53 protein-coding genes (2 of these 53 running past the window's edge) are annotated in these 56,253 nt (G+C 71.2%); 26 read left to right on the top strand and 27 right to left on the bottom strand.

The features are described from left to right. On the bottom strand, positions 1-544 hold the start of the coding sequence (locus L2C96_RS15965; protein ID WP_037322187.1) for an NsdA family TPR-like regulatory protein. The gene continues 746 nt to the left of window position 1, outside the view; only the first 544 of its 1,290 coding nucleotides appear in the window; its start codon is at positions 542-544; its stop codon lies beyond the left edge, outside the window. A 252-nt stretch (positions 545-796) separates the two neighbouring features. Between L2C96_RS15965 and L2C96_RS15960 the strand changes: the two genes are divergently transcribed. From L2C96_RS15960 to L2C96_RS15940, 5 genes are all read left to right on the top strand, one after another. Continuing rightward, positions 797-1,273: a glycine-rich domain-containing protein gene (locus tag L2C96_RS15960; RefSeq protein ID WP_027929109.1), complete on the top strand. Its 477-nt coding sequence runs from the start codon at positions 797-799 to the stop codon at positions 1,271-1,273. 35 nt (positions 1,274-1,308) lie between these two features. Then, positions 1,309-2,208 carry a phosphotransferase family protein gene (locus L2C96_RS15955; RefSeq protein ID WP_237336736.1) on the top strand — a complete coding sequence of 300 codons (900 nt, stop codon included), beginning with the start codon at positions 1,309-1,311 and terminating at the stop codon, positions 2,206-2,208. A 32-nt stretch (positions 2,209-2,240) separates the two neighbouring features. After that, positions 2,241-2,468, top strand: coding sequence for a type II toxin-antitoxin system Phd/YefM family antitoxin (locus L2C96_RS15950; protein WP_027929110.1), 228 nt, complete (start codon positions 2,241-2,243; stop codon positions 2,466-2,468). Next, positions 2,456-2,863, top strand: a complete 408-nt coding sequence (locus L2C96_RS15945) for a type II toxin-antitoxin system VapC family toxin (RefSeq protein ID WP_237336735.1) — start codon at positions 2,456-2,458, stop codon at positions 2,861-2,863. The genes L2C96_RS15950 and L2C96_RS15945 overlap by 13 nt, the downstream gene beginning before the upstream one ends. Positions 2,864-3,180: 317 nt before the next feature. Continuing rightward, positions 3,181-4,368 (top strand): MFS transporter, encoded by a 1,188-nt coding sequence (locus tag L2C96_RS15940; RefSeq protein ID WP_237336734.1) that lies wholly within the window; start codon positions 3,181-3,183, stop codon positions 4,366-4,368. Here L2C96_RS15940 and L2C96_RS15935 read toward each other — a convergent pair. Beyond that, positions 4,360-4,950 (bottom strand): TetR/AcrR family transcriptional regulator, encoded by a 591-nt coding sequence (locus L2C96_RS15935; protein WP_237336733.1) that lies wholly within the window; start codon positions 4,948-4,950, stop codon positions 4,360-4,362. The two genes, L2C96_RS15940 and L2C96_RS15935, sit on opposite strands and share 9 nt — an antisense overlap. Before the next feature lie 63 nt (positions 4,951-5,013). Here L2C96_RS15935 and L2C96_RS15930 point away from each other — a divergent pair, with 63 nt between their 5' ends. Beyond that, the gene (locus tag L2C96_RS15930; protein ID WP_237336779.1) at positions 5,014-5,916 is read left to right on the top strand and encodes an alpha/beta fold hydrolase; all 903 of its coding nucleotides are present in this window, start codon (positions 5,014-5,016) and stop codon (positions 5,914-5,916) included. 14 nt (positions 5,917-5,930) lie between these two features. Here L2C96_RS15930 and L2C96_RS15925 read toward each other — a convergent pair whose 3' ends face one another. Continuing rightward, positions 5,931-6,728, bottom strand: a complete 798-nt coding sequence (locus L2C96_RS15925) for a hypothetical protein (protein WP_237336732.1) — start codon at positions 6,726-6,728, stop codon at positions 5,931-5,933. Positions 6,729-7,026: 298 nt separating this feature from the next. Beyond that, entirely contained in the window at positions 7,027-9,084 is a 2,058-nt protein-coding gene (locus L2C96_RS15920; RefSeq protein WP_237336731.1) for an ATP-binding protein, read from the bottom strand. A gap of 104 nt (positions 9,085-9,188) precedes the next feature. Between L2C96_RS15920 and L2C96_RS15915 the strand changes: the two genes are divergently transcribed. Further along, positions 9,189-9,830, top strand: coding sequence for a hemerythrin domain-containing protein (locus L2C96_RS15915; RefSeq protein WP_237336730.1), 642 nt, complete (start codon positions 9,189-9,191; stop codon positions 9,828-9,830). 24 nt (positions 9,831-9,854) lie between these two features. Beyond that, the gene (locus L2C96_RS15910) at positions 9,855-10,271 is read left to right on the top strand and encodes a DUF4267 domain-containing protein (RefSeq protein WP_237336729.1); all 417 of its coding nucleotides are present in this window, start codon (positions 9,855-9,857) and stop codon (positions 10,269-10,271) included. Positions 10,272-10,447: 176 nt separating this feature from the next. Here the strand turns inward: L2C96_RS15910 and L2C96_RS15905 are convergent, their stop codons facing one another. The 12 genes from L2C96_RS15905 to L2C96_RS15850 form a co-directional block, all read right to left on the bottom strand. Beyond that, positions 10,448-11,602, bottom strand: coding sequence for an aspartate aminotransferase family protein (locus tag L2C96_RS15905; protein WP_237336728.1), 1,155 nt, complete (start codon positions 11,600-11,602; stop codon positions 10,448-10,450). Further along, a complete protein-coding gene (locus L2C96_RS15900; RefSeq protein WP_237336727.1) occupies positions 11,599-12,906 on the bottom strand; it encodes an MFS transporter in 1,308 nt (435 codons plus the stop codon). The genes L2C96_RS15905 and L2C96_RS15900 overlap by 4 nt, the downstream gene beginning before the upstream one ends. A gap of 31 nt (positions 12,907-12,937) precedes the next feature. Continuing rightward, complete coding sequence (locus tag L2C96_RS15895) at positions 12,938-14,608, bottom strand: hydantoinase B/oxoprolinase family protein (RefSeq protein ID WP_237336726.1); 1,671 nt, start codon at positions 14,606-14,608, stop codon at positions 12,938-12,940. Then, positions 14,605-16,635, bottom strand: a complete 2,031-nt coding sequence (locus tag L2C96_RS15890) for a hydantoinase/oxoprolinase family protein (protein ID WP_237336725.1) — start codon at positions 16,633-16,635, stop codon at positions 14,605-14,607. Before L2C96_RS15890 ends, L2C96_RS15895 begins: the two co-directional genes overlap by 4 nt. Before the next feature lie 27 nt (positions 16,636-16,662). Further along, a complete protein-coding gene (locus tag L2C96_RS15885) occupies positions 16,663-17,421 on the bottom strand; it encodes an IclR family transcriptional regulator (RefSeq protein WP_237336724.1) in 759 nt (252 codons plus the stop codon). Between the two features lie 554 nt (positions 17,422-17,975). Beyond that, the gene (locus L2C96_RS15880; RefSeq protein ID WP_237336723.1) at positions 17,976-18,647 is read right to left on the bottom strand and encodes a 4-carboxy-4-hydroxy-2-oxoadipate aldolase/oxaloacetate decarboxylase; all 672 of its coding nucleotides are present in this window, start codon (positions 18,645-18,647) and stop codon (positions 17,976-17,978) included. An 11-nt stretch (positions 18,648-18,658) separates the two neighbouring features. After that, positions 18,659-19,858, bottom strand: coding sequence for an aspartate transaminase (locus tag L2C96_RS15875; protein WP_237336722.1), 1,200 nt, complete (start codon positions 19,856-19,858; stop codon positions 18,659-18,661). Position 19,859: 1 nt separating this feature from the next. After that, positions 19,860-20,603 carry an SDR family oxidoreductase gene (locus L2C96_RS15870; protein ID WP_027929126.1) on the bottom strand — a complete coding sequence of 248 codons (744 nt, stop codon included), beginning with the start codon at positions 20,601-20,603 and terminating at the stop codon, positions 19,860-19,862. 26 nt (positions 20,604-20,629) lie between these two features. Continuing rightward, positions 20,630-21,937: an MFS transporter gene (locus L2C96_RS15865; protein WP_027929127.1), complete on the bottom strand. Its 1,308-nt coding sequence runs from the start codon at positions 21,935-21,937 to the stop codon at positions 20,630-20,632. An 11-nt stretch (positions 21,938-21,948) separates the two neighbouring features. Beyond that, complete coding sequence (locus L2C96_RS15860; protein WP_237336721.1) at positions 21,949-22,935, bottom strand: 5-oxoprolinase subunit C family protein; 987 nt, start codon at positions 22,933-22,935, stop codon at positions 21,949-21,951. Continuing rightward, positions 22,928-23,638: a 5-oxoprolinase subunit B family protein gene (locus L2C96_RS15855; RefSeq protein ID WP_237336720.1), complete on the bottom strand. Its 711-nt coding sequence runs from the start codon at positions 23,636-23,638 to the stop codon at positions 22,928-22,930. Before L2C96_RS15855 ends, L2C96_RS15860 begins: the two co-directional genes overlap by 8 nt. Then, entirely contained in the window at positions 23,631-24,431 is an 801-nt protein-coding gene (locus L2C96_RS15850) for a LamB/YcsF family protein (protein ID WP_237336719.1), read from the bottom strand. Before L2C96_RS15850 ends, L2C96_RS15855 begins: the two co-directional genes overlap by 8 nt. 234 nt (positions 24,432-24,665) lie before the next feature. Between L2C96_RS15850 and nac the strand changes: the two genes are divergently transcribed. From nac to L2C96_RS15830, 4 genes are all read left to right on the top strand, one after another. Next, complete coding sequence (nac, locus tag L2C96_RS15845) at positions 24,666-25,565, top strand: nitrogen assimilation transcriptional regulator NAC (protein ID WP_237336718.1); 900 nt, start codon at positions 24,666-24,668, stop codon at positions 25,563-25,565. Between the two features lie 103 nt (positions 25,566-25,668). Beyond that, positions 25,669-26,646 (top strand): 2-hydroxyacid dehydrogenase, encoded by a 978-nt coding sequence (locus L2C96_RS15840; RefSeq protein WP_237336717.1) that lies wholly within the window; start codon positions 25,669-25,671, stop codon positions 26,644-26,646. Then, positions 26,643-27,413, top strand: coding sequence for an SDR family oxidoreductase (locus L2C96_RS15835; RefSeq protein WP_237336716.1), 771 nt, complete (start codon positions 26,643-26,645; stop codon positions 27,411-27,413). The genes L2C96_RS15840 and L2C96_RS15835 overlap by 4 nt, the downstream gene beginning before the upstream one ends. A 14-nt stretch (positions 27,414-27,427) precedes the next feature. Further along, positions 27,428-28,441, top strand: coding sequence for an L-idonate 5-dehydrogenase (locus L2C96_RS15830; RefSeq protein WP_237336715.1), 1,014 nt, complete (start codon positions 27,428-27,430; stop codon positions 28,439-28,441). A 53-nt stretch (positions 28,442-28,494) separates the two neighbouring features. Here the strand turns inward: L2C96_RS15830 and L2C96_RS15825 are convergent, their stop codons facing one another. From L2C96_RS15825 to L2C96_RS15815, 3 genes are all read right to left on the bottom strand, one after another. Further along, complete coding sequence (locus tag L2C96_RS15825) at positions 28,495-29,328, bottom strand: YybH family protein (protein WP_237336714.1); 834 nt, start codon at positions 29,326-29,328, stop codon at positions 28,495-28,497. A gap of 63 nt (positions 29,329-29,391) precedes the next feature. Further along, positions 29,392-30,366 carry a sigma-70 family RNA polymerase sigma factor gene (locus L2C96_RS15820; RefSeq protein WP_237336713.1) on the bottom strand — a complete coding sequence of 325 codons (975 nt, stop codon included), beginning with the start codon at positions 30,364-30,366 and terminating at the stop codon, positions 29,392-29,394. A gap of 461 nt (positions 30,367-30,827) precedes the next feature. Then, a complete protein-coding gene (locus tag L2C96_RS15815) occupies positions 30,828-31,085 on the bottom strand; it encodes a helix-turn-helix domain-containing protein (protein WP_123686350.1) in 258 nt (85 codons plus the stop codon). A 158-nt stretch (positions 31,086-31,243) separates the two neighbouring features. Between L2C96_RS15815 and L2C96_RS15810 the strand changes: the two genes are divergently transcribed. Continuing rightward, positions 31,244-31,615 (top strand): nucleotidyltransferase family protein, encoded by a 372-nt coding sequence (locus L2C96_RS15810; RefSeq protein WP_237336712.1) that lies wholly within the window; start codon positions 31,244-31,246, stop codon positions 31,613-31,615. A 300-nt stretch (positions 31,616-31,915) separates the two neighbouring features. On the opposite strand, the gene L2C96_RS15805 is transcribed toward L2C96_RS15810, so the two are convergent. Continuing rightward, positions 31,916-32,806: a LysR family transcriptional regulator gene (locus L2C96_RS15805; RefSeq protein ID WP_237336711.1), complete on the bottom strand. Its 891-nt coding sequence runs from the start codon at positions 32,804-32,806 to the stop codon at positions 31,916-31,918. Positions 32,807-32,926: 120 nt separating this feature from the next. Here L2C96_RS15805 and L2C96_RS15800 point away from each other — a divergent pair, with 120 nt between their 5' ends. From L2C96_RS15800 to L2C96_RS15790, 3 genes are read left to right on the top strand one after another with little or no spacing between them, the layout of a single operon-like run. Continuing rightward, positions 32,927-34,387, top strand: coding sequence for an amidohydrolase family protein (locus tag L2C96_RS15800; RefSeq protein ID WP_237336710.1), 1,461 nt, complete (start codon positions 32,927-32,929; stop codon positions 34,385-34,387). Further along, entirely contained in the window at positions 34,384-35,343 is a 960-nt protein-coding gene (locus L2C96_RS15795) for a fumarylacetoacetate hydrolase family protein (protein WP_237336709.1), read from the top strand. Before L2C96_RS15800 ends, L2C96_RS15795 begins: the two co-directional genes overlap by 4 nt. Beyond that, on the top strand, positions 35,343-36,116 hold the full coding sequence (locus L2C96_RS15790) for a cyclase family protein (RefSeq protein WP_237336708.1): 774 nt from the start codon (positions 35,343-35,345) through the stop codon (positions 36,114-36,116). The genes L2C96_RS15795 and L2C96_RS15790 overlap by 1 nt, the downstream gene beginning before the upstream one ends. A 63-nt stretch (positions 36,117-36,179) precedes the next feature. Here the strand turns inward: L2C96_RS15790 and L2C96_RS15785 are convergent, their stop codons facing one another. After that, complete coding sequence (locus L2C96_RS15785; protein WP_237336707.1) at positions 36,180-36,836, bottom strand: TetR/AcrR family transcriptional regulator; 657 nt, start codon at positions 36,834-36,836, stop codon at positions 36,180-36,182. A 114-nt stretch (positions 36,837-36,950) separates the two neighbouring features. Here L2C96_RS15785 and L2C96_RS15780 point away from each other — a divergent pair, with 114 nt between their 5' ends. From L2C96_RS15780 to mhpA, 4 genes are read left to right on the top strand one after another with little or no spacing between them, the layout of a single operon-like run. Then, positions 36,951-38,096: a VOC family protein gene (locus L2C96_RS15780; RefSeq protein ID WP_237336706.1), complete on the top strand. Its 1,146-nt coding sequence runs from the start codon at positions 36,951-36,953 to the stop codon at positions 38,094-38,096. Next, the gene (locus L2C96_RS15775; RefSeq protein WP_237336705.1) at positions 38,093-39,028 is read left to right on the top strand and encodes a fumarylacetoacetate hydrolase family protein; all 936 of its coding nucleotides are present in this window, start codon (positions 38,093-38,095) and stop codon (positions 39,026-39,028) included. The genes L2C96_RS15780 and L2C96_RS15775 overlap by 4 nt, the downstream gene beginning before the upstream one ends. After that, entirely contained in the window at positions 39,025-40,914 is a 1,890-nt protein-coding gene (locus tag L2C96_RS15770; protein WP_237336704.1) for an acyl-CoA synthetase, read from the top strand. The genes L2C96_RS15775 and L2C96_RS15770 overlap by 4 nt, the downstream gene beginning before the upstream one ends. Further along, positions 40,911-42,428, top strand: a complete 1,518-nt coding sequence (gene mhpA, locus L2C96_RS15765) for a bifunctional 3-(3-hydroxy-phenyl)propionate/3-hydroxycinnamic acid hydroxylase MhpA (RefSeq protein ID WP_237336703.1) — start codon at positions 40,911-40,913, stop codon at positions 42,426-42,428. Before L2C96_RS15770 ends, mhpA begins: the two co-directional genes overlap by 4 nt. A gap of 66 nt (positions 42,429-42,494) precedes the next feature. On the opposite strand, the gene L2C96_RS15760 is transcribed toward mhpA, so the two are convergent. The 6 genes from L2C96_RS15760 to L2C96_RS15735 all read right to left on the bottom strand — a co-directional run bounded on the left by L2C96_RS15760 (position 42,495) and on the right by L2C96_RS15735 (position 51,235). Next, positions 42,495-43,049 carry an SLATT domain-containing protein gene (locus tag L2C96_RS15760; RefSeq protein WP_237336702.1) on the bottom strand — a complete coding sequence of 185 codons (555 nt, stop codon included), beginning with the start codon at positions 43,047-43,049 and terminating at the stop codon, positions 42,495-42,497. Between the two features lie 16 nt (positions 43,050-43,065). Continuing rightward, positions 43,066-45,024: a hypothetical protein gene (locus L2C96_RS15755; RefSeq protein ID WP_237336701.1), complete on the bottom strand. Its 1,959-nt coding sequence runs from the start codon at positions 45,022-45,024 to the stop codon at positions 43,066-43,068. Further along, positions 45,021-48,434, bottom strand: coding sequence for a WD40 repeat domain-containing protein (locus tag L2C96_RS15750; RefSeq protein ID WP_237336700.1), 3,414 nt, complete (start codon positions 48,432-48,434; stop codon positions 45,021-45,023). Before L2C96_RS15750 ends, L2C96_RS15755 begins: the two co-directional genes overlap by 4 nt. Before the next feature lie 2 nt (positions 48,435-48,436). Further along, positions 48,437-49,699, bottom strand: coding sequence for a hypothetical protein (locus L2C96_RS15745; RefSeq protein ID WP_237336699.1), 1,263 nt, complete (start codon positions 49,697-49,699; stop codon positions 48,437-48,439). Next, positions 49,696-50,775: a nucleotidyltransferase family protein gene (locus L2C96_RS15740; protein WP_237336698.1), complete on the bottom strand. Its 1,080-nt coding sequence runs from the start codon at positions 50,773-50,775 to the stop codon at positions 49,696-49,698. The genes L2C96_RS15745 and L2C96_RS15740 overlap by 4 nt, the downstream gene beginning before the upstream one ends. A 193-nt stretch (positions 50,776-50,968) precedes the next feature. After that, complete coding sequence (locus L2C96_RS15735; protein WP_237336697.1) at positions 50,969-51,235, bottom strand: hypothetical protein; 267 nt, start codon at positions 51,233-51,235, stop codon at positions 50,969-50,971. Between L2C96_RS15735 and L2C96_RS15730 the strand changes: the two genes are divergently transcribed. The 6 genes from L2C96_RS15730 to dprA all read left to right on the top strand — a co-directional run. Continuing rightward, complete coding sequence (locus tag L2C96_RS15730; RefSeq protein WP_237336696.1) at positions 51,234-51,560, top strand: hypothetical protein; 327 nt, start codon at positions 51,234-51,236, stop codon at positions 51,558-51,560. The two genes, L2C96_RS15735 and L2C96_RS15730, sit on opposite strands and share 2 nt — an antisense overlap. Further along, positions 51,557-52,981 carry a ParB/RepB/Spo0J family partition protein gene (locus L2C96_RS15725; protein ID WP_237336695.1) on the top strand — a complete coding sequence of 475 codons (1,425 nt, stop codon included), beginning with the start codon at positions 51,557-51,559 and terminating at the stop codon, positions 52,979-52,981. The genes L2C96_RS15730 and L2C96_RS15725 overlap by 4 nt, the downstream gene beginning before the upstream one ends. A gap of 78 nt (positions 52,982-53,059) precedes the next feature. Further along, on the top strand, positions 53,060-53,653 hold the full coding sequence (locus L2C96_RS15720; RefSeq protein ID WP_237336694.1) for a hypothetical protein: 594 nt from the start codon (positions 53,060-53,062) through the stop codon (positions 53,651-53,653). Positions 53,654-53,708: 55 nt separating this feature from the next. After that, entirely contained in the window at positions 53,709-54,581 is an 873-nt protein-coding gene (locus tag L2C96_RS15715) for a bifunctional DNA primase/polymerase (protein ID WP_237336693.1), read from the top strand. 17 nt (positions 54,582-54,598) lie between these two features. Beyond that, positions 54,599-55,621 (top strand): DUF4192 domain-containing protein, encoded by a 1,023-nt coding sequence (locus L2C96_RS15710; protein WP_237336692.1) that lies wholly within the window; start codon positions 54,599-54,601, stop codon positions 55,619-55,621. A 40-nt stretch (positions 55,622-55,661) separates the two neighbouring features. Next, positions 55,662-56,253, top strand: the 5' portion of a protein-coding gene (gene dprA, locus L2C96_RS15705) for a DNA-processing protein DprA (RefSeq protein ID WP_237336691.1). Its footprint extends 332 nt past the window's final position; the window shows 592 of its 924 coding nt (coding positions 1-592); the start codon lies at positions 55,662-55,664; the stop codon falls past the right edge of the window.

Below are 56,253 nucleotides of genomic sequence, written 5' to 3'. Positions count from 1 at the left end.
GAGGGGTCTGTGCCTGCGTCAAGGCTTCGGACAGGATCTCGAGCTGCGCACGAACCGGCGGCAGCACCGTGCCCTTGCTCGGAGCGAGCGCGTAGGCCCGCCACAGGTACCGGTTGAGCTGGGAGTAGGCCGCGACCGTGGCCGAGTTGGCGGTGGTGCGGCCGACGGATTCGGTGACAGCGTCCGCGGGTTCCGGGAGACTCAGGAAGGCTCCGGCCATGCTGAACAGCCGCAGCAAACTTCGCCGGTTCATATCGTCTTCCTCTGACGGATCGCCGGGCGGCACGTGCACCACCCGCTGCTCAGAAGGGGCCGGCCTCTGGCTGTTCCGGCGGATGTCCGGAGACAGCAAGGCTCCGAGTTCCTCGAGCGTGACACCAAGGGCCTTGGCGATGCGCCCTCGACGCCAGGGCTGCGGGGTCAACTCGCCGCGTTCCCACCGTCCCACGGTGGTGAACTCGACACCCACCGCCGTCGCGAACGCTTCCTGGGTGTAGCCCATCAGGCAGCGTTGCGCGATGAACGCATCCCGTCGCTCACCCATATCGGCTTCCCCTCTCGTCCTCGGGAGCCACGATAACGAGCAACCGAAGGTCACTGATCACCGACCGGGCATCGGCACCTGATCGGACCAACGGCCGCGCTGACGTTGTTTTCGCAGCTCAGCGCAGTGTCGCCGTGTTGACGCCGTGTCGACGCATCCTGTACGCGCTGGGTGCGGAGAGGGGCGCCCGCTCTACTGGATCCGTCAGCGGCCGAGCAGCGGCCGGTGACAACTGACCGAATGGAGGAGCGTATGACCGCGGTGATGAATGGTCCGGTGACCGGCCGCTCGCTCGTCTCGCACGAGCTGTTCAACCGCCTTGCCCGTCGCCTCGCCGTCGAGGAGAAGCTGGATCCGGGACTGTCGGAGCGCATCGTGGATCAGGCTCTGGCATTCCTGGCGGCCTGCGCGACCAACTGCGGTGCACCGCTGGCTCCCAGTGAACTGGTCGACCTGGGCTGGCACACCTTCGTCCTGCACACCAAGGACTACGCCGAGTTCTGTGACCGCGTGGCGGGACGTTTCCTCCACCACGTCCCGACCGACGAGAGCGACCCGAGCGCCGGCGGCCCTGCCGCCCGGGACACCCTGGTTCGCACGATGTCCGCGATCAGGGGAGCGGGCTACACCCTGGACGTCGACCTCTGGCCGCACTCGGATGCCGATCACGTCAACTGCTCACAATGCAAGAATGGCTGCTACGACGACCCGCCGCCGGCGCAGTGCTAGAGGGGGATCCGATGGTTAGTCGGCCGTGGGGTGAGTTGCCCGTCGCGGCGCGCGCGGCGATCGAACGGCGAACGGGGCCGGTCGTGCGTGCCGAAATCCCGTCGGCCGGCCGCAACTCCGATTTCTCGGCGACGCTGCATCTGCGCGATGGTGGCCGGGTTTTCTGCAAGGGTATCGCCGACGCTGGTGGTCGCAGGGGTGCGATGCACCGTCACGAGGCCGAGGTCAACGCGTGGCTGCCCGCCGTGATCGCGCCGCGGTTGCTGTGGCGGGTCGAGGTCGGGGAGTGGCTGCTGCTGGGGTTCGAGTGCGTTGCCGGTCGGCACGCCGACCTCGCGCCGGGGTCGCCCGATCCGGCGAAGATCGTGCCCGTGCTCGACGTCATGGCCGAGGAGCTGGCGGCGTGCCCGGTCCACGCGCCATCCCTGGCTGAGCAGTGGGGGCGGCTGGCGGCGTGGCGCAGGCTGGCGAAGGACCTCCCGTCCGGTGTGGACCCGTGGGCCCGGGACCACCTCGACGAGCTGGTGGCGGGGGAGGCGCGCGCGATCGAGGAGGTCGCCGGTGATCACTTGGTGCACACCGACCTGCACTCGCTCAACATCCTTGTCGGCGACGAGGGCGCTCGGGTGGTGGACTGGGCCTGGTCGCGGCGGGGCAACCCGGCCGTGGACACGGCGTTCCTGATACCGCGACTCATTGCCGCGGGCCACGAGCCCGAGGCTGCGGAACGGTGGGCTGAGTCTGTGGTGTGCTGGCAGGGCACTCCAGCCGCCACGCGGACCGCGTTCGCCGTCGCGATCTGGGGTATCTGGCAACTGCTCGAACGGGACCACCCGCTGCCGCACCGACCGGCACTCACCGCTGCCGCGCGGGCGTGGGCGCTCCACCGGCTCGACCAGCGCGTTTATGGTCCGGCAGAGGATGGCCAAGGTTGACCAACCCTGATTGGTCAAGTACCGTTGACCTGGTGGAGCGGACGGTGAAGGTGCAGGAGGCCAAGACGCGGCTGTCCGCGATCCTGGCCGACGTCGAGCGGGGCGAGGAGGTTGTCATCGCACGAGGGGACGTGCCGGTGGCCCGGCTGGTGCCGTTTCAGGAGCCGCCGGAAAGGGAGTTGGGGTTCGTCCCCTACCGGGTTCCGGACTCGTTCGACGAGCCGCTTCCCGAGGACGAACTCGCGGCATGGGAGGCGTGACGCCGCGACGGTTGATGCTCGACACGCACGTGCTGCTGTGGGCGTTGACCGATCCCGCCCGGCTCTCCGATCAGGTCCGCGCCGCGGTCGCCGATCGCCGCACGGAGCTGTTCGTCTCCGCGGCCTCGGCATGGGAGATCGCGACCAAGCAACGACTGGGCAAGCTGCCGCAAGCCGAGGTGCTGGTGCGCGCGTACCGGCAGCACCTCGCGCGACTGGCCGTGGACAGTGTCCCTGTGACGGACGAGCACAGCCTTCTCGCGGGCTCGATGGAGTGGAAGCACCGCGACCCGTTCGACCGGATAATCGCCGCGCAGTGCATGACGGAATCGCTGCCACTGGTGACCGCCGACGAGGCCTTCCAGACCGTGGCTGGGGTTCAGGTGCTGTGGTGATCGTGCTGAACCGAGTTCGCCGAGCATCGCGCGGGACCAGGGCGCACAACTGAGGGGTTCTGAGAGCACCTCCCACCCACCAGGCTTGCACCATCAGCCAGGGCGGTTACTCAACCGGGGTGGTCTTGGACGAGGACTTCGTGCCGCGATCGGCCGACCGTTGTCGGCGCGGTCATTGCCGCGTCGACACTTGTGCCGGTGGTGGCGTTGATCCGCGCGCGGCGGCGCTCGACCTCAGCGCCCAGGCGCCGTCCCGCAGCACGGTGCCGTCGGTTTCCCGCCAGCGTTGTCGCCGCGCCACTTCTACCGTCGTCGCCGTGGACACTGATCTTTCGACGGCCCGGCCGGTGCTTCGTGCGCCGGTGGTGGCGTTCCTGACGCTCGCTGCCGCGCTGGGCACCGCGACCCTGTATCCCCTGCAGCCCTCGATCGCGGAGGTCGCGGGGTCGCTGGACGTGCCAGCCGCCGTCGTCGGCACGGTGCTCGCCTGCGGTCCGGCCGGGTATCTCGCCGGGCTCGCGGTGCTGGTCCCGCTGGTGGACCGGTTCCCGCCGAGAACGGTGGTGGCCGCGCAGTTCGCCGCGCTCGCCGTCGCCTTGGCGCTGGCCGCCGCCGTGGGTTCGGCGGCGCTGCTCGGGCTCGTGCTCGCCGTGATCGGCGCCGGCTCCGCGGTGGGGGCGCAGCTGAGTTCGGTGGCGGGACGGCTCGCCGAGCCGCGGCGGCGGGCGACGGTGCTCGGCGTGGTGACCGCCGGGATCTCCGCGGGCATCCTCGCCGGGCGGATCGGCGGAGGCTGGCTGACCGGGCTGATCGGCTGGCGTCCCATGCTGCTGGTGTTCGCGCTCGCGTGCGCGGTCATCGCGGTCGCCGCCCGTCTGGCGTTGCCCGCCACACCCGGCCGCGCCGGAACCGGGTACCTGGCCACGCTGCGCGGGCTGCCGGGGCTGTACCTGAGGTACCCGGTGCTGCGGCTGGCCGCCGGGCGCGGCGCCCTCTGGTTCTTCGCGTTCTGCGCGGTGTGGGCGGGCATCGCGGTCGCGCTGTCCCAGCCGCCGTTCTCGTATTCGCCGGAACGGATCGGCCTGTACGGGGCGGCCGGGCTGCTCGGCATCGTCGCCACCCGCATCGCCGGGGTGTGGACCGACCGCATCGGCGCGCGCCGGGTGATCCTCATCGGACTCGCGCTTGCCGCCGCGGCGGCGCTGACACTCGGCCTCTTCCTGCCGAACACACCCCTCACGCTGGTCTGCCTCGGCCTGTTCGACGCCGGGCTGTTCGCCGCGCAGGTGGCCAACCAGAGCACGGTGCTCGCGCTCGACCCGGCGGCGCCCGCCCGGTTCAACAGCGCCTACATGGTCGTCTACTTCGTGGGCGGCAGCCTCGGCACGGCGGCCGGCGCGGCCGCGGTCGACTGGTTCGGCTGGACCGCGACCGCGGCAGTCTGCGCCATGGCGATCGTGGCCGCGGCCGCGATCACCGTGAGCAGCCGGGTCGGATCACGCTGACGCGCGCAACGCCTGCGACAGCGCGTCGACGGTGACCCCCACGATCGCCCGCAACTGCGCGGGACTGGTTCCGGCTCTGCTCATGACGGCGAGGGACTGGTTCACGGCCGCGGCGTGCACGGCGAAGGCTTCGGCGTCCCGGTCGGTCAGCCCGCTGGTCTTCAAGGCGGCGCGCAGGCGCAGGCGCTGGCGACCGAGCGCCTGCTTGGCGTGCGCGGCGACGCGCGGGCTCAGGGCCGGGATCGCCATGGCCGACTGGGCGATCAGGCATCCGTCGGGCAGTCCGGGATCGGCGATGCGGTCGAGGGTGACGTCGAAGAACGCGCGAACGGCGGCGACCGGGTCGGTGTCCACGCGCGACAGTGCGGCGTCGTACTTGTCGCCGTAGCGCGCGGCGTAACGGTCCAGGCAGCGCAGGAAGAGCGTGTCCTTGTCGCCGAGGGAGGAGTAGATGGAGCTGCGGTTCAGGCCGGTTGCCCTGGACAGGTCGTCGAGTGAGGTGTCGGCGTAGCCCGAGCGCCAGAACTGGATCATCGCCGCATCGAGTGCGGTGTCGGTGTCGAACTGCTTCTTGCCTGCCACGCGACCAGGCTAACACATCTTGGACTGATCAGTTCAAGATGTGTTAGCGTCGCCGGCGTGCTCATGAACAACCTCGTCCACGACCTGCCCCTGCAACATCTGACCGGATTCACCCACCGCTGGGTCGACGCGGATGGCGTGCGCCTGCACGCCGTCGAAGGCGGACGAACGGGCGGCCCGGCCGTCGTCCTGCTCGCCGGATTCCCGCAAACCTGGTGGGCCTGGCGAAAAGTGATGCCCCGCCTCGCCGAACGGTTCCACGTCATCGCGATCGACTTGCCGGGCCAGGGCCACTCCGAGCGCCCGGAGCGCGGCTACGACACGCACACGGCCGCCGCGCGCGTCCACGCCGCCGTGGCCGCCCTGGGCGTGTCGAGCTATTCGCTGGCCGCCCACGACATCGGTGCCTGGGTCGCGTTCTCCCTCGCCCTCGGCTTCGAAAACCACCTGCGCCGGGTCGCGCTGCTCGACGCCGGAATTCCCGGTGTCACGCTCCCGGAGACGATTCCCACCGATCCGGACCGGGCGTGGAAGACCTGGCATTTCGCGTTCCACACCGTGCCCGAGCTACCCGAGGCGCTGCTCGCCGGCCGTGAACGCGAATACGTCGGCTGGTTCCTGACAGTGAAAGCCTTGTCTCCCAGCACCTTCGACGACGCGGAACTCGACCACTACGCGGCGGCCGTCGCCGCCGACGGAGGCCTGCGCGCCTCCCTCGCCTACTACCGGGACGCCGCGGAATCGGCGCGCAAGAACCGCGAGGCGCTCGAGCAGCGGCGGCTGACCGTGCCGGTCCTCGGGATCTCCAGCAGCCACGGCTCCATCCCGGACATGGCCGCCTCCCTCAGCCCCTGGGCGGACAACACCACCGGCATCGTCGTGCCGGACGCCGGGCACTTCATCCCCGACGAACAGCCCGACGCCGTCGCCGACGCGCTGACCGAGTTCCTCGCCGACGGCCACTGACGCCCTCCGGGGGCTCAGCGTTCCCGCTGCGGCGACAGCGAAACAGTGCGGGCGACCGCGGCGCGTGCCCGGGCGTCGGCGGCCCAATGAGGGGCGTTCCACTTCTCCGCGATGGTGGCGGCTCGCGTGAAGTGGGCGGCCGCGTCGCCGGGACGGTGGAGGAAGAGGGCGAGTTCGCCGAGGGTGTGGGCGACCGGAGGCAGCGCCAGCGACAGGCTTTCCGCGCCGGCTGGGGGGTTGTCGTGGTGGAGGAGCAGGGCCGTGTAGGTCTGGGCGGCGGTGCCGGTGTCGTCGAGGGCGATGGCCGCCAGTGCACGCAGGCTGGTCAGGAACGTGAAGAAGAAGTCGGGGCGGATGGGAGGTGCCGCCGCGCGGGTCCGGCGTGCTTCGGCGTCGTGACCGGTGGCGTGGAGGGCCAGCGCCAGCAGGTCGGTCACCATGGGGCCGAGGGCCTCGTGCAGGGTACGGACGTCGTCCAGATGGTCGCCGAGGGTGCCGTCGTTGAGCCAGATCGTCGCTCGTGCGAGGTGCCGGAAGCCGGCGTGGACGGAGCCGGTGTGGTGCATGCGCTCGGTGGCTTCGGTGTAGCGCCGTTCGGCCTCGGCGTAGCGGCCCTCGATGAGGACCAGGGTCGCCAGCGCGATTTCGGCGGCGATCGCTTCCGGCATCCGGTAGGCGCGGGCGAGGTCGAGCGCTTCGCCGATCGCGCGGCGCAGGGTTGCCGGGTCGTTGACCGTCGCGGCGTGCACGGCCTGGTTGACCAGCCCGGACACGCGGTAGACGGGCAGGTCGTGCTCGATGCCGATCTCCACAGTTCGCGCGAGTACTCCGCCCGCCCGGGGTCGCGGGCGAGGACGAGGAGCGCGGCGGCCCGCAGACGCGGGCCGGTGGCGAGGTCGAGTGCTTCGCGGGCCGCCGCCATGACCGTCGGGTCGTCTTCGCCGACCAGTTCGTCGGCGTAGGCGACCAGGAGGCGGGCCCGCACGTCGGGGGCGAGATCAGTTCGGGTGAGCAGGCGGCGGAGGCGGTCGACGATCGGGCGGTCGACGGTGCCGTAGGTGCGGGCCTGCCAGGAGGTGGGCTCGGTCCAGGCGGTGAACGCGGCGATCATCAGGTCGTCGCGGCCGATCGATTCGGCGTACTCCACGGCCCGGGCGCGGGTGTCCCTGGCCGCGGCGACGGCGCCGGCCCTGATCTGCGCGCGCAGCAGCCTGCCGAACAGGTCCACGCGCTCATCCGGATCGCCGCACTGGGCGACGGCGTCGGCGAGCAGCGCGGCGGCCACGTCGTGGGCGTAGCGCGCCTCGGCCAGCTCGGCGGCACGCACGCAGTAGCCGACGGCCTTCTGGTGGCGCGCAACCGGCTGACGTCCGCGACCAGCGTGTCCCTGACCAGCGCGTGCACGAACCGGACGCGCCCGGGCGCCGGCTCGTCGAGCAACCCGGCGATGACGCCCGCGTCCAGCGCGTCCAGCACGCCGTCCTCGTCGGCGTCGGCGGCCCGCACGAGCACGTCCACCGAGCATGCCCGGCCGGCCACCGCCGCCAGCCGCAGGATGGACACCCCGCTGTCCGGAAGCCGGGCCAGGCGGCGCCGCAGCACGTCCCGGACGCCTTCGGGGACTTCGGAGAGCGCGACCAGCGCACCCTCGCCGCTCAGCAGCCGCGCGCTTTCCCTGACGTAGAACGGGTTTCCGCCGGTCCGCTCGGCGATCCCGGCCACGGTCGCGTCGTCGGCCTGGCATTCGGCGCGGACGAGTTCGGCGACGGCGTCACCGTCCAGCCCGGGCAGGTCGATCCGGAGGGGCGCGGTGCGGGCGAGGGAAGCGAGCGTGTCGGTGAGGCGTTCGCCCTCGTCGGCGCGGTAGGCCGCGACGACCAGGATCGGGGCCCGCACACCGACGACGCCAGCGAGCAGTTCCAGCGTGGTGGCGTCCGCCCAGTGGAGATCGTCCAGCACGACGGCGACCGGCCGGCCCGCGGCGACCGCCGCGAGCCAGTTCCACACGGCCTGCCGCAGGCGGAACCGCCCGGCCGCCGCGTCGCCGTCGACCGGTGGGACGTCGGCGAGCAGTGGCGCCAGGTCATCGGCGAACTCACCCGGAGCCACGTTCGCGGCCACCGTGCGCAGCGCCTCGACCCACGCCCACGCGGGTGGTGCACTGTCCACTTCGGAACAGCTCCCGGTGGTCACGAGCCACCCGTCCTGTTCGAGCCGGGTGCTGAGGTGGTCCAGCAGTGTCGACTTGCCGAGTCCCGCTTCCCCGGTGACGAGCGCGATGCGTGCCCCGTCGGTGGCGGCTTCCCCGGCGGCCGCGACGAGCGTCGCGAGCTCGCGTTCCCGTCCCACGAACGTGGGCGGAGGTTTCCAAGTGGGCGCCGGCGCGCTCACCGGGGCCGGGACGGCGGCGCGGAGGACGTCCGTGCGCCGGGTGAGGATCGCTTCTTCCAGGGCGACCAGGTCCGGGCCGGGGTCGAGGCCGAGTTCGTCGGCGAGGGTGGCGCGGGCGCGGCGGAGCGCGGCCAGGGCGTCGGCTTGACGGCCGCTGTTCCACAGCGCGAGCGCGTGCAGGCGCCAGCCTTCCTCGCGCAGGGGTTCGTCGCGGGTGAGACCTTCCGCCGCGGGAACCACGGCCGCGGGGTCGCCGAGCCGCAGTCCCGCCGCGACGTGCAGTTCGCGGGCAACCAGGCGCAGCTCGTGCAGCCGGGCGACTTCGGCGGTGGCCCACGGCTCGTCGGCGACCTCGGCGAACGCGGGCCCCCGCCACAGGGCCAGCGCTTCGTCCAGCCGGGCGCGGGCGTCGCGGGGATCGGCGAGTGTGCGGGCTTGGTCGAGCAGCTCCTCGAAGCGCCACGCGTCCACCGCTTCCGCGGGCAGCCGCAGCGCGTAGCCGGGCGCCGCGCTCACCAGCAGGCGGGCCGGGGTCCGTGGCGGGCGGCCGGGTTCCAGCAGGCGGCGGAGGTTGGACACGTACGCCTGCAACGACGCCAGCGCGCGCGACGGCGGTTCGCCGCGCCACAGGTCCTCGGCCATCCGGTCGACGGGCACGACCTGCCCGCGCGCGGCTACCAGCAGGGCCAGCACGCCGCGCTGCCGCGGGCCGCCGAGGGGCACGGGCTCGCCGCCGACCTCGGCCGCGAACGAGCCCAGCACCCGGATCAAGACCATGACACGGCACATCGTAAGCGGTCCGGGTTCCAAGCCGGCTCCAAGTGCCTTCCAAGCCCCCGGAAACAGTCTGGGCACGTCGAACCGAGAAAGGCAGGAACACCATGACCATCGACACCCGGGACATGGAGATCGTCCACCGGGCCTTCCGCCGCGAGTCGCGCCTGCTGGTGGAACTCGTTGCGGCGGTCGCCCCCGGGGACACCGCCCGCGCCGGGGTGGTCGCCGGCCACTTCCGCGACTACCGGCTGGGGCTGAAGAACCACCACGAGGGCGAGGACGAGCTGCTGTGGCCGCCGCTGCTGGCCCGCGTCGATCTGGAGGCGGACATCGTGCTGCGCATGGAGGCCCAGCACGACCGCGTCGCGGCGACCCTGACCAAGCTGGACGCCGCGGTCCCGGCGTGGGAGGCCGCCGCCGGAGCCGCCGAGCGGGACGCACTGGTGGCGGCCCTCGCCGATCACCGGGCGGTCCTGCTCGAACACCTCGACGACGAGGAGGCCACGCTCCTGCCCCTCGCCGCGCACCACCTCACCCTGGCGGAATGGACTTCGCTGGGCGACCACCTGGTGGCCAACACGCCGAAGCTCACCCTGCTCACGCTCTTCGGTCTCGTGCTGGAGGACGCGAACCCGGCCGAGCGCACCACGCTGCTGTCCGTCCTCCCGGCCCCGGTGCGCGGCATCTGGCACCTGTTCGGCCGGCCCCGCTACGCCCGCCACATCCGCCGCGTCCGCGCGGCCTGACCCCTGCACCCGAGGAGAGACCCCATGACTCTGAAGAAGATCAACACCGTCCTGACCGCCGCTTTCGTCCTCTTCATCCTCTGGTTCGGGACGGAGTACATCCTGAGCCCGGCAACGACCGCGCCCGGCTTCGGCCTGCCGAGCTGGCCGTCCGGCGACGGCGGCGGTTTCCTCGTCGTCAAGGGGATCCGCGACGTCATCCTGGCCCTGGTCCTCGCGGTCCTGCTGCTGACGGGACACCGCCGCGCGCTGGGCTGGGTGCTGCTGGTGGAGGCGCTCGCCGCGTTCGGCGACATGGCCACCGTGCTGGCCCACCACGGCTCCGCGCCCACGGCGTTCGGCGTCCACGGCTTCACCGCGGCGCTGATGGTGGTCACTGGTCTGCTCGTCCTGCGCGAGACCCGCGAGGTCACCACCGCGCCGGTGCCTGCCCCGCGGTGAGCCGTCAGGCCGGGAGCCGTGCGATGTCGGGCCGGGCGAGCAGCGGCTCGCCCGGCCCTCGCGGTCGCCTGAGGTCGACCACCTGGAGTAGCTGGTGTTCCACCTTGGACTGGCCAAGGAGAACGGCAACACGCCGGGGGCCACAACGCCAGAGCATCGTGCCCCCGGCGGGACCGTTACCGGTGTTCAGCGGGGTCGGATCGGAGGGTGGCGATGACGGCGTCGGCGATGTGGTCCAGGTGCGCCGGGGTCATCGCCGTGGACAGAGCGAGCAGCCCGTTCGTGCCGGCGAGCACGCCGCGCTCGTAGAGGCTCCACCACAGTTTCGTGGTGTCCGCGGCCATCAGCCGCAGCAGGGAGCCGGAGCCGCGCACCGCCACTCCGGCCTCGTGGAGCCGGCTGCGCAACTCGTCGCCTCGGCGGTTCAGCTCGGCGATCTCGGCGGGGCCGAACAGGCGCAGTGCCGTGAGCCCGGCCGACATCGTGACGGGGTTGGCGCTGAACGTCCCGCCCCAGGACACGCCGTCCGGCGTCTGCGGGTCGAACGGCGACAGGACCTCGGCGCGGCCACCGACCGCCCCGACCGGGAACCCGCCGCCGATGACCTTGCCCACGGACACCAGGTCGGGCCGGATGCCGTACCGCTGGTGCAGTCCGCCTTCGTGCAGGCGGAACGTGATGACCTCGTCGACCGCGAGCAGCGCGCCATGCTGCCGCGTGAGCGCGTCGAGCTCGGCCACGTAGGCCGGGTCGGCCGGGGTGAGCCCGGCGCGGTTGGGCATGAGGTCGATCAGCACTGCCGCGACCCGGTCGCCGTGGTTCCGCATCGCCGCACGCAACGCCGGCAGGTCGTTCTGCGGCAACACCAGCACCGAGCCGGGCACCACCCCGGGCGCGCCGGGCGAGACGACGGCGTCGCCGGTGCCGTGGTAGCTGCCCTCGAACCGCACGATCAGCTCCCGCCCGGTGTGGGCCCGGGCCGCGCGCAGGAGCATGAGCACCGCCTCGGTGCCCGAGTTGCAGAAGCGCCACTGCTCGATCCCGGTGCGGTCGCGCAGGTGCTCGGCGAGCGCCACCTCCGAGGCCGTGGGGAGGCCGAACGCGGTTCCGCCGCGGGCGGCTTCGAACGCCGCTTCGAGCACTTCGGGACGGGCGTGCCCGTGGATGAGCGACGTGTAGTTGTTGTTGCAGTCCACGACCCGGTGTCCAGTGTGGTCGGTGACGATCGCGCCCTCGCCGCGCACCGCGTAGGGCGGGTGCGGCGGGACGAACAGGGTCGTCCGGGTGTTGCCGCCCGGCAGTACGCGGCGGGCGCGCTCGACGACGCTCACGAGGCGCTCCTCACCTTCGTCGCGGAGCCGGCGCCGGTCAGTTCGCCGCCGCGGGTTTCCCGGGTCAGCAGCGCGGTCCCGGCCACGAGAGCGAGCGCGGCGCACACGTACACCACCACGAGAGTGGTCGAGTCCGAAGCCCGCAGCAGCGCCACGGCGATGGTCGGGGCGAGGCTGCCGCCGACGATCCCGGAGAGCTGGTATCCCAGCGAGGCGCCGCTGTAGCGGTGCCGGGTGTCGAACAGTTCGCAGATCCAGGACGCCTGCACCCCGTACATCGCGGAGTGGAAGAACAGGCCGCCGACCACGGCGAGCAAGATCAGGCCGGTGTTCTTCGAATCGACCAGCGGGAAGAACGCGAACATCCAGGCGAACGCCCCGACCGCGCCGAAGACGGTGACCTTGCGGCGGCCGTACCGGTCGCTCAGCGCCGCGAACGCGGGGTAGGTGAACAGCTGCATCCCCGCGCCGACCAGGGCGGCCAGCAGCCCCACGCCGCGGGGCAGGCCGAGCCTCGTCGTGACGTAGGTGAGCAGGAAGGTCACCAGCAGGTAGTAGAGGATGTCCGCGCCGGCGCGGATGCCGACCACCCGCAGCACGTCCAGCGGTTGCGTCTTGAGCAACGTCAGGATCGGGGCGCGCTCGGGGGCGGCCTTCTCGAACGCGGGTGATTCGCCGACCTGGCGGCGGATGTAGACGCCGATGAGGACGACCACGACGGACAGCAGGAACGGCACCCGCCAGCCCCACTGCAGGAAGGCGTCGCGCGAAAGTATGCCCGACATCAGGTACAGCACGGCGGTGCTGACGAGTGTGCCGATCGGGACACCGACCTGCACGAAGCTGGTGAGGAAGCCGCGGCGCGCGGACGGGGCGCGTTCGGCGATCATCAGCGCGCCGCCTGCCCACTCACCGCCGAGGGCGAACCCCTGCGCCAGCCGCACGACGATCAGCAGGATCGGCGCGGTGACGCCGATCGTCGCGTAGCTCGGGATCAGTCCGATGAGGACCGTGGAGGCGCCCATGAGGGACACGGTGAACAGCAGGACCTTCTTGCGGCCGAACCGGTCGCCGTAGTGGCCCGCGACGATCCCGCCGATGGGGCGCGCGACGAACCCGATGGCGAAGGTGAGGAAGGACAGCAGGGTTCCGGTGAGCGGGTCGAACGTGGGGAAGAAGACCTCGTTGAAGACGAGCGCCGCGGCGGAGCCGTAGAGGAAGAAGTCGTACCACTCCAGTGATGTGCCGACGAGGCTGCCGAGGATCGCTTTGCGGATGGGAGTGTCCGCGGTGGTTCCGGACATGGCTTTCTCCAGCTGGGGGAGTAGGGGCGGGCTAGGCGGTGTGCGCGTAGATCCTTCGTGCCGTCTCGTCGTCGAGGTAGCCGTGTTCGAGGTCGGTGGCGACGGCTTCGGGGTCGCGTTCGGCGGCCGGCCCGTATCCGCCGCCGCCGGGGGTGCGCAGGCACACGATGTCGCCGGCGCGCAGCGAGACGTTCTCGCCCTTGCTGATCATCGGGAGGGTGACCTGCTCGCCGCCGATGCGGAACCACGGCGACGACGGTTGTCCCGGCGTGCCGCCGGCGCGCCCGACCGGGGCGGTTTTCGCCTGGTCGCCGAGCAGGCTCGCCTGCCCTTCGGCGGCGGTGAACTCGAACTCGAAGTGCACGCCGAAACCGCCGCGGTGCCTGCCGTGCCCGGCCGATCCGTCCCGCAGGCCGTACTTGCGGAACCGCAGCGGATAGCGCTGTTCGAGGGTCTCGATCGACTGGACGCGCCCGATGCTCATCAGCGAGCAGCCATTGGACAGCCCGTCCCCGGCCGGGTGACCGCCGTAGCCACCGCCGAGGAACACGTACAGCACGAACGGGGTGCCGTCCTCGCGCACACCACCGATGGAGAGGTTGTTGACCGTGGCGGACGACCCGGCAGGCACCCGGTCGGGTGCGGCTTCGGCGAGCGCGCCCATGACGGCGGTGATGATGCGCTGGCTGGTCTCCGCCGCGCACCCGGCCACCGGCCGCGGCGGTTTGGCATTGAGGAACACGGTGTCCGGGATGACGAACGTGATCGGTTCGAAGATGCCGGAGTTGATCGGGATGTCGGGGAACAGGTGCTTGATCGCGACGATGCTGCTGGAGACGGTCGCGGCGTACACGGAGTTCATGGGGCCCTGGCAGGGCGGCGAGGAGTGGCTGAAGTCGATGGTGAGCTCCTCGCCGGCGACGGTGATCCGCGCGTCGATGCGCAGCACCTCGTCGGTGATGCCGTCGTTGTCCATCTCCTCGACGAAGGAGTAGGTGCCGTCGGGGATCTCCGCGATGTAGGAGCGCATCTGCCGCGCCGACCGTTCTCGCAGCGCGTCGATGACGGCGCGCACCTGGTCGGGCCCGTACTCGTCGAGGAGCTCGGTGAGACGCGTTTCGCCGGCGCGCAGCGCGGTGGCCTGGGCGTCGATGTCGCCGAGGACGTCGTCGGGCAGCCGTGAGTTGGTCTGCAGGATCGCGACGATGTCGGCGTTGAGCTCGTCGCCGCTGAACAGCTTCACCGGCGGCAGGCGCAGCCCTTCCTGGTAGCAGTCGGTGGCCGCGGCGCCGAACCCGCCCGGCACCCGGCCGCCGAGGTCCGGCCAGTGCCCGGTGTTGGCGAGGTAGGCGAACAGTTCGCCGCGGTAGAAGAACGGCCGCACCATCTTGGTGTCCATGATGTGCGTGCCACCGGCGAACGGGTCGTTGACGATGAACGTGTCGCCCTGCCGCACCTCGCTCGCGCCGGCGATCACGCTCGCGACCGTGTACTGCATGGTGCCCACGAAGATCGGCAGCCCCCGGTTGCCCTGGACGATCATGCTGCCGTCGACAGGGGAGTAGATGCCGTCGGCGCGGTCCCAGGCGTCGGAGATGACCGGGGAGAACGCCATGCGTTCGAAGACGGTGTCCATCTCGTCCGCGATCTGTTCGAGCCTGCCGCGGATGACGGCGATGGACAACGGGTCGAGCTCGGTCATGATGCCACCTTCACGATGAGGCTGCCGTTGGAGTGCACGGTCGTGGTCGTCGCCGGGGGGAGCACGATCGTGGTGTCGCTCTGTTCCACGATCGCCGGCCCGGCCAGGACCTCGCCCGGACGGAGGTGTTCCCGCCGTAGCACGGGAACCGGGTGGCTGCCGTCGGCGAACACCACGGTCCGCTCCCGGGGTGCCGGGTGTTCGCCCGGTGTGGTCACCACCTGCTCGACGGGCTTGCGCTTGCCGGTCACCACGGTGCGCAGGCTGATCAACCGGATCGAGCCGGAGGGGTTGCGGCCCTGGTAGATCGCGAGGTATTCGCGGTGGAACTCCTCGGTGAGCTTCGCCGGGGTCCAGGCTTCGCGGTCGCCGCCGAGCGGGACGCGGATCGAGTAGAGCTGCTTGGCGAAGCTCATTTCCGCGACGTGCTCCACGGCGATGTCCTGGTCGCCGAACCCGTCGGCCTCCAGGGTCTTGCGGCCCAGCTCGGCCTGGTCGGCCAGGATGCGTTCGATCCCGCCCGCGGTGCAGTCGTCCACTTCGGATCCCACGGCCGTGACGTAGTCGTACTTCACGTCGGCGATCAGGCAGCCGTAGGCGGACAGCGCGCCGGGGTGCGGGGGGACCAGGACGGTGGTGGCGCCGACAGCCCTGGCCAGCTCGGCGACGTGCATGGGGCCGGCGCCGCCGAAGCCCACCAGGGCGAACTCGCGGGGGTCGTGTCCCTTGTCCACGCTGACCATGCGGATCGCGTTGGCCATCTTCTCGTTGGCGAAGCGGATGATCGCGAGTGCGGCCGCGGTGACGTCGAGTCCGAGGGGTTCGGCGACGTGCGCCCGGACCGCTTCGACGGCGGCGTCGCGGTCGAGCGTGAACCCGTCCTGCGTGCCCAGGCGCTGCTCGGCGGAGATGCGGCCGAGCACGATGTTGGCGTCGGTGACGGTCGGGCGGGTGCCGCCGCGGCCGTAGCAGGCCGGACCCGGATCGGAGCCCGCGCTTTCCGGCCCCACCTGCAGGATCCCGGCGCGGTCGACCGAGGCGATGGACCCGCCGCCCGCGCCGATGGTGGTGATGTCGATCATCGGGACCTTGATCGGGATGCCGTAGTCGATCGCGCTCTCGGCAGTCACCGCCGGCCGCCCGCCCGGGATGAGGGCGACGTCGAAACTGGTGCCGCCCATGTCGCAGGAGATGACGTCGGGCAGGCCGGCGGCCTCACCGAACGCCGCGGCGGCGACGGTGCCCGCGGCGGGACCGGACAGCAGCGTGCGGACCGCGAGTTCGCCGGCGCGGCGGGCGGGGATCAGCCCGCCGTTGGACTGCATCACCTGCACGTCCCGGGCGAACCCCTCGTGCTTCAGGCGTTCCTGCACGGCGCCGAGGTAGCGCGACATCGGCGCGCGGACGAACGCGTTGACCACCGTGGTCGTGGCCCGTTCGAACTCGCCGGGCTCCGGGCACACCTCGTAGGAGGCCGTGACCTCGACGTCCGGCAACAGCCGGCGCAGTTCGTGGGCGAGCGTGCGCTCGTGGTCGGCGTTGGCGTAGCTGTTGAGCAGGCAGACCGCGACACTTTCCACCTCGGCCGCCCGCAGCGCGTCCGCCACGGCCCGGACCGAGCCGGCCGAGAGGGGCTCGACGACCCGGCCGTCCGCGTCGACGCGTTCGTCCACTTCGAACGACCGGCTCCGCGGCACCAGCGGGCGGTAGGCGCCGGTCAGGCCGTAGGTCGTGGGCCGGTCGCGCCTGCGCAGCTCCAGCACGTCCCGGAAACCGCGCGTGGTCACCAGCGCGGTGCGCGATCCCTTGCGCTCCAGGACCGCGTTGGTCGCCACGGTCGTTCCGTGCACGACGGCGTCGAGTTCGCCGAGCGGAACATCGAACTGCCGCAGCCCGGTGAGCAGCCCGTCGGCCTGGCGCCCGGGGGTGGAGAACACCTTGGCGAGGCGGAGTTCCCCCGTCCCGGGGTGGTGGAGCAGCACGTCGGTGAACGTGCCGCCGACATCGATTCCAGCGACGATCTCCATGTCGGGGTGAACCTCTTCCTCAGCCGGTCAGCGCCGGCTGGACAGTAGTTCGGTCATCTTGTGCGCGGCCTCCGCCAGCGGTTCGATCCACTGGTCCGCGCGGAACCGGCTGGTCGGCCCGGCGACGCTGAGCGCGGCGACGTACTGCCCGCTGCCGTCCGCGACACCGGTGGCGATGCCGGAGATCCCCTCGGCGTACTCCTCGTCGTTGAGGGCGTACCCCTGGCGGCGGATCTCCGGGAAGGTGGCCTTGAGCTGCGACTTGGTGCGAATGCTGTGCACGGTCACGTGCGGCAGCACCTCGTCCGGGTACAGGCTGTCGACCTGCTCCTCGGGCATGTGGGCGAGGAGGAACTTCCCGGACGCGCAACTGATCAACGGCATCCGGGTGCCGACGCCGATCTCCGCGCGCAGCACGTGCTTCGTTTCGAAGCGCTGGATCATGATCGCGTCGCGGTTGCGCAGGACCGCCAGTGAAACGGCTTCCCCGCACAGGTCGGCGAGTGCGCGCATCGGGGTGATCAGGTCCCCGCCGAAGCGGGCCGCGTCCGGCACGGCCGAGCCGACCTCGAACGCGGTGAGGCCCAGCCGGTACCGGCTGTCCGCGGTGCGCTCGACGAAGTCCTGTTCGAGCAGGGTCGCCAGCAGGAGGTGGGCCTTGCTCTTGGCGATGTCCAGCGCTCGCGCGACCTCGGTGATGCCCATGCCGCCGGGGTTGTCGGCGAGCAGGCGCAGCACGCGCAGAGCGGTGGCGACGGTGCTGGAGGTTCGCGATGTGTTTGACATATACGAACGCCTTTCGTAAGATGCAAACACACGCTAGGTAGCGCACGAAGAGCCGTCAAGGCCTCGTGTGTTTCGTTCGTGTATCCGGTGGCCGGATCGACTTTGTCCGGCGGCGCCCGTGACGCGGCAACCTCTGGGCGATGATTCGCTTCCGAATTCATGAGCCGGCCGGTGACGGCGAACCCCTCGCGGCGGCCGGGCGCCGTTCCGGCTCCCGGCGGGAGGGTGGTCACGCAGTGGCGAGGGGCGGCGAGCAAGAGGCGTCAGCCGCCCAGGAGCGGGCAGGTTCTTGGGTGACGAACCCGCAGCCGATGCGAGCGTCACTGCCGCTGTCGAGCTGATCCAGGTGCCGGGTCAGCCGCTCACGGCAAGGTCTATGAAGACTGGTGGCTCTGCCGGGCTCCGATCGCACCGACGCCGAGGAGGACCACCGCCTGCTCGACGGGGTCCTCCTCGGCGACATCGGCGTGTTCAACGACCAACTCACGGAATGGTCGGAACACCACAAGCACCAGCACAGCGCGGCGGACGCGTCCGCCGCGCTGGTGGCGGGGTCACTCCTCGATGACGAGTCCCTTCGCTTCGAGGACGCCGGCGAGCTTGCTGACCTCGATGACGCTGCGGCCCGAGCGGTACGCGGCGATGTAGGCGGCTTCCGCCTCTTCGCGCTTGCGGGCCTGCTCGATCGCGTGCGCCACGTCCTCGCGGCGCACCACGACCAGGCCGTCGGCGTCACCGCGGATCACGTCGCCGGGGCGGACCAGTTCGCCGCCGATTTGGATCGGCTCGGCCAGGGGGCCGACGGTCTCCTTGACCGTGCCCTTGATGGACACGCTGTAGGAGAAGACCGGGAACCCCAGCTTGCGCAGCTCGGACGTGTCCCGCACGCCGGTGTCGGTCACCAGCCCGGCGAGACCCTTCGCCTGGCAGGCGTTGGCCAGCACGTCCCCGAAGGAACCGGCCTCGGCGTACTCGCCGGCCGACACCACGACGACGTCGCCGGGCTGGGCGTGGGCGATCGCCACCTGCAGCATCAGGTTGTCCCGCGGCGCGCAGCGCACGGTGAACGCCGGGCCGCACAACGACATGGCCGGGTCGACCGGTTTGAGGGCCGAGCTCAGCGCGCCGAGGCGCCCCTGGGCTTCGTGGATCGTGGCGGACGAGAAACGGGCCAGTTGCTCGACGAGCGCTGGGTCCGGGCGGTCGAACTTCGTGTTGAGGCGCAAGGGAAATCCTTTCACGACAGGCGGGCGCAGGCGCGGGCGATGGCCTCGCACGCCTCGTCCAGGACGGCGGTGGAGGTGGCGAAGGAGACCCGGAAGTAACCGGGTGTCCCGTAGGCGGCGCCGTGGATCACGGCCACCCGCTCGGACTCCAGCAGGTAGCGGGCGAACTCCTCGTCGGTGCGCAGCACGTCCCCGGCGGGAGTGCGCTTGCCGAGCAGCCCGCCGCAATTGACGAAGAGGTAGAACCCGCCGCTGGGTGCGGTGACCGACAGCCCGGGAACGTCGGCCAGCAGTTTGGCGACCCGGTCCCGGCGGCCGCGGTAGGTGGCGACCGTCGTGGCCACGAAGTCCTGCGGACCGGTCAGCGCCGCGACCGCTGCGGCCTGGCTGATCGAGGAGGGGCAGGACGACATCTGGGACTGCAGCTTGTTGATCGCGCCGACGAGCTCACGCGGGCCGGCGCCGTAGCCGATGCGCCACCCGGTCATCGCGTAGGTCTTCGACACGCCGTTGGTGAGGAACACCCGGTCCCGCAGCCGCGGTTCCACGGCCGCGAGCGTGGGCACGCTCTCCGGCTCATACCAGATTTCGTCGTAGATCTCGTCGGTGAGCACGTGCACCTGCGGGTGGGTCAGCAGCACGCCGGCCAGCGCGCGCAATTCCTCCGCCGAGTAGGCGGCGCCGGTCGGGTTGCCGGGGGAGTTGAGCACCAGCCACCGCGTCCGCGGCGTGATCGCCGCCTCCAGCCGCGCAGGGGTGAGCTTGAACCGGTCGGACTCGGGGCAGTCGACGATGACCGGGGTCCCGTCGTTGGCCAGCACCATGTCCGGGTAGGACACCCAGTACGGCGCGGGGATCACGACTTCGTCGCCGTGGTCGACCGTGGCCATCAGCGCGAGGAAGATGACTTGCTTGGCGCCACCGCCGACGGTGATCTCCTCGTCCGGGTAGTGCAGGCCGTGGCGGTGGCCGAGTTTGGCCCGGATCGCCGCCCGCAGTTCGGGGGTGCCGTTGACGGGCGTGTACTTGGTCTCGCCGCGTTCGACGGCGGCGATCGCGGCGGCCTTGACGTGGTCCGGTGTGTCGAAGTCCGGTTCGCCGACGGTCAGGTCGAGGATCCGGTGCCCCTGAGCGGTCAGCTCACGCACGCGTTGCGCCGCCGCGGAGCTGGGCGAGGGCTTGATCCGGGCTACTCGTGCGGCCGTGGTCATGTCAGTCCGCCCGCCTCTCGAAGTTCAGCCCGCCGGGCACCTGGAAGGTCGGCAGGATCTCGATGTGGCCGACGTTGACGTGGCGCGGCGAGGCGATGGCGAACTCGATCGCATCGGCGATGTCCTCCGGCTTGAGCGACTCGTATCCGTCGTAGTACTCCCGCTGGGCGCGGTCCATGTCGCCGAGCAGGCGCCCGAAGATCTCGGTCTCGACCCGGCCCGGGCAGATCTCGGTGACGCGGACGCGCCTGCCGAAGGCGTCGACGCGGAGCTGGCGGGACAGCGTGTGCACGGCGGACTTCGTGGCGTGGTAGATGGTGTTGCCGCCGAAGTTGTAGACCCCAGCGATCGAGCTGATGTTGACGATGTGCCCGAGGTCCCGCTCGACCATGCCGGGCATGACCAGCCGCACGAGGTGCAGGACGGCCTGGATGTTCACCGCGACCTGCTCGTCGACGGCGAACTCGTCGGCGGTGAGGATGTTCCCGGTGCGCGAGACACCGGCGTTGTTGACCAGGACGTCGATCTCGAGACCGTCGACGAGCTCGGTCAGGGCCGCGGTGGAGGTGACGTCGACGGCGTGCGGGACGCACCCGGTGCGCCGTGCCAGCTCGTCGAGCCGTTCGGCGTTGCGGGCGACGGCGTGGACCCGCAGGCCCTGTTTGGCCAGTCGTTCCACGACCTCGGCGCCGATGCCGGTCGAGGCGCCGGTGACCAGGGCGGTCTTGTAGTCGGAAAACGGCATTGTCCAGTGCTCCTTGGTGGGTCGGGTCAGGCGTCGTGCAGGGGTTCGTGGGCCCGGTCGCGCACCCGGGACACCGCGATGAGCGTGCCCAGCGCGGTGAGGACGGCGTAGTAGGCGGGGATGTGGACGTCGCCGGTCTGTCCGATGAGGAACGTCATCAGCAGTGGCGCGGTGCCGCCGAAGACGGCGGAGGAGATGTTGTAGCCCAGCCCGTAGGCGGAGTAGCGCACGCGCGTGGGGAAGAGTTCGACCAGCAGAATGTGGATGACGCCCGTGTGCCCGGCGAAGATGACCGCCATGACGCTGGCGCCCACGATCGCGAGGGCGACGTTGCCGGTGCCGATGAGCAGGTAGCAGGGGACACCCGCGAGGGCCATCGCGATGGCGGCGCCGGCGATGACCTTCTTGCGGCCGACCTTGTCCGAGAGGGCTCCCATGAACGGGATCGCCACGGAGATCGCCACGAGGCTCACCGCGGTCACCAGGAGACCTTCGACCTTGCCGAAGTGCAGCTCCTTGCTCATGAAGGTGGGCATGTAGGTGAACAGGACGTAGTAGCCGGAGCCGTTCATGAGCGGGATGAACAGGGCCAGCAGCATCGCGCGCCGATGCCGGGGCGAGGAGAACGCCTCCTTCAGCGGGTTGCGTGCCAGGCCGCCTTCCTCCTGGAGCCGCGTGAAGTTGGGGGTGTCGGAGATACGGCGGCGGATGTAGAGGCCGGTGATGCCGAGCGGGATCGCGAGCAGGAACGGGATCCGCCAGCCGAAGGACTGCATCCGCTCAGCGCCGAGGCCGCTGGTCATCGCGGCGGCGATCAGCGTGCCGGTCAGCAGCGACAGGAACGACGCGATCTGGGCGTAGCTGGTGTAGAGGCCGCGTTTGCCCGGTGGGGCGTGCTCGGCGAGGAACGTCATGGCGCCCGCGGCTTCACCACCGACCGAGAACCCCTGCAGGACCCGCAACAGGATCAGCAGGATCGGCGCCGCGATCCCGATCGCCGCGTAGGTGGGCAGGAGGCCGATCGCGGCGGTGGCGACGCTGATCAGCATGATGACGAACACGAGCATCCGCTGACGGCCGATCCGGTCGCCGAGGTGGCCGCAGATGATCCCGCCGAGCGGGCGGAAGAAGAACGAGATCGCGTAGCCGACGAAGACCAGCATGACGGCGTTGGCCGAGTCCGGGAAGAACACCGCGGCGAGCGTGCCCGCCATGAACCCGAAGATGCCGTTGTCGTAGAGCTCGGCGAAGATGCCGACGCAGCCGGCCAGGGTGACCTTGCGGGCGGTCCTGGGATCGACCACGTTCGACTGTGATGACGCCACGGTACTCATGGTGGACTCCTTCATCGGCGGGTGAGGACGGGGATGTCGAGGGACTGCAGCACCGCGGCGGCGCGGTGCCGGACCGCGCGGATGGCGGCGCGTTCGGCCCGGTGCGCGGCGACCGCCTCGGCGACCGTGCGGCGGCGGAAGCGGATGGTGTGCCCGGGTCTGGCCTGCCCGAGCGGGGAGAGGCTGGCCGAGGTGACCACGGCGAGCACCGGATAACCGGCGGTGACGCCCCGGCCCCGGTGCAGGACCAGGAGTTGATCGCCGGCGGGGACTTCCACGGCGCCGACGGGCACACCGCGGGAGAGGACCTCGCCGGAGACGGCCCGCTGGGGCACCGGGCCGCTCATCCGCAACCCGATGTGGTTGCTCGACGGGGTCACGACGTAGGCGGAGGACACCAGGCGCCCGGCCGAGTCGCCGAACTCGGCGACGTCGGGGCCGTCGGTCACGTCGATCGTCCAGCTCTCGCCGAACCGGGGCCGGGGCGGCCGGATGCGGAACAGCGGGTGCCGGAACTCCGGGTGCCCGATCGGCGGGCACTGCGCCCGGAGCGCGAGGTCGTCCCCGGGCCGCAGGAAGCGGCCGAATCCCAGGATCGTGTCGGGCGCGCAGCTGCCGAGCAGGGACTCGGCGTGGATCGAGCCGTAGACCGCCAGGTACACACGCAAACCCAGCCGGATCCCCGTGACGGCCAGTGTCTGGCCGCCGCGGACGGCGAGCGGCTCCCACTGCGGCTGCGGGATCCCGTCGACCGTGACGTCGGCGGGGGCGCCGGTGACGGCGACGAGCACGTCGGTGGACGGTGTGCAGCTGAAGTCGAGTGCGGTGATCTCGATGAGCGGATCGGTGTCGTCGTTGCCGCACAAGGCGTTGGCGACACGTGCGGAGTACTGGTCGAGCGCGCCGTTGACGGGCAGGCCGTAGCGGGAGCGGCCGGGCCTGCCGAGGTCCTGGACGGCGGCGTGGCCGCTCTGCCGGACGGTCAGGGTGTCAGCCATCGCCGGCCACCAGGGCAGAGCCGGCGTAGTCGTCCCACGTCGCCGGGTCGATCGGCACGAACCGGAACTCATCCCCCGGCTGGTAGGGGGTGAGCTGCTCGGATCCCAGGTCGAGAATGCGCAACGGCGTCCGTCCCAGCAGCGGCCAGCCGCCGGGGGAGCGCAGCGGGCAGATCACGGCCTGCCGCCCGGCCACGGCGATCGATCCAGGCGGGACGCTGGTGCGCGGCGAGGCCAGGCGGGGCACCGGGCAGGGGAACGGCGGACCGTCCATCATGGGCGCGCCGACCGGGGCGCCCAGGCACCGCACGGTCAGGACGGCGCCGGAGTGGATCTCCACGACCTCCCGCTCGGTGATGCCCAGCTGCGCCGCGACCTCGGGCAGATCGGGCCCGTGCTCGCCGCCGTACACCACCGGCACGACGAACCGCTTCGGCGCGCGACGGCGGCTCGAACCGTGCCGTGCGCCCGCCGCCCGCCGGACCATCCGCCGCACGGCGTCGTGGTCGGTGAGGCCGGGGTCGAACTCCACCAGAAGCGAGTCGTAGGTCGGCACGACCCCGTGGACACCGGCCAGGCCGGCGTCTTCGATCGCGTCGGCGAGGCTGTGCACGACCTGCCACCGGTGCTCGGCGTCCCCGTCCAGGGCCTTCACCACGATCGCGGAGTCGCCGCAGTCGGCGATCAGGGCGCCCTCAGCCATGACACCACCCCGCCCCGGCCCGGGAAGCCAGGACCTCGGTCAGGGCCGCGATGACGACGCCGGCGCGGGTCAGCTCGTCCCGGATCCGGCGGGCCAGTGAAATCGCGCCCGCGGTGTCGCCGTGCACCAGCACGGTGTCGCACTCGACGGGCAGATCGGTGCCGTCGACGGTCCGGACCACCCCTTCGGTCACCATGCGCACGGTGCGCCGGGCGATCTCGTCCGGGTCGTGGATCACCGCGCCGGGTGCGCTGCGCGGGACCAGCGTGCCGTCCGCGCGGTAGGCGCGGTCGGCGATACCCACGATCGCGACAGGCAGGCCGCGGGTGCGGGCGGCGACGGCGAGCTCACCCTGCTGCGCCAGCACGATCAGCGAAGGATCCACGGCGGCCACGGCGTCGGCGACCGCGGCGGCGTAGTCACTCCGGGTCGCGACGAGGTTGCCGAGCCTGCCGTGCGGCGCGACGTGGCGCACGCGGGTTCCGTGGGCGGTGGCGAAGGCCTGCAACGCGCCGATCTGGTACAGCACGTCGGTCCGCACCTCGTCGGGCGTCAGGTCCATCGCGCGGCGGCCGAACCCCACCAGATCGGGGAAGCTCGGGTGCGCGCCCACGGCCACGCCGCGGCGGACGCACGAGGCGACGGTCGCGTCCATGATCCGCGGGTCGCCGGCGTGGAAACCGCAGGCGACGTTCGCCGACGTCAGGAGGTCCAGGAGGGCCTCGTCGTCGCCCATCCGGTAGGCGCCGAACCCTTCGCCGAGATCGGCGACGAGATCCACCATACGGGTCATCTCACCCTCCGGAAAAATGCGCGGAAATGTTCTCGGAAAAACTGAGGCAATCTGCTCGAAACATCGTGTCCGAGCCCCGGGAATCCGGTGTTTCGCTGACTTTAAGCTCGGGGCCGCGGCCGGACAAATACGCGATCCGCGTGATGTGATCGGGATCCGTTATGGCAGCGGATCCCGGGCCGGCGGCGGTGGTGGCGTTACGATGGGTCACCATTCGACCGGGAAGGGGCACGCATGGACACCCGGCGTCTGTACTCGTTCGTCAAGATCGTCGACGCCGGCAGCATCACCCGCGCCGCCGACATCCTGCGCATCGCGCAGCCCGCGCTGAGCCAGCACGTGTCCATGCTGGAGCGGGACTTCAAGCAGCAGTTGCTGATCCGCAGCAAGCGTGGCGTCGCCCCGACCGAGGCCGGCCGGGCGCTGTACCGGCACGCGCAGCTGATCCTGCGCCAGGTCGAACAGGCCCAGGCCGCCGTCAGCGTCTCCGGCCGCGCCCCGGCGGGCAGCGTGTCGGTCGGCCTGGCCCCCTACAGCACCGGTGCGGCGCTGGCGCTGCCGCTGCTGCGGGCCGTCCGCGAGCGCTATCCGGACATCGTGCTGCACATCAACGAGAACTTCGGCGGCGTGATCAGCGAGGCGATCATGACCGGGCGGATGGACATGGCCTTCATCTACGACGCCGGGCCGATCCGGGGTGTGCAGTTCGAGCCGATGCGCACCGAGGAGCTGTTCCTGGTCGCGGGGCCGGGCTGCGCGGTCCCGGGCGGGGACGAGGTCGCGGTCGGCGACCTGGCCGAGGTCGGCCTGCTGCTGCCCAGCCGCATCCACACCATCCGGCGCGTGGTGGAGGCGGCCTTCGCCCGCGCGGAGGTGGAGCCGCGGGTGGTCGGCGAGATCGAGTCGGTGCTCACGCTGGTCAGCGCGGTCGGCGCCGACCTGGGCGCGACGGTCCTGCCGTGGTCGGCGGCGCGCGCGATCCTGGACACCGAGCACCTGGTGGTGCGCCGGATCGTGGATCCGGTGATCGAGGTGAAGCTGTCGCTGTGCACCTCCGACCACCAGCCGTTGTCGGAGGCGGCGCTGGCCGTCCACGACCTCTTCCACGAGCTGATCGCCACTTTCCGGCCATGACCCATTAGCAGATCCGATAACGTCAGCCGGAATCGCTATTTGTGCCGCCGCGGAATCGCTCGATAACGTCGTGCGAACAATTTGTTGTCGCGAGGAGTGCGGTATGAAACAGCGTGTCCTGAGCACCCGCGGACACCTGCCCGGAACGGGGCTGGAGCGCCTGGCCGGGCGGGTCGAGCTCGTGCGCGGGCCGGGCGACAAGCCGGGGGCCGGCGAGCTGGCGGACCTCGCGCGCGGCGTCGACGGCATCCTGTGCCTGGGCAACGACCGGATCGACGCCGCGCTGCTGGACGCCGCCGGCCCCGAGCTGAAGGTGGTGAGCCTGGCCAGCATGGGTTTCGACGCCGTCGACCAGCGTGCCGCTGCCGATCGCGGCGTCGTGGTAACCCACACCCCGGGTGTGCTGGCCGAGACCACCGCGGACCTGGCGTGGGCCCTGATCCTGATGGCCCGCCGTCGTCTGGGCTCGGCTCGTGACCGGCTGCACGCCGGCGCCTGGACCGTGTTCCGCATGGACGACTTCCTCGGGCTGGACGTGCACGGCGCCACCCTCGGCCTGGTCGGCTACGGCCAGATCGGCCGCGCGGTCGCCCGCCGCGCCGCCGGTTTCGGCATGCGCGTGCTGCACCACGACCCGTTCAGCCCCGCCGGCGACGAGCTGTCACAGCAGGTGGACCTGCCCACCCTGCTGGCCGAATCCGACATCGTGTCGCTGCACGTGCCGCTGACCGAGGCGACCCACCACCTCATCGGCCCGGCCGAGCTGGGCAGCATGAAGACCACCGCGACCTTGATCAACACCTCGCGGGGTGGTGTCGTGGACGAGGCCGCGCTGCTGCACGCCCTGCGCGAGGGCGTCATCCACTCCGCTGGGCTGGACGTGTTCGAACACGAGCCGCGCGGGGCGGACGTCGCCGACCTGGTCGCGCAGTCGAAGCTGGTGGCCCTCCCGCACGTCGGGTCCGCCACCGAGGCGACCCGCGCGGCGATGGTGGACCTGGCTGTCGACAACCTCCTCGACGTCCTGTCCGGCCGGCCGGCGCGCACCCCGATCCCCGGCGCCGTGGCGGTGGCGCGGTGAGCCACCCGCTGTTCGACATCCGCGGCCGCGTCGCCCTGGTCACCGGGTCCAGCCGCGGCATCGGGCGCGCCCTGGCCCATGGGCTGGCGGAAGCGGGGTGCGTGGTCGTCCTCAATGGACGCGATCGGGCCGCGCTCGACCGGACCCGTGCCGAGCTGGCCGAGCGCACCGGGGCCACGGTGCATGCGCAGGCGTTCGACGTCACCGATCCCGGCGCGGTCGCCGAGGCGATCCCGCGCCTGGAGGAGCTCGCGGGTCCCGTGGACATCCTGGTCAACAACGCCGGGATGCAGCACCGGGCGCCGTTCACCGAGTTCCTGACCGAGGACTGGCATCGCCTGATGGAAACCAACCTCACCAGTGCTTTTCTCGTCGGCCGCGAGGTCGCGCGGCGGATGACCGCCCGCGGCTCGGGCAAGATCGTCAACATCTGCTCGGTGCAGAGCGAGGTGGTCCGCCCCGGCATCGCGCCCTACTCGGCGACCAAGGGCGGGCTGAAGATGCTCACCAAGGGCATGTGTGCCGACCTCGGCCCGGCCGGGATCCAGGTCAACGGGCTCGCCCCCGGCTACTTTGACACCGAGCTCACCGCCGCGCTCGTCGCGGACGAGGATTTCAGCGCCTGGGTGCGCGGCCGCACCCCCGCCGGACGGTGGGGCCAGGTGGGCGACCTCGTCGGCGCGCTGATCTTTCTCTGCTCGCCGGCGTCGGATTTCGTCAACGGCCAAATGCTCTACGTCGACGGCGGCATGACCTCCGTCCTGTGAAGCGAGGAGAACCCATGCTTGCGTGTGTCGTGCACGGCGCCGGGGACCTTCGGGTCGAGAACCGTGCGCCGGTGGAACCGGGCGAGGGCGAGATCGTCGTGGCCGTCTCCTTCGGCGGCATCTGCGGATCGGACCTGCACTACTACCACCGCGGCGCGGTCGGCGACTTCCACGTGCGGGAACCGCTGGTGCTCGGTCACGAGGTCGTCGGGCACGTCGCGGCCCACGGCTCCGATGTGGACGGTCCGGCGGCCGGTACGCCGGTGGCCGTCCACCCGGCCACACCCTGCGACGACTGTCCGGAATGCACCGGCAACCACCGGAACGTCTGCGCCGATACGCGGTACCTCGGCAGCGCGGCCCGGTTGCCCCACGTGCACGGTGGGTTCGCGCAGCGCATCACGGTGCCGGCGGCACAGGTGCGCGCGCTGCCGCCCGGGCTCGAACTCGAACGGGCCGTGCTCGCGGAACCGTTGTCGGTGGCGCTGCACGCGGTGCGCCGCGCCGGTGACGTCACCGGCCGGCGTGTCCTGGTCACCGGTGCCGGGCCGATCGGTTGCCTCCTGGTGGCCGCGCTGCGCCGGGCCGGCGCGGCCGAGGTCGTGGTCAGCGACCTGCTGGACGCGCCACTGGCCCTGGCGTCGAAGGTCGGCGCCACCTCGGTGGTGCGGGCCGACGATCCGGCGGGGCCGGGGGAGGCGGACATCGCCATCGAGGCGTCCGGGTCCCCGGCCGGGCTGCGCACCTGTCTGGAACGGGTGCGCCGCGCCGGCCGGGTCGTCCTGCTCGGACTGCTGCCGCCCGGTGAGGTCGGATTCCTCGGCAACGTGGTCGTCACGCGGGAACTGACCCTCGCCGGAGCGTTCCGGTTCGACCGTGAATTCGACGAGGCGCTCACCCTGCTCGCCGACGGCCTCCCGGTGGATCCGGTCGTCACCCACACGTTCCCGCTCGAGCGGGCCACGGAGGCGTTCGACGTGGCCGGCAACCGCGCGGTCGCATCGAAGGTCCTGCTCGACCTGAGCTGATCAACCAGAGGGGGCCCTTGCCGCCGGCTCGAAACGGTGGCTGTGCCCGGCCGTCACGGATGGAGGTCGGTAACGGCGGCGCCGGATTCGGGGTCGTAGGGGAACGAGAGGTGCTGGTGGATCAGCTGCCATTCGCCGTCGCGTCGCTGGAACACCCGGGTGCCGCGGGACCAGCTTTCGGTGGTCGTGCCGTCGGTGTCCTCGGCGATCATCCGGTTGAGCCCCCAGGCCACGGCGAGGTCACCGTGGACCAGGACGGTCATGTCGGGCACCTCCCAGCGGACCACCGCGTCCGACCAGTCGAGCCCCCGCCGGCACACCTCCCGCACGGCGTCCCGGCCGAGGTGCTGCAGGGGCGTGTCGTGCTCGTAGGAGACGACGTCCTTGGCGATAGGGGCGATCAGCCCGTCGAGATCCTTGCGGGTGGTGGCCGCGAACCACCGTTCGTGCAGGGCCCGCACCTCGGCTTCCGCGTCCGTGCCGTCGTCCTGGTCGGCATGCGGGAACGAGTGGTGTTCGTGCGCCACGGTCCAGCGGCCGTTCTCCTTCCGCAGGCCCAGGGTGAGCCGCAGGCGCCGGGCGGGATGTCGGGCGAGCTCGTCCGGGGTGCCGCAGCGCAGCAGGGCGTGGGCGAACGCGACGTCCGCGCCCGCGGTGATCTCCACGGACTCGAGTTCGAACACCGCGCCCTGGGCCTGCCAGGAGAAGAAGGCAGGCCAGGTGTCCCGGTAGGCGTCGAGGCCCCGCACTCCCGTGTCCGGGGGCGGCACGTCGAACATCACGATGTCGCCGGCGTGGCCGGCGAGCAGTCCCTCGAGGTCGCCCCTGTGCACGGCGCCTGCCCAGTGCTCGATCAGGGTCCGGATCTGCTGCTCGTCCGTGGTCATCGCGATACCTCACATCGGTCTCGGCGGAACTGTCACCACTGACACCCGCGCCGGGACCGAAACTCATCGCGTGATCGTGGGCGGCAGCCCGAAGCGGGCGAAATCCGCGGTCAGGAACGACACGACTTCGGCGATCCGGTCACCGCGCAGCGCCAGCACGTCCAGGCCGGCGGGCAGGTAGGCGGCGCCCTTCCACAGGTAGGTGCCGAACGCGACCTGCCCGTTGGCGTGTGCGGGCACGAACCGCCACCGCCCGGTGAGGGGCCCCTCGGCCAGGAACGCCCGGATCGCGTCCCGGCCCTGGAACCACAGCGGTTCGGGCGGCATCGAGTAGCGGGCGTCCTCGGCCAGCATCTCCACGATCGCGTCGACGTCACCCCGTTCCCAGGCGGACGCGTACCGGCGCGCCAGGTCACGCACCCGGTCGCCGCCCAGCGCGCGCAACACCGTCTGCTGGCCGGCACCGGCGCGGAGCGGTTCGAGGGTGGCGCGGGCCCGCTGAAGGGAGCTGTTCACCGACGCCACCGTGGTCTCCAGCAGCGCCGCGACCTCCCGGGCGGAGAACCCGAGCACCTCCCGCAGGATCAGCACGGCTCGCTGACGGGGGAGCAGGTGCTGCAGCGCGGCGACGAAGGCCAGTTCGATGCTCTCCCGCGCCACCGACTGCGCGGCCGGGTCCAGCAGCGAGTCCGGGTAGGGCTCCAGCCAGGCCACCTCGGCCTTCTGTGTGCCGTCCGCGAGCCCGGCCGGCAGCTCCCGGCGGCGACGTCGCTCCAGCAGGGTCAGGCACCGGTTCGTCGCGATCTTGTAGAGCCAGGGGCGGATCGACTGCCGCGGTTCCAAGCCGTCCAGCCCGCGCCAGGTCCGCACGAGCACTTCCTGGACCGCATCCTCGGCATCGTCGAGGGAGCCCAGCATCCGGTAGCAGTGCGCCCGCAACTCGGCCCGGAACGGCCCGACGAGCCGCTCGAAGGCCGTCGTGTCGCCCTCCTGTGCGGCCTTCAGCAGCAACGCCAGGCCCTCGCCGTCCCCCGACATCCACCCTCCCGCGCCAGAACCGGACGAACCGCCCACCTCCTCCGTCATGGTGCCACGGCGCAGCGGTGGTCCGGCGCGGGCCGCCGAGCCGGACCCCCGTGGCTGCGACTCTGTCACGGGTGCAGTTCGCGCACGACTCAATCGCTGGTCAGCAGCCCGAGGCGGCGCCCGTTGTCACTCGACTGTCGTCGAGCATGCTCAGCACCCGCTCGGCGTTGAAAACGGTAGCCCAGGAGACCGACAGGACCGGGGACTTCGCGCGAGGCCATCCGGATGATCAGGGCAGTTCGAACAACGTCGCCTGGGTCCGGTCGAGCGCGTCGACGCCGAGGATGCGCTGGCACTTGCGGCAGGTCGCGGCCGGTGTTCGGGCAGGTCATCCAGCGACGTCGCGGCAACGGGGTGCTCGTCCACGCCGCGCATTCTCGGCGTAGTGGGCGACAGTTTTTCGCGTGACCCGGTCAGCCGAGCTCGGCTGGAGGCAGGTCGCGCAGGAAGTCGCCGCTGTTGAGCTGCAGGGCGGCGGCGAGTTGGAGGAGATTCTGCAAGCCCGGATTCTTGATGTCCTGGGCCTCCATGGCCTGCACGTACCGGACGGTCACATCGGCGCGATGAGCCAACTGCTCGGCGGTCAATCCGAGGTCCTTGCGCCCGTTCCTGATCCGCCGGGCCAGCTCGGCGCATGTCGCCGGCGACGCGGATCGCCTGCTCTCGGTCATCGCCGCTCCGCTCACGATGATCACTTCGTGGCCGGAACACCACGCTCTAGTTATCACGAACTCTGCTTCGCGAACTAGGGGTCACGTAGAACGACTTCTAACCTGGTGCCGGGTATAGCATGTGCTATATAGAGCCCGGGGATGAGCTGGCCGCGTCGTTGGCCCAGGCCATCGGGCGGAGCTGGCCGGAGGTCTCGCGGTTGATCAGGGCTTATCGCGCCACGCGGTTCCACCCCACCTCGCCGGCCGGGCGGGTTCTGGCCCGGCACCGGAGCGAGGTTCTGGCGCTCGCGCACGCCCACAAGGCGAGGAACGTCCGCGTCTTCGGCAGCGTCGCACGTGGGGAAGATGATGAGGGCAGCGACATCGATCTGCTGGTCGATCTCGACCCGGGTGCTGATCTGGTCGACCTCGCCGCGCTGGATATCGAGCTGGAGCGGTTGCTCGGCTACCCGGTCGACATCGTGCCCGCCCGGATGCTCAAACGCGATATCGCGTCGTCGGCGCTCGCGGAGGCTGTCGAGCTGTGACGAGACGCCGTCGCAAGGATTCTCAGCACCTCGCTGATGCACGGGAACACCTGCGCGTGTTGCAGGAGCATCTCCGCACCGGTACGCCGACCTCGATCAGGAAATCCTGCAGAAAACGAAAGTTAAATCAAGCGGTCTCGCGGCTGAAGGAGCCCGCAGCGTGACCGCCAGGCCGGCTCCTCCGGTGCCGGCCTGGCTTGAGGCGGCCCTGGTCAGGGGCCGCGGCCGCTTGCTGACGTGTTCGCGCCGCGTCCGTGGCGCCTCTGTCCAGAGTGGAATTTCGAGTCCGCAAGCTATGCCTCAGGATTCCACGGCATCCTCCGCCTGCGCGGCGGCGAGCGAGTCGGCTGCGGGACTCGCCAGCGTCGCGCGGCGGAATGCGGCCACGGTGTCTCTGCGGTCGTTTCGCCGGCTGGCGATGGCCACGACGGGGTCGGGTCCTTCGAGTGGCAGGTAACGCACCCCGGGGTGGGGGAAGAAGCGGGTGGCGGGTTCGCCGTGGAACCCGATCCGGCCCGTGGTGGCGACCGCGGTCGCGACGTGGGCGGGGGAGCGGACCTCCACGTCGCGCCTGGTGGGTGCGCCGCCCCAGTCCGCCAGTCCCGGCTGGCCGACCAGCTTCACGCGGGGCACGTCGGCGATGTCGGCCGCGCTGAGGCGCCCGGCGCCGGCGAGTTCCGATTCGGCCGGTACGACCGCGCAGCGTGCGGTGTTCATCACCGGCTCGACGAGGAGGTCGTCGGCGCCGCCGACGTCGTGCAGGACCGCGACGTCGACCTCCCCGGTGCGCACCGCGTCGTACTGCGTCACCCAGTCCAGCTCCCGATAGGACAGTTCGAGTTCCGGGTGGTGCGTGGCCAGCAGCGTGCGCGTGGCGGCCCACCGGTCGGCCAGACCGAACCCGAGCACCCCGACGCGCAGGACCGGCTCGGCGTGATCGCCTTCGGCGGTCCGCATGAGCTCGTCCATCTCCGCCAGCACCCGGCGCGCACGGGGCAGGAACCGTTCCCCCGCCGGGGTGAGTGCGACGCGGCGGCTCGTGCGCTCGAACAACTTCACGCCGAGCTCGCGCTCCAGCTCCTGGATCCGCCGCCCGAACGGCTGCGCCGCGATGTAGTGGGCACGCGCGGCGCGGCCGAAGTGCAGTTCCTCGGCCAAGGTGAGGGCGTAGCGCAACGACCGGACGTCCATGTCCCAGCACCTCTTCCAGGTCGACGCGACCCGCTCGCCGGGATCACAACCGATTCGGCACATGTTCCGGCGCGCCGGGCCAGCCATGCTGCTGCCAAGCAACGACGCTCGGAGGACATTATGAGCTCACATCGCACCCTCGTCCGCAACGGCCACATCCTCACGATGGATCCCGCGCTCGGGGATTTCCCGGCCGGGGACGTGCTGATCGAGGACGGCGCGATCGTGGCCGTCGGGCCCTCGCTGCCGGTGACCGACGCCGAGATCCTGGACGCGACCGGGCATCTGGTGCTGCCGGGCCTGATCGACACACACCGGCACACCTGGCAGTCCCTGGTCCGCGGCATCTGCGGTGACTGGACTCTCGCCGACTACTACTTCGGCATCCGGCTCGGCGTGTCACCCGCCTACACCCCGGACGACGTCCGGCTCGGCAACTTCTACGGCGGGATCGACGCGCTGAACGCCGGTGTCACCACGCTGCTGGACTTTTCGCACTGCAACAACACCCCCGACCACTCGGACGGTGCGGTGCGCGGGCTTCAGGAGGCCGGGATCCGCGCGGCGTTCTGCTACGGGTTCTTCGAGAGCTCGCCGGAGGCGAGCCGGTTCGGCGAGCACCAGGCGCGGGTCGCCGACTTCCACCGCATCGCCGACACCTACTTCGCCTCGGACGGCTTGCTCACCCTCGGCGTGTCGCTGTCGGAGATCTTCGGGCTGCCGTGGGAACACACCGTCGCCGAACTCGCCGCGGCCCGGGAGCGCGGGGCGCTGCTGGTCAACCACGCCGGCTGCGTGTTCGGCAGCGTCCTCGCCACCGGGATCACTGAGATGGAGGCCCTCGGGCTGCTCGGACCGGACATGGTCCACGTGCACTGCTGCAGCTTCGGCGACGCCGAGTGGGAGGCGATCGCCCGCACCGGCGGGAAGGTGTCGATCTCGGTGGAGACCGAGCTGAACATGGGTTTCGGCCGTCCCGTCTTCGAGCGCTGCCGCCAGCACGGAGTGCGGCCGACATTGTCCGCCGACGTCATCTCGCTCAACAGCGGCGACCTGTGGCACGAGCTGCGCTACGGCCTCGGCTTCGCCCGCGCGGAGGCCGACCTGCCGGTCAACAGCGCGGGCGCGATGCCCGGCTCCGTGACCTACACGGCGCGGGAGGCGCTGAACTGGAGCACCGTCAACGCCGCGGAGGCCCTCGGACTCGGCGACAAGATCGGGTCGCTGACCCCCGGCAAGCGGGCCGACCTGATGCTGGTCGGCGGCCCCGCGCTCGAGCAGCACCCGCGCGTGGACCCCTACGCGACGCTTGTCTTCCAGACCACGGCGGCCGACGTGCGCACGGTGCTCGTGGACGGCCAGGTCGTCAAGCGCGACGGTGTGCTGGAGGTGGCCGATCTGGCCGCGGTCACCGCGCAGGCCGACGCCGCGGCCGACCGGATCCTCGGCAGGCTCCGCGACGCCGGACGTGCTCTCCCCGGCACCCCGGAGGGGGCGTGGGCCGCGGTCGAGCCGATGGCGCGCGAGTTCCACGAGCAGGCGGTGCGGGAAGCGAAGAACAAGGGAGGACGGCACCTGTGAAATGGGTGACCTACGAGGCCGGCGCCGGTGCGCGCACCGGTGTGCTCGACGGTGATGCGGTTCGCGGGCTTCGCGCCGGCATCGACCTGTTGACGGTCGTCCAGAGCGGCGCGGAGGTGCTGGCCGAGGCGGGGGAGACCGCCCGTCGTGCCCCGGCGGAGGTCCGTCCGCTCGACGATGTCCGGTTGCTCGCGCCGCTGCCGCGCCCGCCGTCGGTGCGCGACGGGTTGTGTTTCCTGGACCACCTGCGCGGCTGTTACCGCGCGCTCGGGCGGAGTGCGGAACTGCACCCGGCCTGGTCCGAGGCGCCGGCGTTCTACTTCGGCAACGCCGCCTCGGTCGTCGGGCCGCACGACGCGGTCCCGGTCGCCCCCGGCTCCCGCATGTTCGACCTGGAGCTCGAGGTGGGTGTGGTGATCGGGCGCGGCGGCCGGGATCTGCACCCGGCGGCCGCGGAGAACCACATCCTGGGGTACACGCTGTTCAACGACTGGACCGCCCGTGATCACCAGCTGCATGACCTGGCGACCGGCATCGGCATGGGCAAGAGCAAGGACAGCGCGCTCACGCTCGGGCCCGCGCTGGTCACCGTGGACGAGTTGGCGGAGTACCGCGTGGACGGACGGCTCGCCATCGAGCTGCGGGCCACGGTCAACGACCAGGAGATCACCCGCGGCCGCCTCGACCAGATGGACTGGACGTTCGGCGAGCTGCTCGCCTACGTCTCCCGCGGCGTTGATCTCGCGCCGGGGGACGTGATCGGTTCGGGCACCGTGCCCGGCGGCTGCCTGCTCGAGCACGTCGACACCCCGGACCTGGCCGAATTCACCGGCTGGCTGCGGCCGGGCGACGTCGTGTCCCTGCACGGGCAGGGACTCGGCTCGACCCGGCAGACCGTCGTCGAGGGGACCGGCGTCATTCCGCTGCGGCCGTGCTCGCCGAAAGGACAAGCTTGATGCGCAAACTCATCGACATTTCCGCGCCCCTGCGGGCCGGAATCGCTTCCGACCCTCCCGGGCTCACGCCGGAGATCGAGTACCAGTCGCACGCGCAGACCGCCCAGGATCTCCTGGCGTTCTTTCCCGGCGCGACCGTCGACGACCTGCCCGACGGCGAGGGCTGGGCATCCGAATGGGTGCGGCTGACCACCCACAACGGCACACATCTCGACGCGCCGTACCACTACTCGGCCACCATGAATGGCGGCGAGCGCGCGATGACCATCGACGAGGTTCCCCTGGAGTGGTGCCTGCAACCGGCGGTGAAGCTCGATTTCCGCCATTTCCCCGACGGTTACGTGGCGACCGCGGCCGATGTCGAGGCCGAGCTCAAGCGCATCGGGCACGAGCTCTCGCCCTTGGAGATCGTCGTGGTCAACACGAGCGCCGGTGAGCGCTACGGCCAGGACGACTACGTGTCCTCCGGCTGCGGCATGGGCCGGGACGCGACCCTGTACCTGCTCGAACGCGGCGTGCGTCTCACCGGAACCGACGCGTGGAGCTGGGACGCCCCCTTCGTCCACACCGCCGCCCGGTACGCCGCCGAGCAGGACCCCTCGATCATCTGGGAGGGACACCGGGCGGGCCGGGAAATCGGCTATTGCCACCTCGAGAAACTGCACGACCTCGAAACGTTGCCCGCCACCGGGTTCGAGATCTCGTGCTTCCCGGTCAAGGTGCACGCCGCCTCCGCAGGCTGGACCCGCGCGGTGGCGATCTTCGACTCCTGAGCCGCTCACCCGGTTCGCGGCGCCGGCCGGGATGGACTTCCCGGCACTGCGTCTCTCCGTGGACTACGCGGCGGAGTCGCGCGGATCGTCCGCGGCGAGGTCGGGCAAGGGGCGCCGGCACAGTTCGTGAGCCTCGTCGGCGTCAAGGCCCAACATGCGCAGGAGATCCTCGGCGACCTGGTCGGTGGCCGCCGAGGCGTCACGGCCGGGCTGGTCGTGCAGCAGCTGGCCGAGGCACAGCATCGCGCCGGCCACTGTGATCATGGCGAGTTCGGGGTCGCGCACGGTGAACCGGCCGGCTTCGACCGCGGCCTCGATGTCCCGGCGGGCCCGGGGCGCCAGCCCGTGCTCGGAGGTCGCCAGGCGGAGCCCGTTGTTCAGCAGCACCCGGCTCAACTCGGGACGCAGCCGGTGCAGGCGGCCGCTCAGCCGGAAGCTCTGCGCGAACACCAGCGCCGGGTCGTCCAGATCCGCGGTCAGCTCGTCCAGCAGGGCGCCGAAACGGTCCAGCGCGTCCTCCACCGCGGCCTGGAAGAGCTGCTCCTTGCTCTCGAAGTGGTTGTAGAAGGAACCCATCCCGACATCGGCGGCCTGCGTGATCTCCAGGATCGGGACAGTCGTCTTCCCGGCTGCGATGAAGGCTTGGGCGGCCCGGAGCAGCGCGGCACGGGTTCGTGCCTTGCGCCGTGCCAGCCGGTTGCCGGTCGCGTCCGCGGTCATGCCCTCACCTCCCAAGTCGTTCGAGCCCACCTTAGCGGATCACCTCAGAGATGAGGAAATCGTCAGAACTCCTTGACTGACGGTACCGTCGTAAGTGACGATATCGTCAATCCGATGGGAGAGCTGATGATCGACCACGACGATCCCCACGCCGACCTGCACAGCGAGCAGGGCGCGTTACCCGGCGAACACCCCGGGCGGGCGCCCAATCCGGTCATCAAGGTGCACGACCTGGCCTGGCTGGAGTTCGAGAAACCAGACCTGGCCAAGGCCGAAGTGTTCGCGCACGCCTTCGGGTTCACCACCTCGCTGCGCACCGCGGACGAACTGCAGCTGCGCGGCACCGAACCCGGCGCGCCCTGCGTCCTCGTCCGCCGCGGCCCGCGCTCGCGGTTCACCGGACCGGCGTTCCGGGCCGCCGACCCGGCGGACGTGCTTCGCCTGGCGGACGCGACCGGGCACCAGGTCACCCGCCTGCCGGAGAGCCTCGGCGGGGCCACGGTGGACCTGCACGACCCGAGCGGTGCCCGGGTGCGTGTCGTGTCCGGCACGCACGAGCTTCCGGCGTTGCCCGGCCAGGAGCCGCTGACCTTCAACTTCGGGCACGACATCGCGCGGGTGAACGCCACCCAGCGGCCGCGGCGGGAGCCGGTCAAGGTGCGGCGGCTCGGCCACGTCGTGCTGCAGACCACGAAGTACCGCCACACGCTCGACTGGTACCTCAGTCATCTGGGCATGATCGTGAGCGACTTCCTCTACTACCCCGGGCAGCGCGGGCGGGGCCCGGTGATGAGCTTCATCCGCTGCGACCGCGGTGGCACCCCGACCGACCACCACACCCTCGCGCTGGTGCTCGGACCGGCGAACCGGTACGTGCACTCCGCCTACCAGGTACCCGACCTCGATTCGCTCGCCGCCGGTGGCGAGTACCTGCTCGAGCGGGGCTACCGGCGGTCGTGGGGCATCGGCAGGCACATCCAGGGCAGCCAGCTCTTCGACTACTGGCGCGACCCCGACGGATTCCTCGTCGAGCACTTCAGCGACGGCGACATGTTCGACTGTTCGCTCGAGCCCGGCTGGGCGCCGATGACCGCGTCGGGACTGGCCCAGTGGGGCCCGCCCGCCACCAAGGACTTCCTCGGCGTCAAACCCGGCCGGGAGGCGTTCGGCGAGCTGCGCGCCATCATCGGCGCGCTGCGCGAGGACAACGAATTCGACTTCGACCGCCTTCGCGGCCTGCTGAAAGTAGCTGTGTCATGAGCATTTCCGTCCTCCGTACCGCCGACGCCTGGTGGGTGGCCACCCCGGCCGGGGCCGCCAAGGTCACCACCCGCGCCACGACCACCGCACAACTACTGGCCGACCGCAATGCCCTCGACGCCGCCCTGGCCGGCGGGCGCACGGTCGCCGTGGAGAGCCTCGAGCTCGTCTCGCCGGTCACCGCCCCGTGCCGGGTGGTCGCGCAGATGACCAACTTCGCCTCGCACGTCAAGGACACCGGCGGGAACCCGGACACCGTGCCGCTGACCTTCTTCCGCAAGTCGTCCGGCTCGATCAGCGGCCCGCACGACGACGTGGTGCGCCCCGCCCACGTGCGGCTCCTGGACTACGAAGTCGAGATCGGCCTGGTCATCGGCGCGGAGATCCCGGTCGGCACGGAGATCGGCGACGACGTCGCCGGATACGTCGCCGGCCTCGTGGTGACCAACGACATTTCCGCGCGCGACATCCAGCTGCCCCAGACCCAGTTCTACGAAGCCAAGTCCTACCCGACGTTCACCCCGACCGGGCCCGCGCTGGTCCTGCTCGACGCCGACGAGCTCAAGCGGTTCACCGACCTCCGGCTGAAACTGAGCGTCAACGGCGAAACCCGCCAGGACCAGACGGTCGCCGACATGATCTACCAGCCCGCGGAAACCCTCCGGGCCCTTGCCCGCTTCCAACGGCTCGACCCGGGGGATCTCGTCCTGACCGGCACCCCAGTCGGCACGGCGTTGTCCGCCCCGCCGAAGCCGGTGGAGATCGTCGGCTCCCTGCTGCCACCGGCGCTGAAGTGGAGGCTGTTCTTCCGTGGCCAGGAACGCAATCCCCGGTACCTGAAGGACGGCGACGTCATCGAGGCCGCAGTGGCCACCGACGACGGCGCGATCGACCTGGGCATCCAGCGCACGGTGGTGAGGCACGCCCGATGACTGGGAACCTGCTGTGGCCGGAGTACTCCGCCCCTGCCGACATCGCCGCGATCGAAGCCGTGCCGCTGGCGGCACGCGGCCTTCCCGCGTCCACCTACGCCCTGCTGGTCCGGGCCGCCACCACCTGGCCGGGCCGCACCGCCACCACCGTGCTGCCGGAAGCCGCGCGCTGGCGCGAACCCGAGCAGCGCACCTTCGCCGGACTGCTCGGCGACGTCCACCGGTACGCGAACCTCCTGCACGAAATCGGTGTTCGCCGTCGGAACGCGGTCGCGTTGATCTCGCCCAACACCGCCGACCTGGTGCCCGCCACCCTGGCCGCGCAGCTCGCCGGGATCGCGGCGCCCCTCAACGGTGGCCTTTCGCGCGAGCACCTCGCCCAGCTGCTGCGTCGTTCGGGTGCGCGGGTCATCGTCACCGCCGGCCCGGAGCTGTCCGTGGCCACCTGGGAGACCGCGCACGCTCTCGCCCAGGACGGGCAGGTCGACGCCCTCCTCGTCCTGCGGCCCACCGGCGCCACCGGACCGGCTCCGGACCTGCCGAACCTGCCGGGGGTCCGCGTCGGCTACCTCGCCGAGCTGGCGGCCGGGCAGGACTCGTCGGCATTCCTCGGTGAACCGCCCCGCGCGGAGGACCTGGCCGCGCTCTTCCCGACCGGGGGCACCACCGGCGCGCCGAAGCTCGCCGCGCACCCGCATGCCGTCGAGGTCGCCGACGCCTGGATGCTGGCCGCCAACTCGCTCCTCGAAGACCACGACACCCTCTTCGCCGCGCTGCCGCTGTTCCACGTCAACGCGCTGGTGGTCACCCTGCTCGCGCCGTTGTTCAAGGGGCAGACCGTGGTCTGGGCCGGGCCGCTCGGCTATCGCGACCTCCCGCTCTACGGCGAGTTCTGGAAGATCGTCGAGCACCACCGGATCTCCACGATGAGCGCGGTCCCCACCGTGTACGCGGTGCTCGCGCAGTGCCCGGTCGACGCGGACATCAGCAGCTTGCGCTTCGCCATGGTCGGGGCCGCTCCGCTGCCGGCCGCCGTCCGCGAGCGCTTCGAGGCCCACACCGGCGTCACGCTCGTCGAAGGCTACGGCCTGACCGAAGCGACCTGTGCCAGCGCGCGCAGCTTCCCCGACGTGCCCCGGCCCGGCTCGGTCGGTCAGCGGTTGCCCTACCAGCGGATGAAAACCATCCGCGTGCGCGAGGACGGCACCTGGGAAGACCTCCAACCCGGCCACACGGGCGTGCTCGCGATCAGCGGCCCCACAGTCTTCTCCGGCTACGTCACCGGCCAGGACGAGCACGGCCACGTCCTCGACGGCCTCGGCAAGCTCGTCGACGGCTGGCTGGACACCGGCGACCTCGCGCGCCTCGACGCCGACGGGTTCGTCTACCTCGCCGGCCGCGCCAAGGACCTCATCATCCGCGGTGGACACAACATCGACCCCGCGCTCATCGAGGACAGCCTGCTCACCCACCCCGCGGTCACCGCCGCCGGCGCGGTGGGCCGGCCGGACCCCCACGCCGGTGAGGTCCCCGTCGCCTACGTGACCCTCGCTGCCGGTTCCGCGGTCAGCGAGCAGGAACTGTGCGACTGGGCACGCCACCAGGTTCCCGAGACCGCGGCGGCGCCGAAGACCGTCACAGTGCTCGACGCCCTGCCGCTCACCGACCTCGGCAAGCCGTACAAGCCCGCCCTGCGCGCCGACGCCACGCGGCGCGAGCTCACCGAGGCCCTGGCCGGCCTGCCCGGCGTGCTCGACGTCGACGCCGAGGTCGACGACGGCTCGGTCATCGTGGTGGTGCGGACCTCCGGCGACGCCGACGAGCCGGCGGTCAAGGCGGTCCTCGACCGCTACGCGATCCGCTGGCGCCTGGCAGGTGCCTCGTGACCGAAGTGCCCGTGGTGATCATCGGCGCGGGCCCGACCGGCCTCACCGCCGCCACCCTGCTGGCCCAGTACGGCGTCGAGTCCCTGGTCCTCGACCGGTGGGAAACGATCTATCCCCAGCCTCGCGCCGTCCACCTCGACGACGAGGTCTGCCGCATCCTCGGCCGGCTCGGCCTCGCCGCGGAGTTCTCGGCGATCTCCTGGCGCTGCAACGGGTTGCGGCTCCTGGACCGGGACATGCGGGTGCTCGCGGAGTTCCGGCGCGACGCGGCGCACGGCAGGCACGGCTACCCCGAGGCCAGCATGTTCGACCAACCCGAGCTGGAGGCGCTTCTGCGCTCGGGTCTCAAACGGCACAGCGTGGTCACGATGCGCGGCGGCGCCGAGGTCACCGCACTGGCCCCGGAGGTCGGCGGTGTGCGGGTCGCGTTCACCGATCCGGCCGGCCGGCCGGACTCGGTGCTCGCGCGGTACGTGCTCGGCTGCGACGGAGCGAACAGCTTGACCCGGACCTCGATCGGTGCCGTCATGCGCGATCTCGGGTTGACCCAGCGTTGGCTCGTCGTCGACATCCGCACCGACGCCGAACTCGGCGCCTGGGAAGGGGTGCACCAGGTCTGCGACCCGGCCCGCGCCGCCACCTACATGCGCGTGGGGGAGAACCGCTACCGCTGGGAATTCCAGCTGACCGACGGCGAAACGGCGGACACCTACCGCGAACCGGCCGCGCTGCTCCCGCTGATCAAGCCGTGGACCGGGGAGACACCGGCCGACCAGCTCGAGATCGTCCGGGTCGCCGAATACACCTTCCGCGCCCAGGTCGCCGACCGCTGGCGCGATCGGCGGGTCTTCCTCCTCGGCGACGCCGCCCACCTCACCCCGCCGTTCATCGGCCAGGGCATGGGCGCCGGGATGCGCGACGCGATGAACCTCGCGTGGAAGCTCGCCGGCGTGCTCGACGGGACGCTCGCCGAAACCGTCCTCGGCAGCTACGAGGCGGAGCGCAAACCCCACGCCACCACCATGATCCGGATCGCCAAGCTGATGGGCACCGTCATGACCGAAGGCGGCGAATTCGGCGACCTCCTCCGCCGTGTCGCCGCGCCCCGCCTGCACCACGTGCCCGGCCTGCGCAAGCGCGTGCTCGACACCGAAACCCCCGCCCTGCGCCGCTCCGCCCTGGTGGCGCGCCCGCCCCTGTGGGATCCCCTGGCCGGCAGGCAATGCCCCAACGCACCGGTCGACGGCGACCGGCGCCTTGACGACGTGACGGCCGGCCGGTTCGCCGTCATCAGCGTCGCTGAGCCGTCGCCCGCGCAACGCGCGGACATCGAACAACGCGGAGCTGTGCTCGTGGTGGCCCGGTCGGGGACCTCCTTGCACCGCTGGCTGCGCCGCGGCTTCGCCCGCGCTGCCGTCGTCCGTCCCGATGGGACAGTCCACAGCGCCGGGCGCGACCTGGCCGCCCTCTGCGCGGCGATACCTCCCTACCGCGCGGTCCCGTCGGTGTCCTGAGCGGACCGGAGTGGGCGAACCAATCACCACCCCGGGCCGCGGGCAACTCGGGAAGGCTGTGGATCGTCACGCGGTAGACAGTCCCGAGGCTGGGGTCGTTGTTCCGAGGCCGATGTCGTTGCTCTGGCCCCCATCGGAAATGTTGCGTTGCGCTCGCCGGTAGGCACGCCGCAACACCGGTTCCGCGGTAACCGAGACCTCGGCATAGCGGGCGGTGAGATCGCCCAGCACGTTCCTGGCTTCGTCGAACGACAACACGGCAAGGTCGATGAGCAGGAGTTGCCGCGCCCCGGTTTGGAGGTCACGGTAGGCATTTCCGGCATTGGCCGCGCGATCCGATCGCCGGTCGGCGCCAAGGGTGGTCAGAGCCGCGGCCAGGGCGGCGCCGAGCAGGGTGATGACGCCGGCGAGCACGCGCAGCTGCGCGGAGGCGAGCACCGTCGTGCCGCCGGCCGCCGACAGCACGGCGGCCGGAATTCCGAGGCGAATCGTCAGGGCCCGCCAGATCTTGGCTTGTTCGAACTGGGATTGCGCCGCGTAGCGTGCGTTTTCCTCCAATCGAGCGGCTTCTCGGGCGATCTCGCGCGAAGGGGCTGGGATGTCGTCGGGAACGGTGAACACGGCGCCTCCAGCCGGGTCAGAAGATCTGGTTGCGGTGAGCGGCGACTAGGAAACCGTGCCCGGTCTCCTCGTGACGGCAGCTGACGCCGTCCTGTTCCGCGGTGCAGGCGAACCCTGCCGCGGCGATGGTTTGTCCCAGCGCGAGCTTGTCCTGGTCACCCGGTTCGCGGTTCAGGGGATAGAACATGACACCTCCGGAGCAGAGGAAGTCGGCCCGGCCGGTGTCGACGTACATCCCGTAGCCCCAGCCGGGTCCTTCGGCCGGGCAGGATTCCGGGCGCGGCGGAACCGGTTCGGTTTCGCCCTGGCACGCCGCCATCTCGGTGTTGAACCCGCACAAGTAGGCGCCGTCGGTGGACAGGAAGAAGTACTGCGGCTCGTCCAGATAGTCGCTTTTGTGCGCGTAGTCCTTCGCGGACGTGGATTGCCCGGTCCAGCGGGCCTCGCCGGACGGTTCCAGGACGAAGCGGATCGATCCGCCGACCGGTACGGCGTACTTGTTGCCGGTTTCGTCGATGTCCAGGATCGCGGTCAGGCCCAGGACGCCGGCGTCGTGAATCTGCTCCGCCGTGCACGGCGCCGACGCTTCCGTGGTGTCGACGCACGCGGCGGTCGCCAGTCCGGGGAACGTCGCCGACACCTCGTCGACGGCGGGGTGAGTTCGCAGCGCGCGGCCGAGTTGCTCCCGGCCGGACGGCGTGCCCAGCAGTGTCCGGGTGGGCTCGTCGCACTCGGCGCACAGTGCGTTCACCGCGTCGATGTCTCCGCTGTCCAGGGCCGCGCGGAGTTTGCCGGCGAGGTCGAGGAAGGGCTGGGCCACCGGCGCGCCGTGGTCGCTCGTGTGGGTGTCCCCTTCCGGCGATGCTTTGGGCACCGGCCGGCCGGCCGCTTGCTCGGAGACCGTGGTCCAGAACGCGGTGACATTCGCGGCCAGTTCGTGGCTCTGACCGTCGCCGGTGGTGAGGATGAGAGACCCGCGCCGGTCTTCGTCGGTCAGGGCTTGCTGGTCGCCGCCGAGTTCGATGGCGTAGGTGCGTCCCCCTCCGCCGTAGCCGACCGCGAGTGCGCCGTCCCGGAGGTAGGTCCACTCCCCGCCGGACAACGCATAGGTGAGGTAGCGACGGGGATGGGGCACCTGGCATCCGGTGCTCGGCCCGAAGGTGACGATCGTGTCGCCGCCCGCCCAGTTCAGGTCGGTGACGATGCGGTTCTCGGTGAGCACGGCTTCGGTGAGCTTGCCGTCGCCGGGGATCATCCGCTCCGACGCCGGGTTCGGGCGCGCCGTGCCGAGCACGAAGATCCCGGGAACGTTCCAGCAGGCGCCGGAGCTCGGTGATTCGATGGTGGCCACCCGGCTGTCGTCGGGTGCGGTGCTGGCGCCGCCCATGGACACACGCGACGTGCCCTCGATCATGGGCCGGGCCCTGCCGTCGGAGCCGACTGCCAGGAGTGTGCTCTGGCCGCGGTAGTCGGCGATCTCTTCGGGCACCGGCTGGGCGATCACCACTTCCTCACGTCCCCCGGCGACCACAGTGGTGTAGGGCGCGGCAGGTGTGAGGGGAACCAGGGTGGCGCCGGCGCGCGGATCGAACAACAGCAGGGCGCTGCCGTCGGCGCCGGCCGTGGCGAAGCCGGCGCTGAGGCGGGCGAGTCCGGAGCAGGGGCATGGCTGGGGACGGTCGGTGCCAGTGGCGGCTTCCACGATGTGCAGCCGGGTGTCACCGAGCCAGGCGAAGTACTGACCGTCGGCCGACCAGGCCGCCGCCAGCGGTGTGCCGTCCACCGGGACGCTGCCCCAGACGCGGCCGGAGGCGTCCGCGAAGCGGATGTGGGTGCTGTCGGCGAAGGCGACGGTGGCGGGGCCGGGCTCGGCCGACGGGGGTGGGGGCGGCGCCGGGGTTTCGCTGTCGCAGGCGGTGAGCAGGCCGGCGGCGAGCGCGGACACGCCGATCAGGATGCGAGCCGGTGTGGTCATGGGTGTGCCTCCGCGCAGAGGTCGAGGTAGGGGATGGTGTCACCGACGTAGCGGTTCCAATCGGCTTGGGAGAGACCGCCGCCGGCCCACCGGCACACTTGCTTCGTCCAGTCCAGGCCTCCGGTCTTCCACACCCGCAGGCCGCCGGCGTTCTTCAGGCCCCGCTGGGGTGGCAGCGGACTGGCGGCGATCAAGCTGTCGTCCGGTGACCACGCCACTTCGATGATGTCTTCGCCTTCCGCGGTGAACGGCGGCATCGCCAGGGTCTGGGTGTCGACGTCGTAGATGGCGAGCTGATCGCCCTGCGGCACGGCGAGCAGGGTTCCGGCTCCGTTCATCGCGATCTCCCAGTACTGCGCGCCGTTGTTGGGGACTCGCCACGGCTCACCCGCCGGTGTCAGGTCCGGGTTCCGCAGCTGGACTTCGCCGTCCCTGCTCATGCTCACCACGCGAGAGCCGTCCCTGTCGGCCGCCAAGCGGAACGCGCCGGGCGCCGGCACCCGGTGAAGCTGCTGCCGGGTGGTGAGGTCGAACTGGACGATCTCGGCGGCGGCGTCCTCACCCTCGACGAAGATGCCGAGGTTGCCGCGCACGAGCATGCGGGGATTGCCGGGTTTCAGGTCCAGTGTGCCGAGCTGTGACCAGTCCCGTGTGGACCAGATGCCGACCTGACCGGAGACGTGCCGCGCGACGAGCAACGAGCCGTCGCCGCTGAATTCGACGTTGGCGATGATGCGTTGTTCGGGGCGGAGGTCGCCCTCGTCGGGTGGCGGGAGCTGGAGTGGCCGCGGATTGGTGTGGTCGCTGGTCTTCCAGACGAGAACGCCGCCGCGGCCGTACACCTGGCCGGCGGTGGCGACGAGACCGGGCGTCGACGCGGTGGCGTTGGCGTAGAACAGGACGGGCTCGTCGTCGCCGTAGGTCCAGCGTGGGAGGCGGGCGGCCCCGTCGGACTCGTCGACGGGGTTCGCCGGATCGATCAGCACCGGGCCGTAGGTGTTCGTGCCCCGTGCGCCCGCGCGGACTTCGGCCGCGAGGATCTTGTTGTCGGCCGTGAAGGTGATCGCGGTGGTGCGGGAGTTCTGGCCGAGGGCGAGCTCACCCGACGAGTCGGCGATCACGGAGATGCGGCCGGCCGGGCCGCCTGCGACGAGGTCGCGGTCGCTGATGGCGGCGACGGTGGCGGCGCCGCCGCTGAGGGTGGCGAGGCCGTCCGGCATGGCCCACCCGTCCACAGCCAGGGGGACCAGGGCGGTGCCGGTGTCACCACTGATGAGGAGGTGCCCGTGGGCATCGGCCAGCACACGCGGGGCGAAACCGAAGCCGCCGGCCGGGTTGGTCAGGAGGCGGTGCTCGCCGCGCTGCCACACCGCGACGCCTTGTGCGGTGGCGACGGCGACCATGCCGGCGTCGGCGGCCACGAGCGTCGCATCACCGGTGAGTTCGTCGGCACGCACCTCCCGGTGGGCGTCCTTGCCACCGAGTCGTGCGGACACGACGGTGTTGTCCGTCAGCACGAGCACGACTTCATCGGCGTCCGCGGCGGTCTGGGTGCCGACGATGTCGGCGGCGACCACCTTGTCCGTCGGCAGGGGCTGGGTGAACGTGAGCGGTGCGAGGACGTCCTGCCATGGTCGGCACATCGTCTCGGATCGGGTCACCACGTCGTAGCGGGAGACGGCGCCGTCCTTCCACACCACGTCGAGCGTGGTGTCGTCGTGGGTGAAATCGAAGGCGACCACCGAGTCGCTCGTGGTGCACGCCGCGTCCGGCAGGAGACCGAGTTCGGCCGGGGCGCCGGGGCCGATGTCGAACAACGCCACGCCGTCGTAGGTGGCGGCCGCGGCCATCGCCTGCTCCTGTGCCGCGACGAGCTGGTAGGCGTAGCGGGGGAGGGTTCCGGTGAGGCGGCCGGTCGTCAGGTCCCACACCTTGGTCGTGTTCTCGGTGCCCGAGGTCACGATGCGGTGCTGGGTCGAATTCACCGCGACGCTGTCCACTCGGGCCGGGTCGGCTTGCCAGGTGCGGACGACGTTGCGGTTGGCTTGCAGGACGTCGCGCAGGGCGTCCACGGCTCGGCTGTTGGCCGGGTCGATCCGGTGCGCGGCGAGGCCCAGCCTGGCGGACAGGGACGGATCCGTCTCCCGCAAGGTGATCGCTCGGGCCGCGAGATCGGCGGCGACCGCGCGGCGCTGTTCGTCGCCGCGCCGGGAATCGGCGATGCGGTACAGCCCGAAAGCGCCGAACACGATCAGGAGCAAGGCGACGACGGCGATCGTGAGCAGGCGGCGCCGGTCGACGGCGCGGCCGGTTCGTGCGGCCTGCTTCCAGGTGTCGACGAAGGCCAGCTCGGCACCATGGCCGTAGCGGGCATTGGCGCGTTCGGCCTCCACCCGGTTCTTTCGGGGGAGGATGACGCGGGTCTGTTCGTCGATCGCGGCGAGCTTCGCCTCGTAGCCGGACACCGGAGCGGCCGCATCGGGGTTGTCCGGGTCGAGCTGTCCGACGATCGCGGTCCTGGGCCGCAGCCGGCGGACGGTCAGGACCCCGAGGAACCCACGTCCGAGCCTGCGTGTCTCGTCCAGGAGCACCGCGAAGGCGAGACTGAGCGACCGGTTGGTGACGCGGATGACGGGACCGGCCCGGTCGCTCAACGACCACAGCAGGGTGTGCCCGGCGTGACCGCCCGCGGCCGACCACGCTTCGCGCAGCGCGGAATGGAACTCCTCGTCGGCCGAGGACAGGGCCATCACCGAGGGATCAGGGACCAGGCCTGCGGGAAAGCCGGGCAGGCGCGCGATGGTCAGGACGGCGCGCTGTCCGGTGTCACCGAGATCGAGCAGGACCGTGGTGCTCGGTCCGCGCCGGACCGGTCCCTTCCCGGTGGCGGGATGCAGCCATCCGTCCAGGTCGAGCATCCAGACGAGGGTCAGCAGATCGAGATCGCCCCGTTCGGCCAGGCCACGGATGGTCTCCGCGTGCCTGCTGGTGACGGTGGCAGGGAGCTCCGTGATCGGTGCCGCGGGGACCTCGAGCCCGCAACAGCTGATCCACCGGCGGAAAACCTCCAGGTGGTCCGCGTCGCCCTCGACGAGGACCAGGCCCAGGGCGGCGAGGGCGCGTGCGGCGTGGACCGTTCCGTGGGCCCGCGGCTCGAAGGGCGCGCCGGCGAGCGCCTTCGCCCGGAAGAAGGCCGGGGGCGGTGCTTGGTCGTTGAGAATCGTGTGCGCGGCTCGTTTTTCGTAGCACAACGCCCGGAGTGCGGCGGCGTCGTCGCGTGCCACGCCCGCCCGGATGGCGTTCACCAGGACGTTCCGGTGGTCGTAGAGTTGCGATCCCGCTCGCTCGATGTCTTCCGTGGAGACGGATGCGGCCACCAGCGCGTCGATGGTCAGGTCGATGGCGGTCATGGTCAGAGCGAGTCCTCGAAGGTGCGGGCGGCGATCCGGACCGGGTGCGGCTCCGGCAGGCGGTCGGCGATGTCCAGCCACTGGTTCGCGGTGGGTGTGGTGCTCGCGTGCAGCGAGGGCGTCAGGTCACTGGGATCCAGGGAGGCCAGCTCCTCGGGTCCGACCGGGACGTCGTCGGCCTCCACCACGGACGTCCCATGGGGAAGGGACAGGTTGAGGGCGCCGGACCAGTGGCCGCCCTCCGGCTGGAGGGCGATCCAGTAGGGTCGCCTGTCGCGGCGGTCCCGGGAGGCCAGGTGCACCGGCAGAAAGGCGTCGGTGAGTTCGGCCAGCGGACTGACGCCGCTCTGATCCCGGCGCAACCGCACGCTGAGGCGCAGACGGCCGGCCTGGGTCTCGGTCAGCCGGAGCCGGCGGGAGTCGTCGCCCAGGCTCTGACTGCGTTCTCGCACATCGTGCGTGCCTGCCGCGGCCTCCAGTGTGGAGCTGACCACGCCGCGCAGGGGAGTAGCCTCGGCGTCGGTCAGTCTCGCCGCGACTACGCGGGAGGTGTGGCGGAACACCGGTTCGGTCCGTCCCAGCGCGACAACCAAGCGGCGCACGGCCGTGCGTGCGGAACCGGGAATCCGCTCGAGCGGCAGGGTGAGCAGGTTCGACAGCAGCGCCGCGGCGCCCAGTCGTGCGATCGCGCCGTCGCCGGTGCGCAAACCGTGGTCGAGTTGTTCGAGCGGTCCGGCGAGGCCGCGGACGGCCGGTGTGAGCCAGTGCCGGATTTCCACGAGCTCGCCGAGGCGACCGTCCGGCTGCAACGCGGCGGTCACGGAGTCGGCGGCGCGGTTCAGCAGGTGCCAGGGCAGGATGGTGAACACCTCGTCTGGTGGGTCGCCCTCGTCCGCGAGCCGTTCCAGCAACCAATACCGCAGGGGGAGACTCTCGGTGGACAGGGCGGCGATGTCCTCCTCGAGCGTGGCGCCGACGAGCGGCCAGTGCTCCTCCCAGCGGCTGAGAATCCCCAGCGCGGTGGGGCTGACGGTGATGGGGCTGCCGTAGTCGTCGAGCTCCACCACGGTAGTTCCGCGAGCGTCCGCGAGGCCTAGCGCGTGGCGGCCGTCGCGCAGGGGCACCGCGACGCGCGCCCAGTCGGTGTCGAACCAGGGGAGGGTGCGGGCATCGGCGCGATCGTCGCCGTCGTTGACCACGGGCCGGGCGTCCCGGTCGGTGATCATCGCGACCCAGGGGCTCAGCGGACGATGCGTGGCGCTCATCGGGCGGCCTCCCGCAGTTTCTCGATGAGTTTTCGCCCTTGCGGGGGCAACAGGTCGAGGTATTCCTGGTGCCGGCCGGGGGGACCGACGACGTTCTGCTCGTAGTCGTCGGTCAGTCTGCTGAGCGTCCTGGTGCCGAGCGCTTCGTGCCAGCCGTCGTCGAAGGTCGCGACCCACTCGAGGAATGGTGTGAGGTCACAGTCGGTTTTGGTCCAGCGCACGAAGAACTTCGCCGCCCGGATCAGGATCTCGGCCCGCGCGACCGGGTCCGTTGGGCGTTTGAGGGGGTCGAACCGCCGGGCCGGTCCGAGGAGATCGCGAATTCCCGTGCCGCTGCCGTCAAACACCCGGTGCCCAAGGGTGTCGTAGTGCAGGGCGTTGAACGTGAAGTCCCGGTGGCGTGCGTCCTCGGACAGGCTGCTGCCGACGGCGGGGAACCGGAACCCGCCCTGGCTCAGGCCGCGGTACTCGATCAGCCGTGTTCTCTGTCCAGGTGGTACGACGGCGCAGACGAGGGTGTGCGGCGTGATGGTGGTGCGGAACTCCGACATCCGGTACGCGCGGAGCGTCTGCCGTGCCGTGTCGGTGAAGCGGCCCGCCGGCACCGTGCCGGAGAGATCCAGATCTTTGACGGTTCGCGCGGCTTCCCCGGTGAGGAGGCCGCGGACCGAACCACCGCTGAGCCAGATCCGGTGGCCGGTCGCGTGGACAGCGGCGAACAGCGGCCGGGCCAGGGGCTGCCAGGGCGCGGCCGGGAGGTCGAGGAGGAGATCGGCGTGCGCGGGAATCCCGGCGTCCAGGGTGTCCGCACGGGGCACCTGATCGGCGGGCAGGTCGCGCGGCGGCATCACGCCACCGGTGTCGTCGACGGTCTGCGGCACGCGGCGATCGGGGGGACACGCGAGGTCCTGATCACCCTCGAGGAGGAGGCGATCGTCGAGGTGGGTCGAGATCGCGTCGTTCCCCGCGCCGTCCCAGGCGAATCCGGCGATCCGGCCTTCCGGAGTCTGATCACCCACCAGCGGTGGCCGAACAGGGGAGGCGTAGGGATCATCGCCGTCGGGTTCCAGCGTCATGCGGGCTCCAGTGGAGTGGAATCCGAGACGGAGCCGCCAGGCCGGGTGCGGGGACTGCGCCGGTGGGAGCGGCGGGGCGACTGCTCGGACTCGTCGGGCAGGTCACGCCACCTGCTCTCACCACGCTGGGGTGAGTAGGCCAACATAGCAGGCTGCCGGTCGGGCGAGTCAAGACCGGCCGGGTGGCGCACGGTTAGCTGATCGAGTCCGCGCGCGGAAACGTTTCGAGCGTGCCGAATTCGTGATCGGTGAATTCGGTCCACATTCCCGAGGTTTTCGGGAAAGCGCTCCCAGTGGCGGCCTTCGTGATGTTGTCGAACTCGAAGCGGCGTCCGAGGCTGCGTCTCTCGCCACGCGGCGAGGTCCTACTCGGCTTGAGCGAGCGGCTCGTCAGCCGGTCCCGGCGATGAGGGGCCTCGGCACCCGCTGCAGCCTTGAGAGGAGCACTGAAGACCGTCATGTCCCACTGGCTGTTCGAGCCTGGAAACGTCGGCCATTCCGCCACGTCCAGCGCTCTCGACGACGAGCTGCTGGAACCGACGCCGCTGTACGAGGCGGTCGTCGACGCCGTGACCACACCCGCGATGGCCGAAGCCCATCCGCCTCTCGTCGCACCCGAACCTCCGTCGTTCCCCGACGCCGGAGCTGTCGAATGCCTGATCTGCCGCCGCGTCGGTCCGGTCGAAGCCGCGGTTCGTCACGGTGATGGGTGGGTCGGGCCGTGCTGTAGCGCCGACTACTTCCCCAACGGCAATCAAGAAACGAGTGAAAGGAGTCCACAGTGAACACCGTGAAGACCTGGGAAACCCCGGGTCTCTATTACGTCGATCCGTTCGAGCTCGTTCTCGACGACAACTCGCGCGAGATCGACGACATCCGGGCGAAGAACCCGGGCCTGTGCGACAGCGTCGCTAAGTACGGGGTGAAAACCGCGGTCACCGCGAACCCGGACGAGAACGGCAATCTGCGCCTGCGCTACGGGTTCAGCCGTGTGCTGGCCAACCGCCTGTGCGTCGACCAGCACCCCACCATCCCGGTGATCGTGGTGGAGGCGGGGGAGGAGGACGAGGCGCAGCGGCTGATCGACCAGTGGGACGAGAACACCCAGCGCGTCGGCTACACCCAGGCCGAAGAGGTGCAGATCTTCGAGCGGATGGCCCTGTTCGACCTCGCACCCGAGGAGATCGCCGAGAAGCTGAGCACCTCCGCCGACCGCGTCACCGCCGGTCTCGCCGTCGCGCGCAGCGCCGCCACCCGCGAGGCCCTGCGCGAGGACGACCAGCTGACGCTGGAGCAGTACGCCGCGCTCACCGAGTTCGAGTCCGATCCCGAAGCGCACGCCGACCTGCTCGACACGTTGCGGTCGTGGCCCGGCAACTTCGCTTTCGCCGCTGCCCGGTGGCGCAGGAAGGCCGCTCGCCGCGCGGCCTGCGCGGAAGCCGCGGACGAGCTGCGGGCCAGGGGAGAGGTGGTGATCGTCGACGACGAGCTTCCCGACGCCTCCGCGCGGCTGCACGACCTGCACGCCGACGAGAACGGCGAGAACCTCACGGTCGACAACCACGCCGGCTGCCCGGGCCACGCCCTGTTCCTCGACACCGACGCCTACCACTCCGAGACGGTCAAACCGGTCCCGATCTGCACCGACTGGGCCCAGCACGGCCACACGCCGGCCACCAACAGCGGCGGGCCCGCCGAGCGCCCCGCTGAAGACCTCACCGCCGAGCGACGCCGCGTCATCCGCAACAACAAGGCCTGGGTCGCCGCACAGGACGTGCGCCGCGACAAACTCAAGGCATTGCTGGCGAAGAAGACCCCGCCCAAGCAGGCCGAGCAGTTCATCGCCACCACCCTCATGATCGGCGAACACGAACTGCAGAAAGCCCTGCCCCGCCAGCACCCCCTGGTCTGTGAACTCCTCGGCTACAGCGAACCCGCGCCCCGCACTATCCACCCCGTGCTTGCCGAGCTGCGCAAGGCCACCGCCGCGCGCGCCAAGATGATCACCCTCGGCCTCCTGATCGCCGCGTTCGAACACTCGCTGCGCAAGGACTCCTGGCGTGCTCCCACCGAGGAGCAGAAACGCTACTTCCGGACCCTGGCTGAGTGGGGTTTCGACTTGCACTGGGTCGAGCGCATGGTCAACGACCCCAGCGCCGAGGACGACGCCGACGCCCAGCCCACGGGCGAGATCGCCGCCGCCTGACCACCACTCCCGAAGGGCCCAGCCGCGACGCGGCTGGGCCCTTCGGCATTTCCACGCCCCTCGCGAAAGGACACACGCATGACCAGCGCCGCTCACGAGCACAGCCCCGACGACCACACCGCGGCCGGCAGCCCGCCGCACGGCGAAACCATGCAGGCGCTCCTCCTCGGCACCGAGGCCGCCCAGCTGCTCGACATCAGCCGCCACCACCCCGGCCACGACATCGCCCGGCTCGTCGGCGACCCGCTCATCGACCGGATGAGCCACCTCACCGGCCTGGACATCTGGGTCGGCGACAACAGCCTCGCCACCCACCCCGTCAACCACGGCGCCAGCCGGTTCCTCGCCGCCCTCCTGCAGGCCGTGCTCGTCGGCGACTACACCGCCAGCGAACACGACCGCGCCCACGTCGCCCGTCTCGTCCGCAATCCGGACTGGGCCCCGGTGATCGCCGGGCCCGCCCTGATCACCGGCGCCGACGAACACGGCGACACCACCACCCCGCTCCCCGAAGCCTTCACCACCTGGCTGCACCGCATGTTCCAGCGCGCCACCACCGCGCAGCACGCCGCCGTCAACGAGGTGCTCCAGCAACTGCCGCACATGCTGCGGCAGCTCGGCCTGCCCGCCGGCCGCGAACTCGGCGACATCACCATCTTCCGCCTGCCCTGATCCGCCACTCGTCAGCCGCGGGCCGGGCCGGCCACCCCCGTAGAAAGGAGTACCGGTGCCTGCGCCACCCCGCCCGCGGCTGATGACCGCGGCACTGGCCGCCGCAGCCCGCGGCTGGCCCGTGTTCCCCCTCGCGCCCCGCGCCAAGAAGCCCGCCTTCGGCAAGGTCGACTGGAACACCCTCGCCACTACCGACCGCGACACCATCACCCGCGTCTGGACCCAGGCCCCCTACAACATCGGTATCGCCACCGGAGCCGCCGGCCTGCTCGTCATCGACCTCGACGACGGCCACGGCCAGCCCGCGCCACCACCCTGGACAACGGCACGCCACGGCCGCGACGTGCTCGCCGCGCTCGCCCACGCCGCCGGCCAGCCCTACCCCGGCGACACCTACACCGTCGCCACCCCCACCGGCGGCGAGCACCTGTACTTCCAGGTCCCGGCCGGCGCGCGGGTGCGCACCACCACCGGCGCGCTCGGCTGGCGCATCGACACCCGCGGCCACCGCGGCTACATCGTCGCCGCCGGGTCGATCCGTCGCGACGGCCGCTACCGGGTGACCCGCCGCGCCCCCGTGCAGCCGCTGCCCCCATGGCTGATCCACGCCCTGACCCCGCCCGCACCCGCCGAGCCGCGCGGCGGAGGGGAAGGACATCACCACGCGGCCTACCGGCAAGCCGCACTCGACGGCGAAGCACGCAAAGTCGCCGACGCCCTCGACGGCCAGCGGCGAATCACGCTCCTGCGCGCCGCCTCCGCGCTCGCCAGCATCCCCGACCTGGACACACCCACCATCACCGCGGCGCTGACGGCGGCGGCACACACCTGCCGGACCCGCACCAGCGGACGGTTCAGCGACCGCGAGATCGCCCGCACGATCCGCGACGGCATCGCCTTCGGCCGCACCCATCCACGCACCCAGTGACCGACAGGAGAACCACCATGATCTCACCGTCCGGAATGGACACCCTCCTCGCCTCGTTGCCCGCCGTGCTCGGGTTCTACCCCGACGCCTCGGTGTTCTTCACCCCGCTCGTCCGCCCCGGAAACGACAGCGACCAGAGCATCATCCCCTTCACCGCACGAGCGGACCTGGCAGACGTGCTCACCGACCCCGGCCACTTCGTGCACGGCGCGACCACCGCCGCCCGGGACATCACGGCCGACGAAGTCGTCCTCGTCATCACCGGCAGCACCGGCGAGGACAAGAAGCCACCCGCGAAGGAGGTGATCGCCCCTCTGCGGGAAGGGCTGCGCCGCCACGGCTACCGGCAGGTCGAAGCCGTGCACCTGGCCGGTTTCGTGGTCGGGGCCCGCTGGTTCAGCTACGACGACCCCAACCGCCATGGCCCCCTGCCCGACCCCCGCAACTCAGCGGCAACAGCCCAGACAGTCCTCAACGGCGACGTCATCTACGAAAGCCGGTCCGAACTGGCCGCGCTCTTCACACCCGCACCCCAAGAAGTCCGGGACCGGCTCGCACCGCTCATCGCCACCGTCGCCGCCGCCGTGACCGACGAGGAAAACCGGCACGACCTGCCTGCACTCCAGGCGCGGCTGGCCCGGCTCGACCAAGCCGTGATCGACGCCGCACACGGCGCCTTGCCCGACACCGACGAGAAACTCGCCGACCTCATCGGCGCGTTCGCCTGCGTCCTGATGCGCGACGCGCTGCTCATCACCCCAGGCAAGCACGCCCGCGCCGCCGAAGAGCTGTGGCTCACCCTGTGGAAGCTCGCCCCGGAACCCATGTCGGACCGGCTCGCCGCGGTCCTGATGACCCACGCCTGCCACCGCGGCCACGGCGCCCTCGCCCTGGTCGCCGCCGACGCGGCCGGCCGCGGCGAACGGCTGGTCACGCTCCTGCTGTGCGCGGTCCAGCAAGGCGTCGCCTTCACCCGCATCAAGGACATGCTCCACCGCGCCGTCTCCGCGACCCGCGCCACCTTCGGCCACACCCACTGACCACGCCCGGCATCACACACCTCTTCCCGGAAGGAGCAGCATGACCAGCGTGGACGACGTGCGCACCGCACGCGCCTACCTGTCCCGCGTCGCCGAACCCGGCGCACCCGCACTCAGGGCCTTCGTCGCCCAGCACGGGCCCGTCACGGCCGCCGGAGCCATACGCAACCGGGACTGCCCGCTGGAGGTCCTGCAGGAAACGACCACCCGGCCGCAGCTCGACGACGTCGACCTGGACGCGGCCGCCGAAGCCGGGATACGGCTGATCACCCCCGAAGACGACGAATGGCCGGCAGCGGCGCTGCACCATGTGACCGCCGCCTTCCCCGCCGAGAGCGACCTCACCCCACCGATCGCGCTGTGGGCACGCGGCAGCGGCGACCTCAATCACCTCACCGCCGCGGCGATCACGATCACCGGCAGCCGAGCCGCCACCGCCTACGGCGAACACGTCGCGGGCGAACTCGCCCAAGACCTCGGACACCACGGCCACACCGTGATCTCCGGCGGCGCCTACGGCGTCGACGCCGCCGCCCACCGCGGCGCGCTCTCCGCGGGCACCCCCACCGTCGCGGTCCTGGCCTGCGGGGTCGACGTCGGCTACCCAGCAGGCAACGTCACCCTGCTGGGCC

Source organism: Amycolatopsis tucumanensis, from assembly GCF_021654135.1.
In the GTDB taxonomy this organism is placed as follows: Bacteria; Actinomycetota; Actinomycetes; order Mycobacteriales; family Pseudonocardiaceae; genus Amycolatopsis_E; species Amycolatopsis_E tucumanensis.
This window is presented reverse-complemented; position numbering and strand designations above follow the sequence as displayed.

Bases quoted from the DNA above. Each gene is read 5' to 3' on its own strand.
- L2C96_RS15960 (WP_027929109.1), top strand. From the start codon at position 797: ATGACCGCGGTGATGAATGGTCCGGTGACCGGCCGCTCGCTCGTCTCG.
- L2C96_RS15945 (WP_237336735.1), top strand. From the start codon at position 2,456: ATGGGAGGCGTGACGCCGCGACGGTTGATGCTCGACACGCACGTGCTG.
- L2C96_RS15930 (WP_237336779.1), top strand. From the start codon at position 5,014: ATGAACAACCTCGTCCACGACCTGCCCCTGCAACATCTGACCGGATTC.
- L2C96_RS15920 (WP_237336731.1), bottom strand. From the start codon at position 9,084: ATGGTCTTGATCCGGGTGCTGGGCTCGTTCGCGGCCGAGGTCGGCGGC.
- L2C96_RS15915 (WP_237336730.1), top strand. From the start codon at position 9,189: ATGACCATCGACACCCGGGACATGGAGATCGTCCACCGGGCCTTCCGC.
- L2C96_RS15910 (WP_237336729.1), top strand. From the start codon at position 9,855: ATGACTCTGAAGAAGATCAACACCGTCCTGACCGCCGCTTTCGTCCTC.
- L2C96_RS15900 (WP_237336727.1), bottom strand. From the start codon at position 12,906: ATGTCCGGAACCACCGCGGACACTCCCATCCGCAAAGCGATCCTCGGC.
- L2C96_RS15895 (WP_237336726.1), bottom strand. From the start codon at position 14,608: ATGACCGAGCTCGACCCGTTGTCCATCGCCGTCATCCGCGGCAGGCTC.
- L2C96_RS15890 (WP_237336725.1), bottom strand. From the start codon at position 16,635: ATGGAGATCGTCGCTGGAATCGATGTCGGCGGCACGTTCACCGACGTG.
- L2C96_RS15885 (WP_237336724.1), bottom strand. From the start codon at position 17,421: ATGTCAAACACATCGCGAACCTCCAGCACCGTCGCCACCGCTCTGCGC.
- L2C96_RS15875 (WP_237336722.1), bottom strand. From the start codon at position 19,858: ATGACCACGGCCGCACGAGTAGCCCGGATCAAGCCCTCGCCCAGCTCC.
- L2C96_RS15870 (WP_027929126.1), bottom strand. From the start codon at position 20,603: ATGCCGTTTTCCGACTACAAGACCGCCCTGGTCACCGGCGCCTCGACC.
- L2C96_RS15865 (WP_027929127.1), bottom strand. From the start codon at position 21,937: ATGAGTACCGTGGCGTCATCACAGTCGAACGTGGTCGATCCCAGGACC.
- L2C96_RS15860 (WP_237336721.1), bottom strand. From the start codon at position 22,935: ATGGCTGACACCCTGACCGTCCGGCAGAGCGGCCACGCCGCCGTCCAG.
- L2C96_RS15855 (WP_237336720.1), bottom strand. From the start codon at position 23,638: ATGGCTGAGGGCGCCCTGATCGCCGACTGCGGCGACTCCGCGATCGTG.
- L2C96_RS15850 (WP_237336719.1), bottom strand. From the start codon at position 24,431: ATGACCCGTATGGTGGATCTCGTCGCCGATCTCGGCGAAGGGTTCGGC.
- nac (WP_237336718.1), top strand. From the start codon at position 24,666: ATGGACACCCGGCGTCTGTACTCGTTCGTCAAGATCGTCGACGCCGGC.
- L2C96_RS15840 (WP_237336717.1), top strand. From the start codon at position 25,669: ATGAAACAGCGTGTCCTGAGCACCCGCGGACACCTGCCCGGAACGGGG.
- L2C96_RS15830 (WP_237336715.1), top strand. From the start codon at position 27,428: ATGCTTGCGTGTGTCGTGCACGGCGCCGGGGACCTTCGGGTCGAGAAC.
- L2C96_RS15825 (WP_237336714.1), bottom strand. From the start codon at position 29,328: ATGACCACGGACGAGCAGCAGATCCGGACCCTGATCGAGCACTGGGCA.
- L2C96_RS15820 (WP_237336713.1), bottom strand. From the start codon at position 30,366: ATGTCGGGGGACGGCGAGGGCCTGGCGTTGCTGCTGAAGGCCGCACAG.
- L2C96_RS15815 (WP_123686350.1), bottom strand. From the start codon at position 31,085: ATGACCGAGAGCAGGCGATCCGCGTCGCCGGCGACATGCGCCGAGCTG.
- L2C96_RS15805 (WP_237336711.1), bottom strand. From the start codon at position 32,806: ATGGACGTCCGGTCGTTGCGCTACGCCCTCACCTTGGCCGAGGAACTG.
- L2C96_RS15800 (WP_237336710.1), top strand. From the start codon at position 32,927: ATGAGCTCACATCGCACCCTCGTCCGCAACGGCCACATCCTCACGATG.
- L2C96_RS15790 (WP_237336708.1), top strand. From the start codon at position 35,343: ATGCGCAAACTCATCGACATTTCCGCGCCCCTGCGGGCCGGAATCGCT.
- L2C96_RS15785 (WP_237336707.1), bottom strand. From the start codon at position 36,836: ATGACCGCGGACGCGACCGGCAACCGGCTGGCACGGCGCAAGGCACGA.
- L2C96_RS15780 (WP_237336706.1), top strand. From the start codon at position 36,951: ATGGGAGAGCTGATGATCGACCACGACGATCCCCACGCCGACCTGCAC.
- L2C96_RS15775 (WP_237336705.1), top strand. From the start codon at position 38,093: ATGAGCATTTCCGTCCTCCGTACCGCCGACGCCTGGTGGGTGGCCACC.
- L2C96_RS15770 (WP_237336704.1), top strand. From the start codon at position 39,025: ATGACTGGGAACCTGCTGTGGCCGGAGTACTCCGCCCCTGCCGACATC.
- L2C96_RS15755 (WP_237336701.1), bottom strand. From the start codon at position 45,024: ATGACCACACCGGCTCGCATCCTGATCGGCGTGTCCGCGCTCGCCGCC.
- L2C96_RS15750 (WP_237336700.1), bottom strand. From the start codon at position 48,434: ATGACCGCCATCGACCTGACCATCGACGCGCTGGTGGCCGCATCCGTC.
- L2C96_RS15745 (WP_237336699.1), bottom strand. From the start codon at position 49,699: ATGAGCGCCACGCATCGTCCGCTGAGCCCCTGGGTCGCGATGATCACC.
- L2C96_RS15740 (WP_237336698.1), bottom strand. From the start codon at position 50,775: ATGACGCTGGAACCCGACGGCGATGATCCCTACGCCTCCCCTGTTCGG.
- L2C96_RS15730 (WP_237336696.1), top strand. From the start codon at position 51,234: ATGTCCCACTGGCTGTTCGAGCCTGGAAACGTCGGCCATTCCGCCACG.
- L2C96_RS15735 (WP_237336697.1), bottom strand. From the start codon at position 51,235: ATGACGGTCTTCAGTGCTCCTCTCAAGGCTGCAGCGGGTGCCGAGGCC.
- L2C96_RS15720 (WP_237336694.1), top strand. From the start codon at position 53,060: ATGACCAGCGCCGCTCACGAGCACAGCCCCGACGACCACACCGCGGCC.
- L2C96_RS15710 (WP_237336692.1), top strand. From the start codon at position 54,599: ATGATCTCACCGTCCGGAATGGACACCCTCCTCGCCTCGTTGCCCGCC.